The 57671-nt window shown below is 70.3% G+C and carries 49 protein-coding genes, 3 pseudogenes and 1 riboswitch (2 of these 53 only partly in view); of the genes and pseudogenes, 30 read left to right on the forward strand and 22 right to left on the reverse strand.

Annotation, left to right across the window (positions count from 1 at the left end; all coding sequences use genetic code 11):
- Window positions 1-155, forward strand: the 3' end of a protein-coding gene (mgrA, locus tag AC0L5F_RS10825) for an L-glyceraldehyde 3-phosphate reductase (protein WP_473316184.1). 877 nt of this gene lie to the left of the window's left edge; only the last 155 of its 1032 coding nucleotides appear in the window; its start codon lies beyond the left edge, outside the window; it ends in the stop codon at window positions 153-155.
- Window positions 155-2623, forward strand: coding sequence for an ATP-dependent helicase HrpB (gene hrpB / locus AC0L5F_RS10830; protein WP_473313369.1), 2469 nt, complete (start codon window positions 155-157; stop codon window positions 2621-2623). The genes mgrA and hrpB overlap by 1 nt, the downstream gene beginning before the upstream one ends.
- A gap of 3 nt (window positions 2624-2626) precedes the next feature.
- On the opposite strand, the gene AC0L5F_RS10835 is transcribed toward hrpB, so the two are convergent.
- Genes AC0L5F_RS10835 through AC0L5F_RS10845 form a run of 3 tightly spaced genes read right to left on the reverse strand, consistent with a single transcriptional unit; the run spans window position 2627 to window position 3853 of the window.
- Window positions 2627-3034, reverse strand: a complete 408-nt coding sequence (locus tag AC0L5F_RS10835; protein ID WP_473313370.1) for a hypothetical protein — start codon at window positions 3032-3034, stop codon at window positions 2627-2629.
- Window positions 3027-3215, reverse strand: coding sequence for a helix-turn-helix transcriptional regulator (locus AC0L5F_RS10840; protein ID WP_473313371.1), 189 nt, complete (start codon window positions 3213-3215; stop codon window positions 3027-3029). Before AC0L5F_RS10840 ends, AC0L5F_RS10835 begins: the two co-directional genes overlap by 8 nt.
- A 32-nt stretch (window positions 3216-3247) precedes the next feature.
- Complete coding sequence (locus tag AC0L5F_RS10845; protein WP_473316185.1) at window positions 3248-3853, reverse strand: LON peptidase substrate-binding domain-containing protein; 606 nt, start codon at window positions 3851-3853, stop codon at window positions 3248-3250.
- Window positions 3854-3915: 62 nt separating this feature from the next.
- Between AC0L5F_RS10845 and glpK the strand changes: the two genes are divergently transcribed.
- Entirely contained in the window at window positions 3916-5448 is a 1533-nt protein-coding gene (gene glpK / locus AC0L5F_RS10850) for a glycerol kinase GlpK (RefSeq protein ID WP_473313372.1), read from the forward strand.
- On the opposite strand, the gene AC0L5F_RS10855 is transcribed toward glpK, so the two are convergent.
- Window positions 5441-5998, reverse strand: a complete 558-nt coding sequence (locus AC0L5F_RS10855; RefSeq protein ID WP_473313374.1) for an MOSC domain-containing protein — start codon at window positions 5996-5998, stop codon at window positions 5441-5443. The genes glpK and AC0L5F_RS10855 overlap by 8 nt on opposite strands.
- 132 nt (window positions 5999-6130) lie before the next feature.
- Here AC0L5F_RS10855 and rpsF point away from each other — a divergent pair, with 132 nt between their 5' ends.
- The 6 genes and pseudogenes from rpsF to dnaB all read left to right on the forward strand — a co-directional run bounded on the left by rpsF (window position 6131) and on the right by dnaB (window position 11291).
- Window positions 6131-6421 (forward strand): 30S ribosomal protein S6, encoded by a 291-nt coding sequence (gene rpsF / locus AC0L5F_RS10860; protein WP_473316186.1) that lies wholly within the window; start codon window positions 6131-6133, stop codon window positions 6419-6421.
- Between the two features lie 110 nt (window positions 6422-6531).
- Window positions 6532-7053, forward strand: coding sequence for a single-stranded DNA-binding protein (locus AC0L5F_RS10865; protein ID WP_473313375.1), 522 nt, complete (start codon window positions 6532-6534; stop codon window positions 7051-7053).
- A 35-nt stretch (window positions 7054-7088) separates the two neighbouring features.
- On the forward strand, window positions 7089-7319 hold the full coding sequence (rpsR, locus tag AC0L5F_RS10870) for a 30S ribosomal protein S18 (protein ID WP_473313376.1): 231 nt from the start codon (window positions 7089-7091) through the stop codon (window positions 7317-7319).
- Between the two features lie 14 nt (window positions 7320-7333).
- The gene (gene rplI, locus AC0L5F_RS10875; RefSeq protein WP_473313377.1) at window positions 7334-7780 is read left to right on the forward strand and encodes a 50S ribosomal protein L9; all 447 of its coding nucleotides are present in this window, start codon (window positions 7334-7336) and stop codon (window positions 7778-7780) included.
- Window positions 7781-7839: 59 nt separating this feature from the next.
- Window positions 7840-9540 (forward strand): ABC transporter family substrate-binding protein, encoded by a 1701-nt coding sequence (locus AC0L5F_RS10880; RefSeq protein WP_473313378.1) that lies wholly within the window; start codon window positions 7840-7842, stop codon window positions 9538-9540.
- 325 nt (window positions 9541-9865) lie between these two features.
- Window positions 9866-11291, forward strand: a pseudogene (gene dnaB, locus AC0L5F_RS10885) (replicative DNA helicase).
- A 10-nt stretch (window positions 11292-11301) separates the two neighbouring features.
- On the opposite strand, the gene AC0L5F_RS10890 reads toward dnaB, so the two are convergent.
- Window positions 11302-12819, reverse strand: a complete 1518-nt coding sequence (locus AC0L5F_RS10890; RefSeq protein ID WP_473313379.1) for a hypothetical protein — start codon at window positions 12817-12819, stop codon at window positions 11302-11304.
- 138 nt (window positions 12820-12957) lie between these two features.
- Here AC0L5F_RS10890 and AC0L5F_RS10895 point away from each other — a divergent pair, with 138 nt between their 5' ends.
- Complete coding sequence (locus AC0L5F_RS10895) at window positions 12958-14445, forward strand: NAD-dependent succinate-semialdehyde dehydrogenase (RefSeq protein WP_473313380.1); 1488 nt, start codon at window positions 12958-12960, stop codon at window positions 14443-14445.
- A 1-nt stretch (window position 14446) separates the two neighbouring features.
- On the opposite strand, the gene AC0L5F_RS10900 is transcribed toward AC0L5F_RS10895, so the two are convergent.
- From AC0L5F_RS10900 to AC0L5F_RS10925, 6 genes are all read right to left on the reverse strand, one after another.
- Entirely contained in the window at window positions 14447-16342 is a 1896-nt protein-coding gene (locus AC0L5F_RS10900; protein WP_473313381.1) for an ABC transporter ATP-binding protein, read from the reverse strand.
- The gene (locus AC0L5F_RS10905) at window positions 16342-16653 is read right to left on the reverse strand and encodes a YbaY family lipoprotein (protein WP_473313382.1); all 312 of its coding nucleotides are present in this window, start codon (window positions 16651-16653) and stop codon (window positions 16342-16344) included. The genes AC0L5F_RS10900 and AC0L5F_RS10905 overlap by 1 nt, the downstream gene beginning before the upstream one ends.
- Before the next feature lie 10 nt (window positions 16654-16663).
- Window positions 16664-17503: an SDR family oxidoreductase gene (locus tag AC0L5F_RS10910; protein ID WP_473313383.1), complete on the reverse strand. Its 840-nt coding sequence runs from the start codon at window positions 17501-17503 to the stop codon at window positions 16664-16666.
- 62 nt (window positions 17504-17565) lie between these two features.
- Window positions 17566-19674, reverse strand: coding sequence for a heavy metal translocating P-type ATPase (locus tag AC0L5F_RS10915; protein WP_473313384.1), 2109 nt, complete (start codon window positions 19672-19674; stop codon window positions 17566-17568).
- Window positions 19671-19886 carry a heavy-metal-associated domain-containing protein gene (locus tag AC0L5F_RS10920; protein WP_473313385.1) on the reverse strand — a complete coding sequence of 72 codons (216 nt, stop codon included), beginning with the start codon at window positions 19884-19886 and terminating at the stop codon, window positions 19671-19673. Before AC0L5F_RS10920 ends, AC0L5F_RS10915 begins: the two co-directional genes overlap by 4 nt.
- 10 nt (window positions 19887-19896) lie before the next feature.
- Entirely contained in the window at window positions 19897-20181 is a 285-nt protein-coding gene (locus AC0L5F_RS10925; protein ID WP_473313387.1) for a metal-sensitive transcriptional regulator, read from the reverse strand.
- Between the two features lie 67 nt (window positions 20182-20248).
- Here AC0L5F_RS10925 and AC0L5F_RS10930 point away from each other — a divergent pair, with 67 nt between their 5' ends.
- Together AC0L5F_RS10930 and serA are read left to right on the forward strand one after the other, a co-directional pair.
- Window positions 20249-20677, forward strand: coding sequence for a PaaI family thioesterase (locus AC0L5F_RS10930; protein ID WP_473313388.1), 429 nt, complete (start codon window positions 20249-20251; stop codon window positions 20675-20677).
- A 5-nt stretch (window positions 20678-20682) separates the two neighbouring features.
- Window positions 20683-20782, forward strand: a riboswitch (ZMP/ZTP riboswitch).
- 46 nt (window positions 20783-20828) lie between these two features.
- Window positions 20829-22073, forward strand: a complete 1245-nt coding sequence (serA, locus tag AC0L5F_RS10935) for a phosphoglycerate dehydrogenase (protein ID WP_473313389.1) — start codon at window positions 20829-20831, stop codon at window positions 22071-22073.
- Here serA and AC0L5F_RS10940 read toward each other — a convergent pair.
- Window positions 22066-22863: an NAD-dependent protein deacetylase gene (locus AC0L5F_RS10940; protein ID WP_473313390.1), complete on the reverse strand. Its 798-nt coding sequence runs from the start codon at window positions 22861-22863 to the stop codon at window positions 22066-22068. The genes serA and AC0L5F_RS10940 overlap by 8 nt on opposite strands.
- Before the next feature lie 24 nt (window positions 22864-22887).
- Here AC0L5F_RS10940 and AC0L5F_RS10945 point away from each other — a divergent pair, with 24 nt between their 5' ends.
- A complete protein-coding gene (locus AC0L5F_RS10945; protein WP_473313391.1) occupies window positions 22888-23412 on the forward strand; it encodes a DUF1697 domain-containing protein in 525 nt (174 codons plus the stop codon).
- Window positions 23413-23492: 80 nt separating this feature from the next.
- On the opposite strand, the gene AC0L5F_RS10950 is transcribed toward AC0L5F_RS10945, so the two are convergent.
- On the reverse strand, window positions 23493-25520 hold the full coding sequence (locus tag AC0L5F_RS10950; RefSeq protein WP_473313392.1) for an oxidoreductase: 2028 nt from the start codon (window positions 25518-25520) through the stop codon (window positions 23493-23495).
- Entirely contained in the window at window positions 25517-25906 is a 390-nt protein-coding gene (locus tag AC0L5F_RS10955) for a nuclear transport factor 2 family protein (RefSeq protein ID WP_473313394.1), read from the reverse strand. The genes AC0L5F_RS10950 and AC0L5F_RS10955 overlap by 4 nt, the downstream gene beginning before the upstream one ends.
- 38 nt (window positions 25907-25944) lie before the next feature.
- On the opposite strand from AC0L5F_RS10955, the gene AC0L5F_RS10960 reads away from it, so the two are divergent.
- Window positions 25945-26181, forward strand: a complete 237-nt coding sequence (locus AC0L5F_RS10960; protein ID WP_473313395.1) for an SCO4848 family membrane protein — start codon at window positions 25945-25947, stop codon at window positions 26179-26181.
- Between the two features lie 178 nt (window positions 26182-26359).
- On the opposite strand, the gene AC0L5F_RS10965 is transcribed toward AC0L5F_RS10960, so the two are convergent.
- A complete protein-coding gene (locus tag AC0L5F_RS10965; RefSeq protein WP_473313396.1) occupies window positions 26360-26902 on the reverse strand; it encodes a PadR family transcriptional regulator in 543 nt (180 codons plus the stop codon).
- A 50-nt stretch (window positions 26903-26952) separates the two neighbouring features.
- Window positions 26953-28449: a hypothetical protein gene (locus AC0L5F_RS10970; protein WP_473313397.1), complete on the reverse strand. Its 1497-nt coding sequence runs from the start codon at window positions 28447-28449 to the stop codon at window positions 26953-26955.
- 58 nt (window positions 28450-28507) lie between these two features.
- Here AC0L5F_RS10970 and AC0L5F_RS10975 point away from each other — a divergent pair, with 58 nt between their 5' ends.
- Genes AC0L5F_RS10975 through AC0L5F_RS10990 form a run of 4 tightly spaced genes read left to right on the forward strand, consistent with a single transcriptional unit; the run spans window position 28508 to window position 31578 of the window.
- Window positions 28508-29545, forward strand: a complete 1038-nt coding sequence (locus tag AC0L5F_RS10975; protein ID WP_473313398.1) for an alpha-hydroxy acid oxidase — start codon at window positions 28508-28510, stop codon at window positions 29543-29545.
- A 16-nt stretch (window positions 29546-29561) separates the two neighbouring features.
- Window positions 29562-30278 (forward strand): ABC transporter ATP-binding protein, encoded by a 717-nt coding sequence (locus AC0L5F_RS10980; protein ID WP_473313399.1) that lies wholly within the window; start codon window positions 29562-29564, stop codon window positions 30276-30278.
- On the forward strand, window positions 30275-31003 hold the full coding sequence (locus AC0L5F_RS10985) for an ABC transporter permease (RefSeq protein ID WP_473313400.1): 729 nt from the start codon (window positions 30275-30277) through the stop codon (window positions 31001-31003). The genes AC0L5F_RS10980 and AC0L5F_RS10985 overlap by 4 nt, the downstream gene beginning before the upstream one ends.
- 41 nt (window positions 31004-31044) lie before the next feature.
- Entirely contained in the window at window positions 31045-31578 is a 534-nt protein-coding gene (locus AC0L5F_RS10990) for a TetR/AcrR family transcriptional regulator (protein WP_473313401.1), read from the forward strand.
- Here AC0L5F_RS10990 and AC0L5F_RS10995 read toward each other — a convergent pair.
- Together AC0L5F_RS10995 and AC0L5F_RS11000 are read right to left on the reverse strand one after the other, a co-directional pair.
- Window positions 31575-32633: an FAD-dependent oxidoreductase gene (locus tag AC0L5F_RS10995; protein WP_473313402.1), complete on the reverse strand. Its 1059-nt coding sequence runs from the start codon at window positions 32631-32633 to the stop codon at window positions 31575-31577. The genes AC0L5F_RS10990 and AC0L5F_RS10995 overlap by 4 nt on opposite strands.
- Before the next feature lie 28 nt (window positions 32634-32661).
- Window positions 32662-33081: a VOC family protein gene (locus AC0L5F_RS11000; RefSeq protein WP_473313403.1), complete on the reverse strand. Its 420-nt coding sequence runs from the start codon at window positions 33079-33081 to the stop codon at window positions 32662-32664.
- A 96-nt stretch (window positions 33082-33177) separates the two neighbouring features.
- Between AC0L5F_RS11000 and AC0L5F_RS11005 the strand changes: the two genes are divergently transcribed.
- The 4 genes from AC0L5F_RS11005 to AC0L5F_RS11020 are packed head-to-tail and all read left to right on the forward strand — an operon-like array spanning window position 33178 to window position 36585.
- Window positions 33178-34122 (forward strand): ABC transporter ATP-binding protein, encoded by a 945-nt coding sequence (locus tag AC0L5F_RS11005; protein ID WP_473313404.1) that lies wholly within the window; start codon window positions 33178-33180, stop codon window positions 34120-34122.
- Window positions 34119-34913 carry an ABC transporter permease gene (locus tag AC0L5F_RS11010; protein ID WP_473313405.1) on the forward strand — a complete coding sequence of 265 codons (795 nt, stop codon included), beginning with the start codon at window positions 34119-34121 and terminating at the stop codon, window positions 34911-34913. The genes AC0L5F_RS11005 and AC0L5F_RS11010 overlap by 4 nt, the downstream gene beginning before the upstream one ends.
- The gene (locus AC0L5F_RS11015; protein ID WP_473313406.1) at window positions 34850-35986 is read left to right on the forward strand and encodes a sensor histidine kinase; all 1137 of its coding nucleotides are present in this window, start codon (window positions 34850-34852) and stop codon (window positions 35984-35986) included. Before AC0L5F_RS11010 ends, AC0L5F_RS11015 begins: the two co-directional genes overlap by 64 nt.
- Before the next feature lie 35 nt (window positions 35987-36021).
- Window positions 36022-36585: a response regulator transcription factor gene (locus tag AC0L5F_RS11020; protein ID WP_473316187.1), complete on the forward strand. Its 564-nt coding sequence runs from the start codon at window positions 36022-36024 to the stop codon at window positions 36583-36585.
- On the opposite strand, the gene AC0L5F_RS11025 is transcribed toward AC0L5F_RS11020, so the two are convergent.
- Entirely contained in the window at window positions 36582-37385 is an 804-nt protein-coding gene (locus AC0L5F_RS11025; protein ID WP_473313407.1) for an alpha/beta fold hydrolase, read from the reverse strand. The genes AC0L5F_RS11020 and AC0L5F_RS11025 overlap by 4 nt on opposite strands.
- Before the next feature lie 92 nt (window positions 37386-37477).
- Here AC0L5F_RS11025 and AC0L5F_RS11030 point away from each other — a divergent pair, with 92 nt between their 5' ends.
- Window positions 37478-38653: a CaiB/BaiF CoA transferase family protein gene (locus AC0L5F_RS11030; protein WP_473313408.1), complete on the forward strand. Its 1176-nt coding sequence runs from the start codon at window positions 37478-37480 to the stop codon at window positions 38651-38653.
- Entirely contained in the window at window positions 38650-39792 is a 1143-nt protein-coding gene (locus AC0L5F_RS11035; RefSeq protein ID WP_473313409.1) for an acyl-CoA dehydrogenase family protein, read from the forward strand. The genes AC0L5F_RS11030 and AC0L5F_RS11035 overlap by 4 nt, the downstream gene beginning before the upstream one ends.
- Before the next feature lie 750 nt (window positions 39793-40542).
- Here the strand turns inward: AC0L5F_RS11035 and AC0L5F_RS11040 are convergent.
- Complete coding sequence (locus AC0L5F_RS11040) at window positions 40543-41268, reverse strand: MerR family transcriptional regulator (RefSeq protein ID WP_473313410.1); 726 nt, start codon at window positions 41266-41268, stop codon at window positions 40543-40545.
- Window positions 41269-41351: 83 nt separating this feature from the next.
- Between AC0L5F_RS11040 and AC0L5F_RS11045 the strand changes: the two genes are divergently transcribed.
- Together AC0L5F_RS11045 and AC0L5F_RS11050 are read left to right on the forward strand one after the other, a co-directional pair.
- Window positions 41352-42566: an acetyl-CoA C-acetyltransferase gene (locus tag AC0L5F_RS11045; RefSeq protein WP_473313411.1), complete on the forward strand. Its 1215-nt coding sequence runs from the start codon at window positions 41352-41354 to the stop codon at window positions 42564-42566.
- Window positions 42567-42606: 40 nt separating this feature from the next.
- Window positions 42607-44814, forward strand: coding sequence for a 3-hydroxyacyl-CoA dehydrogenase NAD-binding domain-containing protein (locus tag AC0L5F_RS11050; protein ID WP_473313412.1), 2208 nt, complete (start codon window positions 42607-42609; stop codon window positions 44812-44814).
- Window positions 44815-44868: 54 nt separating this feature from the next.
- Here the strand turns inward: AC0L5F_RS11050 and AC0L5F_RS11055 are convergent, their stop codons facing one another.
- Window positions 44869-45420: a sugar O-acetyltransferase gene (locus tag AC0L5F_RS11055; RefSeq protein ID WP_473313413.1), complete on the reverse strand. Its 552-nt coding sequence runs from the start codon at window positions 45418-45420 to the stop codon at window positions 44869-44871.
- 10 nt (window positions 45421-45430) lie between these two features.
- Window positions 45431-46750 carry a cytochrome P450 gene (locus tag AC0L5F_RS11060; RefSeq protein WP_473313414.1) on the reverse strand — a complete coding sequence of 440 codons (1320 nt, stop codon included), beginning with the start codon at window positions 46748-46750 and terminating at the stop codon, window positions 45431-45433.
- A 44-nt stretch (window positions 46751-46794) separates the two neighbouring features.
- Here AC0L5F_RS11060 and AC0L5F_RS11065 point away from each other — a divergent pair, with 44 nt between their 5' ends.
- The 4 genes and pseudogenes from AC0L5F_RS11065 to AC0L5F_RS11080 all read left to right on the forward strand — a co-directional run.
- The gene (locus AC0L5F_RS11065) at window positions 46795-47412 is read left to right on the forward strand and encodes a TetR/AcrR family transcriptional regulator (protein ID WP_473313415.1); all 618 of its coding nucleotides are present in this window, start codon (window positions 46795-46797) and stop codon (window positions 47410-47412) included.
- 1049 nt (window positions 47413-48461) lie between these two features.
- Window positions 48462-52199 (forward strand): annotated as a pseudogene (locus tag AC0L5F_RS11070) (beta strand repeat-containing protein); the annotation flags it as partial.
- A 115-nt stretch (window positions 52200-52314) separates the two neighbouring features.
- Window positions 52315-52662 (forward strand): annotated as a pseudogene (locus tag AC0L5F_RS11075) (DUF7507 domain-containing protein); the annotation flags it as partial.
- A 21-nt stretch (window positions 52663-52683) separates the two neighbouring features.
- A protein-coding gene (locus AC0L5F_RS11080) for a DUF7507 domain-containing protein (RefSeq protein ID WP_473313416.1) crosses the window boundary here: on the forward strand, window positions 52684-57671 show its 5' end (the start). It continues 6706 nt past the right edge of the window; only the first 4988 of its 11694 coding nucleotides appear in the window; it begins with the start codon at window positions 52684-52686; its stop codon lies beyond the right edge, outside the window.

Genomic DNA, 57671 nt, shown 5'->3' on the forward strand with positions numbered 1-57671 from the left:
CGGCACTGATCGGTGCGTCCTCGGTGGAGCAGCTCGACGAGAACCTCGCCGCCGCGTCGAATGTCGACTTCTCGACCGAGGAGCTCGCCGCCATCGACACCTTCGCGACCGATGCCGACGGCGTCGACCTGTGGAAGGTGTCCGCCGACCTCTGATGGCCACCGACCCGATGCGGCGCCTGCTGGACGATCCGCCGGATCTTCCCGTCGTCGCCGGGCTCGCCGACCTCGCGTCGGCGCTCGCCTCCGGAGGCGTCGTGGTCGTGCAGGCGCCGCCGGGCACCGGCAAGACCACGATGGTGCCGCCGTCCGTGGCCGCTGGGGTCGCGGGGACCGTGCTGGTCACCCAGCCGCGACGCATCGCGGCACGTGCCGCGGCCCGCCGGCTGGCCGGTCTGCTCGGCGAACCCGTCGGCGAGACGGTGGGTCACACGGTGCGCGGCGATCGCCGGGTCGGACCACGCACGCGCATCGAGTTCGTGACCACCGGGGTCCTGCTGCGGCGGCTCCAGCGCGACCCCGAGCTGGCGGGTGTCGACGCGGTGATCCTCGACGAGGTGCATGAACGCCAGCTGGACGCCGACCTCACGCTGGCCTTCCTGATCGACGTGCGGGCGACACTGCGACCGGGCCTTCGGCTGATCGCGATGTCGGCGACGATCGAGTCCGAGCGCACGGCGGCCGCGCTCGGAGGTGCCACGGTCGTCGCGGTCCCGGGCAGCCTCCATCCCGTCGAGCAGCGCTGGTCGCCACCACCGTCGGGCGTGCTGGCCTTCGACGAGCGCGGGGTGCCGCCACGGTTCCTCGACCACGTGGCCGCGACCGTGCGCGCTGCCCTCGCCGACGATCCCGGCGACGTGCTGGTGTTCCTGCCGGGCGTGGGCGAGGTGTCGGGCGTCGTGAACCGGCTCGCCGGACTGACCGACGTCGACGTCATGGCGCTGCACGGCCGCCTGCCAGCCGCCGAGCAGGACCGCGCTCTCGCCCGCGGGTCGCGCCGCCGCGTCGTGGTCTCCACGGCGGTCGCCGAGTCGTCGTTGACCGTGCCGGGTGTGCGCATCGTGGTCGATGCGGGACTGTCCCGCGAGCCGCGCACCGATCATCGCCGCGGCCTGCCGGCGCTGGTGACGGTGCGGGTGAGTCGCGCCGCCGCGGAGCAGCGGGCCGGCCGGGCCGGCCGCGAGGCGCCCGGCGTGGTGCACCGCTGCTGGTCGCGGGCCGACCACTCACACCTGGTCGAACATCCCTTGCCGGAGATCGCGGCGGCCGACCTGACCGGCTTCGGGCTGGAGGTCGCGGCGTGGGGTGCGCCCGATGGTGCTGGTCTGACGTTGCTCGACCAGCCCCCACCGGCCGCGCTGGAGTCGGCGCGCCAGACCCTGACCGACCTGGGCGCGGTGGACGCCGCCGGGACGATCACCGAGCGGGGGCGGCAGATGGTGCAGGTGCCGGCCGACCCGCGACTCGCGCGGGCCCTGCTCGACGGCGCTCCGATGGTCGGGGGTCGTCGGGCGGCCGAGATCGTGGCGCTGCTGGCCGACGAGGTGCGTGCTCCCGGGGGCGATCTCGTCGCCGCACTGCGAGCCGTGCGCCGCGGCGGCCCGGGCACGGGGTCCTGGAAGGACACCGCGGCGCGACTCGAGCAGCTGCTCGACCCCTCGCCCCCGCGCACCGAGCTGACCGACGACCTCGCCGTCGGGGCGGTGGTCGCGCTGGCCCACCCCGGCCGCATCGCCCGCCTGCGCCCCGGGGGTTCCACCTACCTGATGGTCTCCGGCACCGGCGCGAGCTTTCGTCGCGGCGATCCGGCCCTGTCCGGCGTGCCGTGGATCGCGGTGGCCGACGCCGAGCGTCGACCCGGCGCCTCGGACGCCACCATCCGTGCGGCGGCCCCGCTCGACGAGGACCTTGCCCTCGAGGCGGCGTCGAGCCGGTGGGCCGAGTCCGACGAGGTCGGCTGGCTGGACGGCCGACTGGTCGCTCGCAGCGTGACCCGGCTGGGGTCGATCGAGCTGTCGTCCGCGCCGATCACGAACCCCTCCCCCGAAGCCGTGGGTCTGGCGGTCCGCGACGCGCTGGCCGCCGACGGTCTGGCGATGCTGCCGTGGAGCGAGTCGGCCGTCGCGCTGCGCAGCCGGCTCGCGTTCCTGCACCAGGTGGTGGGCGAGCCCTGGGTCGACGTGAGCGACACGGCCCTGCTCGACGCGATCGACACCTGGCTCGGACCCGAGCTGGCGCGCGTGCGCAGCATGCGCGACCTGCGGCGGATCGACGTGCTGTCGGCGCTGCGGAGGCTGCTGCCGTGGCCCGAGGCGTCGCGCCTGGACGAGCTGGCACCGGAGCGGCTCGCCATCCCCACCGGCGCACGCGTGCGCGTCGAGTACGGCGCCACCGGCACCGAGCAGCCGGTGCTGTCCCTGCGCATCCAGGAGGCGTTCGGGTGGACGGCCACCCCTCGCATCGCCGACGGTCGGGTCCCGGTGCTGCTGCACCTGCTGACACCCGCTCGCCGTCCGGCGGCGGTCACCGCCGACCTCGAGTCGTTCTGGGACGGCCCCTACCAGCAGGTGCGCGCCGAGCTGCGCGGCCGCTACCCCAAGCACTCCTGGCCGGAGAACCCGTGAGGGTCAGCCGCGACGCGCGTGCCAGACCGTGGCGGCCATGAAGGTGAAACCGCCGATGGCGGCGAGGCCGATGAAGACGCCGGCGTAGCCGTTGTCCGCGACCAGGCTCCAGAACAGCCCGGCGACCAGCACCAGGATCAGCACCTGGCCGGTCGTGGCGAGGGCGCGGGCGAGGATGAGGGCCCGGCGCTCGTCGGTCGCCTCGCCGTTGAGCAGGGCCACCGCCTCGGATCGCCGGCGGAACAGCAGCAGGCCGGCGCAGTAGGCCAGCATGATCAGCAGCCCGACGACGCCGGAGGAGACGTCGTCGCGGGCGATGCCGATCACCAGGTAGGCGACACCGATGATCACCCCGGTGATCGGCACGGTCCAGGAGTTGGTGCGGTCGTTGTTCGTCGTGGTGTCAGGCATGGAAGATCTCCTCTACGGACGTGTCGAAGTACCTCGCGATCCGGATGGCCAGTGGCAGCGACGGGTCGTAGCGCCCGTTCTCGATCGCGATGACGGTCTGCCGTGAGACGCCGAGGTGTCCGCCCAGATCAGCCTGGGACAGGTTGCGTTCCAGTCGGAGCTGCTTGACGTCGTTCTGCATGTGTCAAGGATGCTTGACATCGGCCCCGGGTGTCAAGTCTCCTTGACATTGCGCATCACGAGAGTCTCCATGGCCCCGCGGGTGTGGGTCTGGACCGTGGTGAGCAGCTGGTCGACCGACGTCGACGCGAGCAGGTCGATCTGGTCCATCGTGCCGACGGGAGCGATGCCGGCGACCTGCCAGCACCGGTCGATCGGGTTCTCGGACAGCTCGACGGTGGCGTCCCAGGTGGTCTCGCCGAACTCGCTCGCCCGGGCGAGCGCCCGCCGGACCTCGCGTTCGGTCGACTCCAGGCGCTCGCGGTGCGACTCGTCCCAGGTCAGCGGATCGACCGGCGTGAGGTGGGCCCGTGGCCACGGGTCGTCCGGCAGCCAGGTGTCGACGACGAACCTGTCGGTCCCGCGGGCGATCAGCGCGGCCAGCCCGTCGCCGGACTCGACCTGCTCGACGCGCGCCATCGTGCCGATGCCGAAGCGGGCGTCACCGCCGCCGACCTCGTGTCCGCGCTCGATCGGGACCACGCCGAAGTCCAACGTCTCGCGGTCGAGCACCGCGTCGAGCATGGCCAGGTAGCGCGGCTCGAACAGGCGCAGCGGAAGCGGCATCGCTGGCATCAGGACAGACCCCAGCGGGAACATGGGAGTCACCTGTCCACCCTAGGCCCGGTGACCGCAGCCGCGCACTGAACTACGTTGGGCGCATGGCAGCGCAGACCCACGTCATGGCGATCGACCAGGGCACGACGTCCACCCGGGCGATGATCTTCGACCACGACGGCACGGTCGTCGCGGTCGACCAGGTCGAGCACGAACAGATCTTCCCCAAGGCCGGCTGGGTCGAGCACGACGCCCTCGAGATCTGGCAGCACACCCGCACCGTGATCGGCGGCGCCCTGGCGAAGGCCAACTTCAACAGCAAGAACATCGCCTCGGTGGGCATCACCAACCAGCGCGAGACGGCTGTGGTGTGGGACCGGAGCGACGGGCAACCCGTCCACAACGCGATCGTCTGGCAGGACACCCGCACCCAGAAGATCGTCGACCGGCTCGGCGCCGGAGAGGATGGGACGAGCGACCCCGACCGCTACAAGGCCACCGTGGGTCTGCCGCTGGCCACCTACTTCGCCGGCCCCAAGATCGCCTGGATCCTGGAGAACGTCGACGGCGTGCGGGAGCGGGCCGAGGCCGGCGAGCTCTTGTGCGGAACCATGGACACCTGGGTGCTGTGGAACCTCACCGGCGGGGCCGAGAACGACGGCGTGCACGTCACCGACGTCACCAACGCCAGTCGCACGATGCTGATGAACCTCACGACGCTGCAGTGGGACGAGAGCATCGCCTCCGACATGGGCATCCCGATGTCGATGCTGCCCGAGATCCGCTCCAGCTCGGAGATCTACGGCGAGTGCAAGCCCGGCATCCTCAACGGCACCCCGGTGGCGGGCATCCTCGGTGACCAGCAGGCCGCTACGTTCGGTCAGGCCTGCACCGAGAAGGGCGAGGCCAAGAACACCTACGGCACCGGCAACTTCATGCTGCTCAACACCGGCACCGAGCCGGTGCAGTCGGACAACGGCCTGCTCACCACGGTCGGCTACAAGATCGGCGAGCAGGACACGGTCTACGCGCTCGAGGGATCCATCGCCGTCACCGGCTCGCTCGTGCAGTGGGTGCGCGACAACCTCGGTCTCATCTCCGACGCAGCCGAGATCGAGACGCTGGCCCAGCAGGTCGACGACAACGGCGGCGCGTACTTCGTGCCGGCGTTCTCCGGCCTGTTCGCGCCCTACTGGCGATCCGACGCACGTGGCGCCCTCGTCGGCCTGACCCGCTTCGTCAACAAGGGCCACATCGCGCGTGCCGTCCTGGAGTCGGTGGCCTTCCAGACCCGCGAGGTCATCGAGGCGATGAACGCCGACTCGGGAGTGCCGCTGACCGAGCTGCGCGTCGACGGCGGCATGGTCGTCAACGAGACCCTCATGCAGTTCCAGGCCGACATCCTCGGTGTCGACGTGGTGCGACCCCAGATCGCCGAGACCACCGCCCTGGGTGCGGCCTACGCCGCCGGCATCGCGGTCGGCTACTGGGACGGCGTGGAGGACATCCGCGCCAACTGGGGCGAGGGCGAGCGCTGGACACCGGCCATGGACGAGGACGAGCGCGAACGCCTCTTCCGGCAGTGGAAGAAGGCGGTCACCAAGACCTTCGACTGGGTCGACGACGACGTCAGCTGACCGGAGCCTCGGACACCCGGCGCCGCAGCTCGTCGGGGTCGAGGGCGCGCACGTCGGACACGGTCGCGGGGCCGACGGACAGCTGTCCGTCGTCGAGCGGCTCGCAGCGGATGCCGGCGTGCCCGCGCAGTGCCGCATGGGCTCCCGGCGCGTACACCTCGTTCATCCACGCGCACGGGTTGGCCGGCGTGATGGAACGGAACCGGATCCGGCCGTGGCCGGCGTCGATCGTGAACTCGGACCGCACCAGGGCGTCGACGTCCAGGCCGCGGGTGACGACGTTGCGGCGGGCCTCCAGCGGGTCGAACGGGCCCGAGCCCAGCTCACCCTCGAGCGCCAGCACCTTCTCGGTGGCGATGAACGTGATCGCCGCGTAGGTGAACCGGGTGCCGAAGTAGCGGTCGCCGACCATTCCCTTGTGCGCGCGGACGCGGACGGTCGTCGGGTGCTCGTCCCCGTCGAACGGCACCGCGCCGTCGGCCGGACGCCCCTCGTAGCGACTCAGCGGCGAGACGACCAGAGCCTCGATCGAGAAGGCGGCATCAGTCATGGGCACCAGCGTAGAGGGCGCGATTGGCCTGCGACGGCACTCGTCGCGTAGGATCGGACGGTTGCCATTCGGGCAACACCTCCTGCTGCGGGGGTTCCCGTAGCCGTTCAGTCCGAAGGAGACGCAATGTCATTGCGCCCGTACGAAGTCATGATCATCCTCGATCCCGATCTCGACGAACGTACCGTTCAGCCCAGCCTCGACACCTACCTCAACGTGGTGCGCCAGGACGGCGGAACGGTCGACGAGATCGACGTCTGGGGCAAGCGCCGCTTCGCCTACGAGATCAACAAGAAGAACGAGGGCATCTACGCCGTCGTCACGCTCCAGGCAGAGCCCGCCACGGTCAAGGAGCTGGATCGTCAGCTCACCCTCAACGAGTCCGTGGTCCGCACCAAGGTCACCCGCCCCGACATCACGTAGTCGGTCAGCACGTCGCTGCGTGGACCGCGCTGTGGACACAGCCTTCAGGTTGTCCCACTCCTGCTGTTCACTGGTGTCAGAACACCCACCCATTCGAAAGGCTGTGCCTCATGGCTGGCGAAACCAACATCACCGTAGTCGGCAACCTCACCGGCGACCCGGAGCTGAAGTTCACTCCGTCGGGCGCCGCCGTGGCCAACTTCACCGTCGCGTCGACGCCTCGTACGTTCGACCGGCAGACCAACGAGTGGAAGGACGGCGACGCGCTGTTCATCCGCTGTGATGCGTGGCGCCAGCTGGCCGAGAACGTCGCCGAGTCGTTGCAGAAGGGTCAGCGCGTCATCGTCACCGGCGCCCTGAAGGTCCGCAACTTCGAGCGTCAGGACGGCTCCAAGGGCACCAGCGTGGAGATGACGGTCGAGGAAGTCGGCCCGTCGCTGCGCTTCGCCACCGCCAAGACCACCCGCGCGTCGGGCGGCGGCGGAGGCGGTGGCACCTCCGGTGGCGGAGGCGGCCAGGCCAACCCGTGGGGATCGTCCCCCGCGGCTGCCCCCCAGGGCGGCAACCAGGGTGGATCTTCTGACGCATGGGGCGGCGGTGGCGCAGCCGCCTCCGACGACCCCCCTTTCTGAGTCAGACCAACTTTCTTAGCGAAATCAGGAGCATCATGGCAAAGCCCGTCATCCGTAAGCCGAAGAAGAAGAGCAATCCTCTCGCGGCCGACACGGTCATCAACTACAAGGACACCGCGCTGCTGCGCAAGTTCATCTCGGACCGCGGCAAGATCCGCGCGCGCCGCGTCACCGGTGTCTCGGTCCAGGAGCAGCGGCTCATCGCGAAGGCGATCAAGAACGCCCGCGAGATGGCGCTGCTGCCCTACACGTCCACCACGCGCTGAGGAAGGCGAACATCGTGAAGCTCATCCTCACCCACGAGGTCACCAACCTCGGATCCCCCGGCGACATCGTCGAGGTCAAGAACGGCTACGGCCGCAACTACCTGCTGCCGCGCAACTTCGCCATCCGTTGGTCCAAGGGCGCAGCCAAGCAGGTCGAGTCCATCCAGGCCGCTCGTGAGTCCCACGCGATCCACGACCTCGAGGAGGCCACGAGCCTCAAGGGTCGTCTCGAGGCCGCGCCGGTCAACGTGCCGGTGCGCTCCGGCGCCGGCGGACGCCTGTTCGGTGCCGTCACGGTCGCCGACATCGCCGAGGCCATCACCGCCCAGGGCGGCAGCGTCGACAAGCGCCGCATCGAGATCGGCAACCCGATCAAGGCGGTCGGCCCCTACGAGGTCGCGGTGCGTCTGCACCCCGAGGTGAGCGCGACGGTCAAGCTCAACGTGGTCGCCTCCAAGTAGGACCGATGACGGACCGGTGCTCGCCCTCGCGAGCGCCGGTCCGTCGTTCCTTTTCCCCCGTGCGCCCCCCTCGCCGACTCCCCCTGCTCGTCGCCAGCACTCTGCTGCTGGCGGGGTGCAGCCTGCTGCCCGGCGGCGGGAGCGATGACGGACCCGCTCGGTCGGGCAACCCCGATGCCGCCCCGGCCGCGGTCGGGTGGAAGCCGGTCCCGCGCGACGCGGTCGCCACGGGCGGCACCCTGCGCCTGGCTGCCGCGGCCCTGCCGGAGAACTTCAACCCGCAGCACGCCTCCAACGCCGAGTCCGAGGCGGCGCGCATCCTGCAGCCCACCGTGGGCTCGGCCGTGCGCATCACCGCCGACGGCGGCTGGGAGGTCGACCCCGACTACGCGCGATCGGTCGAGATCGTCGACCGCGATCCGTTGACCATCCGGGTCGACCTGAACCGCAGTGCCGTCTGGCAGGGTGGCACCGCGATCACCGCCCGCGACATGATCGCGTTCTGGAAGGCCCAGAACGGCTCCAGCCAGAAGTTCGAGGTGCTCAGCACCCGCGGGTACGCCGACATCACCGACGTGAAGCAGGGCGACGACCCGTACACGTACACCGTCCGGTTCGCCGATCCCACCACCGACTGGCCGCGCTACGTCTACCCGCCACTGCCCGCCAACGTCTCGTCCAGCGCGAAGCTGTTCAACACCGCCTTCACCGACCGCGCGATCCCGTCCAACGGCCCCTTTCGGGTCGCGTCGATCGACCGCGCCAAGGGACGAGTGGTGCAGGAGCCGAACCCACGGTGGTGGGGTGCCAAGCCGCGGCTCGAGCGCATCGTCTGGCAGGCCGCCACCACCCCGGTGCAGCTGAAGGCGTTGCGCGCAGGAGACCTCGACGCCGTCGACGTGCCGCCCAGCATGATCTCCGACATCGACACGACCAAGCTCGACGACTCCGTCGAGCTGCGCGTCTCGGCCGGAACCGAGTGGACCCAGCTCACGATGAACGGCGCGACCGGGCCCCTGAGTGACGTCAAGGTGCGCCGGGCGGTGGCCCTGGCGCTGGACCGTCGGGCGATCGCCGCGGCGCAGAGCCGTCCGGTCGGCTCGACTCCGCAGGTGCTGGGCAGCTTCATCCTGCTGCCCGGGCAGGCGGGGTACGTCGACCAGTCCGACCTGATCGCGCCGGACCCGGCCGAGGCCGGCCGTCTGCTCGACTCGGCCGGCTGGGTGGCCGGGGCCGATGGCGCTCCCCGCACTCGCGACGGCAAGGCGCTGACCCTCGTCATGCCCGTGCCGGCGGCCACCAGCACTATTCGCTCGCGCGCCTCGATGATCGCCGGCCAGCTGGCCAAGGTCGGGATCGACGTCACGCTGCAGACCGTTCCGGACGAGCAGTTCTTCACCGATCGGATCATCCCGCTCGACTTCGACCTGGCCACCTTCAGCCATGAGGGCGGTCCGTTCCCGGTGGTCGACGCCAAGCGGTTGTTCTACCCGATCGACTCGGGGCAGAACTTCACCGGCGTCGAGGACGACCAGCTGGCGGGCGCCTGGAACAAGGCCATCGTCGCGCTCGACGACACCGAGCGGTTCCGAGTCGTCAAGGTCCTCGACAAGCGACTGTTCCGCGACGTCCCCCTGGTGCCGCTGGGAGTCTCGCCCCACGTCGCGCTGGTGCAGCAGAAGGTGGCCAACTACGGCCCCGCCCAGTTCATGGCCCCGGACTGGACCGCCGTCGGATTTCGGAGCGACGACGCCGGCTGACCACGTGCTGGACAGTGTGGGACTTTTCTCTTGTCCACACAGGTCGGACCACATCACCGCAGGTCAGAGCCCTGGAGCACGTGATAAATCATTGTTCTCCACATGGTTGTCCACGGCTCGTGCACAACTCGCACGGCGTTTTGCACACGCTGGCTCCACTTGCTCACAGGGGGTGTGCGTCGCGGGCTGTTGCTCGGTGGTCCGCGGCCCCTAAGGTCAGGTGGTTCCCGGTCGCGCGTGCGCGGATCTGTCGGTGGGAACACCTAGCGTGAGCAACGAAGCACCGCGACCTGCGGCACACCAGACCTGAGGGGGTCCAGCCTCGATGAGCGTGGCCGATCTGTACGAGCCCGAGGCCGGTGACGGCACGGGGGGTGCCAGCGCCTACGTGCCGCCGCAGGACATCGCCGCCGAGCAGAGCGTGCTCGGAGCGATGCTGCTCAACAAGAACGCCATCGACCCGGCCGCCGACATCCTCCAGGGCCGCGACTTCTACCGGCCCTCGCACGAGCTGATCTTCGACACCATCACCGGACTGGCCGCGCGCGGCGAACCGGCCGACGCCATCACGGTCGCTGCCGAGCTGCAGCGGCGCGGCGAGGTCGCGCGCGTCGGTGGCGCGCCGTACCTGCACACGCTGGTCTCCGGCGTCAGCATCGCGGCCAACGCCGACTACTACGCCCGCATCGTGCACGAGAAGGCCGTGCTGCGTCGCCTCGTCGAGGTCGGGCAGCGCATCTCCCAGCTCGGCCAGGCCGGCCAGGGCGAGCTCGCCGACATCGTCGACCGCGCCCAGGCCGAGGTGCTCGACGTCGACGGCTCGCGCAACGCCGACGACTACAACCTCATCTCGACGCTGATCCCCACCACGATCGACGAGATCGAGGAGCTGCAGCAAGCGCTCGGGAGAGATCCACGGCGTCCCGTCGGGGTTCCCCGACCTCGATCGGGTCACCACCGGCTTCCGCGGCGGTCAGATGATCGTCGTCGCCGCCCGACCCGGTATCGGCAAGTCCACCCTCGGCCTGGACTTCTGCCGTGCGGCGTCCATCCGGCACAAGCTCACGTCGGCGATCTTCTCGTTGGAGATGACGGCCTCGGAGATCACCACCCGACTGCTGTCGGCCGAGGGCAAGGTCAACGTCAGCGCCATGCGCGGCGGCCAGATGTCGGACAACGACTGGCGCAAGATCGGCAACGTGGCAGCCAAGGTCACCGGCGCACCCATCGTCATCGACGACAGCCCCAACATGACGATGCCCGAGATCCGCTCCAAGGCCCGTCGCATCCAGAAGGAGCACGGCCTCGACCTCCTCGTCATCGACTACCTGCAGCTGATGACGTCGGGCAAGAAGGTCGAGAACCGCCAGGTCGAGGTCTCGGAGTTCTCCCGCCAGATCAAGCTGCTGGCCAAGGAGCTGAACATCCCGGTCGTCGCCATCAGCCAGCTGAACCGTGGTTCGGAGCAGCGCACCGACAAGACCCCGATGATCTCGGACCTGCGTGAGTCCGGCTCCATCGAGCAGGACGCCGACGTCGTGCTGCTGCTGCACCGCGGCCAGCGCGACGGTGACGAGGGTGGCGGAGACGACGGGCCGCGCATCGGCGAGGCCGACATCATCGTGGCCAAGAACCGTTCGGGTCCGACCACCAAGGTCGCGGTCAGCTTCCAGGGGCACTACTCGCGGTTCACTCCCATGGCGCACGACGACGTTGCGCCCCCGGCGGCTGCGGCCGGCGACTTCTTCTGAGTCGGCGCGCCTAGCGGTACGTGATCACCGACGGGTACGGCTTGATCAGCTTGTAGGTGCCGTTCACCGTGAACATCGGGCGGTCACGCGTCTTGTCCTGGATCCAGCCGAACTGGGCCCCCGCGGGAGCACCCGTGCGAGCGGCCGACCAGGCGGCGAGCTTGGTCGCCGGGGTGCCGGTCGTGTCGACCTCCAGCACGACGGCGAGCTCGGGGCGCGTGGTGTCGATGGCTGAACGGTTGCGGATGCTGGCCGGTGACGTCTCTCGAATCGTGAGCAGCTTCTGGGGCAGGGCGTTCTTCGACGTCAGGTCAGCCAGCCAGGTGACCACCTGGTTGACCTCGTCCGCGGTGACGACACCGGTGCCCGCCGTCGGGTCCTTGCCGGCGGCGGCCCGAAAGCCGGGCTCGAGGGTGAGGCCGACGTTCTTGCGCATCAGCAGGTCCTGGTACACCTTGGCCTGCTGCACGAAGGTCGAGCTGCCCGGCTGCAGGTCGATCAGCACGTAGAGGCCGGCCTTCTCGGCGGCATCGATGACCGGCTCGAGGTCAGCCGGTGCGACTTCGTCGGAGTGGTTCTTGTCGGCGCCCGCGGTGGCTGACGCGGTCGTCGCCACGATCTGGAACATCGGCACGACCGGCAGGGAGTCGTTGGCGGCGAACCGGGCAGCCGCCTGCTTGATCAGTCGGATCGACGCCTGGGTGTTCTGCTGTCCGAGCATGCCTGAGTCCGGATCGCCGATCTTGCCGTGCAGCCCGACGAACCGCCGACCCGGCAGCGCGAGGTAACCGCCGCCGATCTGGGTGGCGTCGTTGCGCACGACCGACAGCGAGTACGGGAGTGTCTGGCTGAACTGCGAGCCGAGGGCGATGACCGGCGAGTCCGGACGCTTGGCGAGGACGGCTGCGGTCTTGGGGTCGGCCCGCAGGTCGCCCGTCGCGGTCTGCACCACGGTCGCGCCGGCGATGCCGGCGCTCGCAGCGGCGACGTCGAAGGTCCGGGCGGACGTCATCAGCACCACCGCGTCCACGGCCTGCTGCGCCGACTGCTGCGGGTCGGGAGTCGATTCGTCTCCGCCGAGCTCGGCGATCTGGCTGTCGAGCGCTCCGGCGTCGGACTCGGCGGCGACGGCGCCGATCACCGGCGTGACGGTCCCGAACGTGAGGACCCGCGACGTGCGCAGCCGCGCGAGCTCGGCCGCAGCGGCGGGGTCGTCCAGCAGGACCGGGACCTTCAGTCGGGTCGCGGCCGCGATGGCGGCCTTCGTGTCGGCCGGGTCGTCGTCGGTGAGGACGGCGAGGTCCGCAGACGCGAACAGCCGGTTCGACACGGCGATCGCCGCCTGGGCCGGCGTGCTGAGGTCGACGACCTCGACGTCTCGGCTGGGGGTGCTGGTGACGGTTCCCTGGGGTGCCTGCGCCGCCGGTTCGGCCGGCGTGCGGTCACGCACGGTGGCGAAGCCGAGCAGCCCGACCGCGACGGCCGCGGCGATCGCGACAGCGACCTTCTGGCGTCTCGGTGCCCTCAAGGTCCATCCCCTGGCTGGTCTGATCGGTGTTCGGTGGCCCGTTCTGGTGCCGAGCCCCCATGAAGGAGAGCCCTCGACCCCCCGATCATGACGCGGGCGACTCGCCCCACAGGAGGGTGTCGGTCCTACAGTGGCCACATGAATGCTGAACAGAGCTCCACGCACGAACGTCGCATCATCGACGCGGTCCGTCCGCAGCTGTACATCGGTGGCCAATGGCGCGATGCCGAGGGCGCCGCGACCTTCGAGGTCGACGACCCGTCGACCGGGCAGGTGCTGGTCGAGGTGGCCGATGCCTCGGTGGCCGACGGTGCCGCTGCACTCGATGCCGCGGTCGCCGCGCAGGCGGACTGGGCCGCCACCGCCCCGCGTGATCGCGGCGAGATCCTGCGGTCGGCCTTCGAGCTGATCACCGCCAACGCCGACGACCTGGCGATGCTGATGACCCTCGAGATGGGCAAGCCGCTGAGCGAGTCCAAGGCCGAGATCGCCTACGGTTCGGAGTTCTTCCGCTGGTTCAGCGAGGAGGCCGTGCGCATCTCGGGGCGCTACTCGATGGCGCCGAACGGACAGACCCGCCTGCTGACGCTCAAGCAGCCGGTCGGCCCCTGCCTGATGATCACCCCGTGGAACTTCCCGCTCGCCATGGGCACGCGCAAGATCGGCCCCGCGATCGCCGCCGGGTGCACCATGGTCGTCAAGCCGGCCCAGCAGACGCCGTTGACCATGCTGAAGCTGGCCGAGCTGCTCGAGGAGGCCGGCCTGCCCGCCGGTGTCCTCAACGTGGTGACCACCTCCGCGACGGCCGACGTCATGGGTCCGCTGATCCAGGACCCGCGACTGCGCAAGCTCACCTTCACCGGGTCGACCCCCGTGGGTCGCAGCCTGATCGAGCAGAGCGCCCAGGGCGTGCTGCGTGTCTCGATGGAGCTCGGCGGCAACGCGCCCTTCGTGGTCTTCGACGACGCCGACCTCGACCGTGCCGTCGAGGGCGCGATGCTGGCCAAGATGCGCAACGTCGGTGAGGCCTGCACCGCAGCCAACCGGTTCATCGTGCACGAGTCGGTGGCCGAGGAGTTCGGGCGCAAGCTGGCCGAGAAGATGGCCGCCATGACGGTGGGCCGCGGCACCGAGGACGGCGTGCAGGTCGGCCCGCTGGTCGACCAGAAGCAGCGCGACAAGGTCGCCGACCTGGTCGACGACGCGATCGCCAAGGGCGCCACGGTGCTGACCGGCGGCGCGCGTCCGGACACCGACGAGTACGGCACCGACACGTACTACCCGCCCACCGTGCTCACCGGCGTCTCGCGCGACGCCGAGGTCGCCACGGAGGAGATCTTCGGCCCCGTGGCACCGATCTTCACCTTCCGCGACGAGCAGGAGGGCATCGACATGGCCAACGACACCGAGTACGGCCTGGTCGCGTACGCGTTCACGCAGGACCATGCGCGGGTGGTGCGGGTCTACGAGGGCCTGCAGACCGGCATGGTCGGCATCAACCAGGGCATCGTGTCCAACCCGGCCGCGCCGTTCGGTGGCGTCAAGGCCAGCGGCTACGGCCGCGAGGGCGGCGCCGAGGGCATCGAGGAGTACCTGGAGACCAAGTACGTGGGGCTCGCGCTGTAGCTCAGGGGGTCTCGACGGTCGGTCGGGTGCTGCGGGTGAACTGCTCCATGTACAGCCGCGCGTACAGGCCTCCCCCGTCGAGCAGGTCGTCGTGGGTGCCCTGCTCGACCAGGCGGCCGTCCACGAGGCCGAAGATGACGTCGGCGTTCTGGATCGTGGACAGGCGGTGCGCGATCGCGATGGTCGTGCGGTCGTGCATGGCGCGGTCGAGCGCCTCCTGCACCAGCCGCTCGGTCTCGGTGTCGAGCGCCGACGTGGCCTCGTCGAGGATCAGGATCCGGGGATCCATCAGGAGCACACGGGCGATCGCGAGACGCTGCTTCTCGCCACCGCTGAGCCGATAGCCGCGCTCCCCGGTGATGGTCTCGTAGCCCTCGGCGAAGCTGAGGATCCGGTCGTGGATGTTGGCGTCGCGTGCGGCTCGCTCGATCTCGGCCGCGGTGGCGTCGGGTCGTGCGTACGCGATGTTGTCGCGGATGGTGCCGTGGAACAGGTAGGGCTCCTGCGTCACCATCCCGACGGACTGGGCCAGTGAGCCCGTCGTCAGGTCGCGCACGTCGTGACCGTCGATCAGCACCGCGCCCTCGGTGACGTCGTAGAACCGTGGCACGAGGTAGGTGGTGGTGGTCTTGCCCGATCCGGACGGCCCCACGATCGCCGCGAGCTGGCCCGGCTGCACGCGCAGGGACACGTCCTGCAGGGCCCACCCGGAGCCCTCGGGAGTGTCGGCGCGGTCGATGCGAACCCCGGTGTCGCCGAAGCGGTCGCGGTTGACCGTGCCGGACAGGGCGCGCGGCTCCGGGTAGCGGAACCACACGTTGCGCAGCTCGATCTCGCCGCGCAGGGCCGCGGGGTCCAGCTCCGTGGCACCCGGTCGTTCGGTGATGGCCGGCTGGAGGTCGAGGTACTCGAAGATCCGGCGGAACAGGGCCATCGACGTCTGCACGTCCAGCGTGACCCGCATCAGCTGCAGCAGGGGCATCTGCAGCCGGGCCTGCAGCGTCGTGAACGCCACCAGGGTCCCGGCGGTGATGGTCGCACCGCCGAAGGAGCCGGTGATGATCAGCCCGGCGACCAGGTAGATCAGGGCGGGCGTGATGGCGAAGAACGTCTGCACCGTGGCGAAGAACGCGCGACCGGTCATGGCCTGGTCGACCTGCAGGCGGGTCTGCTGGCGGTTGGCCTCCCGGTAGCGCTCGACCTCCGACTCGGCCCGGTTGAACACCTTGGACAACAAGATGCCCGAGACGCTCAGGGCCTCCTCGGTGATGGCGGTCATCTCCGACAGCGACTCCTGCGTGCGCTTGGCCAGCCGCCGGCGTCGCTTGCCGACCTGCAGCTGGATCGCGATGAACAGCGGCATCAGGATCAGCGTCAGGACGGTCAGCTGCCACGACAAGATGACCATCGAGACGAACGCCGCGGTGACCGTGACCGAGTTCTGCAAGATGGTGGTGGCGGTGTCGGTCAGCACCGTCCGGACCCCGGCGACGTCGTTGGCGAGGCGCGACTGGATCGAGCCGGTCTTGGTGGCGGTGAAGAACGCCAGCTCCATCTTCTGCAGGTGGGCGAACAGGTCGCCGCGCAGATCGGCCATCGCCGAGTTGCCGATCGTGGCGGTCAGCCAGTTCTGGACGATGCCGATCAGGGCCGTGGCCACGGGGATCAGGCACATGGCCAGCACCAGCCACCCGAGCAGGTGCAGTCGTGGTCCGCCGGACGGCGGGAAGAGCGCGCGGTCGAACACCGCCTTGGTGAGGAACGGGACGATCGAGGTCAGGACGGCGGAGACGACGACCGCGACCGCGACCCAGATGATCTTGGCCCGGTACGGACGCAACATCTGGGCGATGCGCCCCAGCGCCGGCTGCTCCGGTGCCTCGCCGGACGGGCTCATCAGTCCTCGATCTTGCTCAGCACCAGCTCGACCGTCTCGTCGGTCACGGGCACCAGGTCGGTGGTGCCCCACAGGCCGAGGTCGGTGCGCAACGCCGCCCACAACAACAGGTGGCCGTCGGCGTTCAGGAAGGCCGGATCGGCGTGCATCGTGAACGGGATGGGCACGCCCCCGGCCTGCACGGCGGTCGCTGCCAGCACCTCGCCGGTGGAGTCCACGAGCTTGACGCTGGCGATGCTGCCGTCCGGCACCGCGATGCGCTCGCGGATGGTGACGGTGCCTTCGATGGTCATCAGCGGCTGTGAGGTCATGACCTCGATGCTATTCCTGCAGGCGTGAGAGCGCGTCGAGCATGGAGGCCGGCTCGCGCCCGGTCAGGTGCCGGACGTCGTCGGTCACGTGGCCGTGCTCCCCGTGGCGGATCGCGCGGTACATCGACAGCCAGGCCTCCAGCTCGGGCTCGGGGGCCCGGTACCCGGCCCGGCTGGCCCGGGCCTCGTCCTCGGTCTCGTTGATGAAGTGATAGGTCTCGCCGTGGACCTTCGTCAGCACGGCAGCGATGTCGTCGAAGGCCATCGCCTCCGGCCCGGTCAGCTCGTAGACCTGCCCGACGTGGGCTGCCGGGTCGGTCAGCACGGCTGCGATCGCGGCGGTGACGTCGTCGCGGTCGACGGCGGCGACGCGGCCGTCGCCGACCGGAGCACGGAACTCGACGCCGCGACACAGCTGGTACAGCGTGTCGGCGAAGTAGTTGGGCCGCACGATCGTGACGTCGAGCTCGGTGGCGGTCAGGTAGTCCTCGGTGTCGGCGTGCTGCCGCGAGAAGGCGCCGGTGCCGTCGCGACGAGCGCCCACGAAGGACTGGTACACGACCTGGCGGACGCCGGCCTGGACCGCGGCGTCGACGAGGTCGTGGTGCGTGACGGTGCGGTCGGAGCCGTCGATGAGCGGAACCATGAACAGCGTGTCCACACCCTCGAGGGCGTTCGCCGCCTGGCGCACGTGGCCGTAGTCGGCCTCGACGACCTCGGTCCGGGGCAGGTCCGGCGCTCGAGCGACGTCTCGGACGAGCAGGCGGGCGTCGATGCCGGCGTCGGACAGCAGCTGCGCGACTGCGCCTCCGACGTGCCCGGTCGATCCGGTGATGGCGACGAGTGACATGGCAGTTCCAGGTGGGAGTGGTGGTGCGAAGGCAGTGCGACCGTATCGCGATGCCCGTCAGTTCACAGAAAGCGACGAAGGCGCAGGCTGTTGGTCACCACGAACACCGAGCTGAACGCCATCGCGAGGCCGGCGATCATCGGGTTGAGCAGCCCGGCGGCCGCCAGCGGGATGGCTGCGACGTTGTAGGCGAACGCCCAGAACAGGTTGCCCTTGATGGTGCGCAAGGTGGCGCGCGACAGGCGCACGGCGTCGACGGCGGTGGCGAGATCACCCTTGACCAGGGTCAGGTCGGACGCCTGGATCGCGACGTCGGTGCCGGTCCCCATCGCGATGCCGAGGTCGGCGGCCGCCAGCGCCGCGGCGTCGTTGACGCCGTCGCCGATCATCGCCACCGTCCGGCCCTTGCCCTGCAGGTCGGTGACGACCTGCAGCTTGTCAGCGGGCGTCACGTCCGCGACGACGCGATCGATGCCCACCTCGTGCGCGACCCGCTCGGTCACGGCGCGGGCGTCCCCGGTCAGCAGGAGGGGTTCCAGGCCGAGTGCGCGCAGGTCGGCGATCGCCTGCCGCGACGTGTCCTTCACGGTGTCGGCGACGGTGATCGAGCCACGGAAGGCGCCGTCCCACGCGACGGCGACGCCGGTGACGTCGAGGGGCACGTCGATGCCGCGCTCGCGCAGCCAGGCCGGTCGACCGGCAGCGGCGCGGTGTTGTTCGACCGTGCCGGTCACGCCGAGGCCGGCGTGGTTGGCGAAGTCCGTCACCGCGCCGGGATCGGCGAGGGTGGCGATCGCACGTGCGACCGGGTGCTCGCTGGCGTGCTCGAGGGTCGCAGCGATGCGCCGCAGGTCAGCCTCGGCGACGCCGGGCGCGGGATGGACGGCCGTGACCGACATGCGGCCGGTGGTGACCGTGCCGGTCTTGTCGAGCACCACGGTGTCGACGACTCGCGTGGACTCCAGCACCTGCGGGCCCTTGATCAGGATGCCCAGCTGGGCGCCGCGTCCCGTGCCGACCATCAGGGCCGTCGGTGTGGCGAGTCCCAGTGCACAGGGGCACGCGATGATCATGACCGCGACGGCGGCGGTGAAGGCGTGCTGCGTGGAACCACCGGCGAGCAGCCACCCGGCGAGCGTGCCCAGCGACAGCACGATCACGGCAGGCACGAACCACGACGACACCCGGTCGGCGAGCCGCTGCACCTCGGCCTTGCCCTCCTGGGCCTGCTCGACCAGCCGAGCCATCTGCGCCAGCCGGGTGTCGGCGCCGAGCGCGGTGGCGCGCACGACCAGTCGGCCGCCCTGGTTGACGGTGGCGCCGGTGACCGCGTCGCCGACGGCGACCTCGACCGGGACGGACTCGCCGGTCAGCATCGACTCGTCGACGGCCGACGCACCCTCGATGACGATGCCGTCGGTCGCCACGCGCTGACCAGGGCGGACGGTGAACTCGTCGCCGACCACGAGGCCGGCGGCCGCGTCGTCCTCCAGGGCCATCAGGGCGCGCAGGGCCGCGCTGGACTCGCGCTTGGCGTTGGCCTCCAGGTAGTGGCCGGCGAGGATGAACACCGTGACGGCGCTGGCGACCTCGAGGTAGATCTCGTCGGCCCCTCCCCCGGTCCACGACCAGTCCATGGTCATCCCGACGCGTCCGGCGTCCCCGAGGAGCAGCGCCCACAGGCTCCACAGGTAGGCGGCACCGACGCCGAGGCTGATCAGCGTGTCCATCGTGACGGCGCCGTGCCGGGCGTTGAGCACCGTCGAGGCGTGGAACGGGTAGGCGCACCACAGCACCACCGGGGTCGCCAGGACGAGCGCAAACCACTGCCAGCCGGAGAACTGCAGGGGCGGGATCATCGACAGCACCGCGACCGGCACCGTCAGGATCACGCCGACCCGCAGGCGGCGCAGCATCGACTCGCGCCCGTGCAGGCCACCGGACCCGTCGGAGGCGGGTTGCTCGCCGCGCACCGAGGCGGTGTATCCCGTCCGGTCGACGGTGTCGATCAGGGTCTGCACGTCGAGCTCCTCGGGTGCCTCGACGCTGGCCTTCTCCGTCGCGTAGTTGACGGTGGCGGTGACACCGTCGAGCGCGTTGAGCTTGTGCTCCACGCGCATCGCGCACGAGGTGCACGTCATGCCGTGCACGTCGAGGGTGTGGCGGCTCATGCGCTCAGCTCGTAGCCCGCCTCGTCGATCGCGGCGGCGACGGCTTCGGGGTCCGGCCGCTCGACGCTCTCGACGCTCACCGTCGAGGTGCCCTCGGCGACGAGGTCCACGGTGACACCGGTGACGCCCTCGATCCCGGTCAGCTCGTCGGTGACGGCCCGCACGCAGTGCTCGCAGGTCATGCCGTCGACACGGTAGGTGGTGATGGTCATGGGCTCCTCCTCAGGACTTGACGAGGCGGGCGATCGCGTCGGACGCCTCGCGGATCTTGTCGGTCGGGTCGCCGTCGCGGGCCGCGTCGACCACGCAGTGCGACAGGTGCTCCTCCAGCAGCTTGAGCGCGACGGCCTCGAGCGCCCGGGTGGTCGCCGACACCTGCGTGAGCACGTCGATGCAGTAGGTGTCCTGCTCGACCATGCGCGTGAGGCCACGCACCTGGCCCTCGACGCGACGCAGGCGCTTGAGCACGGCGGACTTGTCGTCGCTGTAGCCGGGGATGTCATCCATGACTCCACCATACCCCTAGGGGGTATAGATCCAGGTGTGTGCCGGTCGCGCGGCCTACGCTGTGCACATGAACGAACCTGACCTCAACGGGGTCCTCGGGGTGGAGATGGTCGAGGTCGGTCCCGATCGCGTCGTGTCCCGCTTCACCCTCGGCACCCAGCACCTCCAGCCGTTCGGCATCCCGCACGGCGGCGTCTACTGCGCCGTGCACGAGTCGACCGCCAGCGTGGCGGCGCAGGTGTGGCTCGGCGAGAAGGGCACCATCGTCGGCACCAGCAACCTGACCGACTTCCTGAGGCAGGCCAAGGTCGGCGACACCATCACGGTGACCGCCCTCCCCATCCACCGAGGCCGCACCCAGCAGCTGTGGAAGACCGAGTCGCACGACCAGGACGGTCGACTCATCGCCCAGGGACAGGTGCGTCTGGCCAACCTCGACCAGACGCCGCCGGCCGAGGCGGTGGAGCGGATGCGCGCGGTGGGGTCGCCGCAGTAGACTGAGCCCGCGGGCGCGACTGGCGTTGAGGTGGGACCCCACCGGGGAGTGACCGCACGAACCACTGCACCATCACTACTGGGACCGTTCGCCTGGGCCCCGGTCAGCCCCGATTCTCGCTGACCTGGAGGCCACCGCGATGATGATGACCATGAATGCTGCTGCTCCGTTCGCCACTGCCCGTCTCGAGGACTCCGACGTCCGCGTGCTGCTGCTGGAGAACATCCACACCGACGGTGCCGACTTCCTGCGTGGCAAGGGCTACCAGGTCCAGACCGCTGACCACGCCCTCGGCGAGGACGAGCTGATCGAGGCCATCGCGGGCGTGCACCTGCTCGGCATCCGGTCCACGACCTACATCACCGAGAAGGTGCTCGACGCGGCTCCGGACCTGCTGGCCATCGGCGCCTTCTGCATCGGCACCAACCAGATCGACCTCGCGGCCACCACGGCGCGCGGTGTCGCGGTGTTCAACGCGCCGTACTCCAACACCCGCAGCGTCGTCGAGCTGGCGATCGCCGAGATCATCTCGCTGGCTCGTCGCCTGCACGAGAAGAGCACCGACATGCACGCCGGCGTCTGGAACAAGTCGGCCGCCGGCAGCCACGAGATCCGCGGCCGCACGCTGGGCATCATCGGCTACGGCAACATCGGCAGCCAGCTGTCGGTGGTGGCCGAGGCGTTGGGCCTGAAGGTGATCTTCTACGACATCGACGACAAGCTGGCCCTCGGCAACGCCAAGCGCTGCTCGACCATCGAGGAGCTGCTCGCCGAGGCGGACGTCGTCACGCTGCACGTCGACGGGCGACCCGGGAACGCCGGACTGTTCGGCGACGACGAGATGCGCCAGATGAAGCCGCGCTCGTTGTTCCTGAACCTGTCGCGCGGCATCGCGGTCGACACGGTCGCGCTGCGCCGGCACATCGAGTCCGGACACATCGCCGGCGCTGCGGTCGACGTGTTCCCGATCGAGCCCAAGCGGCAGGGTGACGAGTTCGAGTCGGACCTGCGTGGCCTGCCCAACGTCATCCTCACGCCGCACGTCGGCGGCTCCACCGAGGAGGCCCAGCAGGACATCGGCCGCTTCGTCGCGTCCAAGCTGCGCTCGTACACCGAGTTCGGCAGCACGTCGCTCAGCGTCAACATGCCCGAGCTGAACCTGCCGGCCGACCAGGGCAAGCGCCGCATCGCGCACGTGCACCGCAACGCGCCCGGCGTGCTCGCCACCATCAACTCGCTGTTCGGCGAGCGGGGGGTGAACATCGAGGCGCAGTCGTTGTCCACGCGCGGTGAGAACGGCTACGTGGTCACCGACGTGTCCGACGAGGTGAGCCCCGAGGTGCTGGCGGAGCTGGCCGGCCTCCCCGAGACGGTGCGCATCCGCCAGCTCAGCTGAGCTGAGCCAGCAACGGGGACAGCGTCTCGGCGCAGCCGGCGTTGACGCGCACCGTGGCGAGGTCGTCACCGCGGGTCGGACCGCGGTTCACGATGCCGACGGCGATGCCGCGCTTGGCGGCGGCCCGGACGAAGCGCAGACCCGACATCACCTGCAGCGACGACCCGAGCACCAGCAGGCCGTCGGCGCGATCGACCAGGTCGAAGCACCGTTGCACCAGCGGCTTCGCGACGCTCTCGCCGAAGAACACGACGTCGGGCTTGAGTCGCCCGCTGCACCGCTGACAGTCGGCGACGACGAAGTCGTCGGTGGTGGCCAGGGCGACGTCACCGTCGGGGCGAGCCTCGGCAGCGCGGTCCGCGTAGCCCGGGTTGAGCTGGACCAGGCGGTGGTGCAGGTCGGCGCGTGGCACGCGACGTCCGCAGTCGAGGCAGATCACGCGGTCGATGCGGCCGTGCAGGTCGATCACGTCGCGGTGTCCCGCCCGCTCGTGCAGGCCGTCGACGTTCTGGGTGATCAGGCCCGACAACCGGCCAGCCCGCTGCAGGTCGACCAGGACGCGGTGGGTGAGGTTCGGCTCGGCGCCGGTCATGCGGCTCCAGCCGACGTGCGCGCGGGCCCAGTAGGTCTGTCGCGCCACGGGTGAGGCGATGAACTCCTGGTAGGTCATCGGCGTGCGGGCGATCGAGCCCGGCCCGCGGTAGTCCGGGATGCCCGAGTCGGTCGAGACGCCCGCGCCGGTGAGCACCAGCAGCCGGCCTGCGTCGATCAGCCTGTCGAGGGCATCCACGCGGGCAGTCTACGATCGGGAACCATGCCCCGCCGGATCGTGCTGCTGCGCGCTGTGAACGTCGGCGGTGCGACGCTGCCGATGGCGCGGGTGCGTGAGATCGCGGCCGACCTGGGTGGCACCGATCCCCAGACCTACATCGCGTCGGGGAACCTGATCGTCGAGGTGGCCGGTGATCCGGCCGCGTTCGATCGAGCGCTGGAGCAGGCGATCGAGTCCGAGTTCGGCTTCTTCCGCGAGGCGATCTCGCGCACGCCCGAGCAGCTGTCGGAGGCGTTGGCGGCGCACCCCTTCGAGGTGGTGGAGCCGAAGTTCTCCTACGTGTCGTTCCTGCTCGCGGAGCCGACGCTCGAGGCGGTCGCCGCGGCGCAGGAGGTCGAGACCGGCGACGACGTGTGGCGCGTGATCGGCGCCGACCTGCACATCCGCTACGCCGACGGCGCCGGTCGACCCCAGATGAAGACCGACACGATCATGCGCCGGCTCGCCACCCCCGGAACGGCTCGCAACCTCAACACCGTCCAGAAGCTCATCGACCTCACCACCTGACAAGCCGACCGAATTTTGCGGGCTCAAGCACCGTTCTTCGAGGTGAAAACCGTGCCTGAGCCCGCAAAATTCGGGGCTTCCTAGAGGCGGGCGGCGAGCTCGGTGGCCTGCTTGATGGCGCGCTTGGCGTCGAGCTCGGCCGCGACGTCGGCGCCGCCGATGACGTGCACCGTGACGCCGGCGGTCTCCAGCGGCTCGACGAGGTCGCGCACGGACTCCTGGCCGGTGCACAGCACGATCGTGTCGGCCTCGATCACCCGCGACTCCGAGGTGTCCTTGCCGGTGCTCACGGTGACGTGGAGCCCGTCGTCGTCGATGCGGTCGTAGGTGACGCCCTTGACCATCTCGACGCCGGAGTCCTTGAGCGTGGTGCGGTGCACCCAGCCGCTGGTCTTGCCCAGACCCTTGCCGAGCTCGGTGGTCTTGCGTTGCAGCAGCGTCACCTGCCGGCGCGGCGGCGCCTTGACCTTGGTGGCCAGGCCGCCGCGCTCGAGCGCCGGATCGGTCACGCCCCAGCGCTGCATCCAGTGCTCCAGCGTCTCGTCGGGCTCGTGCAGCAGGAACTCGGCGACGTCGAAGCCGATGCCGCCGGCGCCGAGGATCGCGACGCGACCGCCCACGGGTGCGCCGTGGCGGATGACGTCCTGGTACGAGACCACCGACGGGTGCTCGACGCCGGGGATCGACGGGATGCGCGGCTCGACGCCGGTGGCGAGCACCACCTCGTCGAAGCCCCCGAGGTCCTCGGCCGTCGCGCGCCGGTCGAGGTGGATCGTCACGCCGGCCTTCTCGAGCATGCGGCCGTAGTACCGCAGCGTCTCGGCGAACTCCTCCTTGCCGGGGATCTTCATCGCCAGGCGGAACTGCCCGCCCACCTCGGGCAACGACTCGAACAGCTCGACGGAGTGACCGCGTCCGCCCAGCTCGGCTGCGGCCGCCAGCCCGGCCGGGCCGGCACCCACGACGGCGATGCGCTTGGCCGCACGCGTCGGCAGCAGCACCAGCTCGGTCTCGTGCCCGGCGCGCGGGTTGATCATGCAGCTCGCGCGCTTGTTGACGAAGGTGTGGTCCAGGCACGCCTGGTTGCAGGCGATGCAGGTGTTGATCTCGTCGGCGCGGCCCTCGGCGGCCTTGGTGACGAAGTGCGGGTCGCTGAGCAGCGGACGTGCCATCGAGATCAGGTCGGCCTCGCCATCGGCGAGGATCTGCTCGGCGATCTCGGGAGTGTTGATGCGGTTGGACGCGACGACCGGCACGTTCACCTCGGGCCGCAGCTTGCCGGTGACCCACGAGAACGCGCCGCGCGGCACCGACGTGACGATGGTGGGGATGCGCGCCTCGTGCCAGCCGATGCCGGTGTTGATGATCGAGACGCCCTCGGCCTCCAGCTTCTGGGCCAGCTCCACGGTCTCGTCCCAGCTCTGGGCGTCGTCGACCAGGTCCAGCAGGCTCATGCGGTACATGACGATGAAGTCGTCGCCGACCTTCTCGCGCACCCGCTTGACGATCTCGACCGGGAAGCGCATCCGGTTCTGCGCCGAGCCACCCCACTCGTCGGAGCGGTCGTTGGTGCGCGCGGTGACCATCTGGTTGATCAGGTAGCCCTCGGACCCCATGATCTCGACACCGTCGTAGCCGGCACGGCGCGCGAGCACGGCCGACGCGGCGAAGTCGTCGACGGTCCGGTCGACCTCCTTGGTGCTCATCGCCTTGGGCCCGCCGAACGGCGTGATGGGCGACTTGATGGTGGAGGCTCCGCGCTTGAACGGGTGGTAGCCGTAGCGGCCCGCGTGCAGCAGCTGCAGCGCGATCTTGCCGTCGTGCTCGTGCACGGCGTCGGTGACGACCCGGTGCTGGTCGGCCAGTCGCGACGACGTCATCTTCGAGCCGAACGGCAGCAGCCAGCCGTGCCAGTTGGGCGCGTAGCCACCCGTGACGGACAGCGCGACGCCGCCCTTGGCGCGCTCGGCGAAGTAGGCGGCGAGCTCGGGCAGGTGCTTGGACCGGTCCTCCATGCCGGTGTGCATCGAGCCCATGATCACGCGGTTGCGCAACGTGGTGTGCCCGAGGTCCAGCGGGCTCAGGAGGTGGGGGTACGGAGAGCTCATCGGGCGGCCTCTTCTGCGATCTGGGGGAACTGGGCGGCCATCGCGGTGGCGAGGGCGTTGGCGGCCGAGAGAGGCCGGACCATCACGGTGAACTCGGTGATCAGTCCCTCGTCGTTCCAGCGCAGCAGGTCCATGCCCATCAGGCTGGTGCCGTCGACGAAGGTCTCGAAGATCAGCGCGGAACCGTGCCCGTCGTCGTCGGCGAGCTCGCGCACGTAGCGGAAGTCGGTGAACACCCGTCCGACGCCGCGCAGGATGGCTGCCACGATCGGCTTGCCCTCGTACGGCTTGAACGCCACGGGGCTGCGGAAGACGACGTCGTCGGCGAGCAGGTCGCCGGTGGCGGCGAAGTCGCCGGACTCGACGGCTTCTCGGAAGGCCTTCATGGGTGCTCCTCTGGATGGCCCGGGATAGGTTGGGTGGTGTGGTGATCTCGAAGGCTGCGGCCCGGTTCCTGGTGCTGGCCGGCCTGTTCAACGTGGTGATCTGGCCGCGCTTCGCGAAGGCCATCGTCGACGACGACCGCGCGTGGAGCGGCGAGCACTGGAGCAGCGCCCCCACGGCGTTCTTCTGGGTGCACGCCGTGCTGATCACGACCGCGATCGCCATCGGCCTGGGCGTGCTCGCCGTGGGCGTGAAGGCCGTTCGTCAGCGATCTTGATCGCAGCGGGCGAGTGTCTGCCCACCGGTCGCCAGCGGCGAGGTACGAGCCGCGTGAGCGGAGCGAGGCGTGGTGAGGTGGGGTGCTTGCTCGAGCCGGCGTCCTCGGTTCGCCTCGGTCGCTCGTTCCTCGCTCCCTCACGGTCGGCCGTGGCCGACCTCCCTGGCGACCTGGTGCGTCAGTCATTGGACGTCTCCAGTCGCTGAAGGATCTCGTCGCACCAGGCGAGGGCGGTCTCCTCGCCGCGGATGCCGCCGCGCAGCACGAGCCAGCCGCCGATCTCGTCGTCGGTCAGCGCCGACGGATCGGGGTAGAAGCGCGCGGCGCTCTGCCGGTAGTAGTCCAGCTGCGCCTCGTGCGCGCGGCGGCGGACCCGCACGTCCTCCACGATCGCGTCACGATCGCCGAACGGCAGGGCACGGAGCTTGACGGCGAACTCGCTGCGCAGGTGCTCCAGCGGCGTGGCCTTCGCGGTCCACGCGTGCAGCTCGTCGCGTCCGGCCGGGGTCACCACGTAGACCTTCTTGTCGGGCCGCCCGTCCTGCGAGACCACCTCGGAGGCGAGCCAGCCGTCAGTCTCCATGCGGCCCAGGACCTTGTAGATCTGCTGGTGGCTGGCCTTCCAGAAGTGCCCGATCGAGGCGTCGAACCGGCGCGCCAGCTCGTAGCCGCTGGCCGAGCGTTCGGCCAGGGAGACGAGGATCGCGTGCTCGAGTGCCACGGGACGACGGTAGCGGTCAGCCAGCGGTCTATGCAACCAGTTGCATATGGTTATTGATAGGTGACGAGATCCGGGTGCGGCCGCACCTTCGCCCACGTCTGCCGAGCGGTGAGCATGGGCGAGTCCTCGTCGACGAAGTTCTTCCAGCCCCACCCCGCCAGCCCGTTCGGGGCGTCGCGGTGCAGGCGCTTCCACGTGCCCTTCTTGTCCGGTTGTGATCCCGAACCGTCGACGTGGATCACCGTCGCGAGCTCGGCGTGACCGGTGTCGAGGCGGTTGCGGTGCCTGACCATCGACTCGGCGAACTGGTGCACCACGAACAGCTTCTGCGGCAGGGACTGCTCGCGGGTCAGCTTCGCCAGCCACGCCGAGGTGCGGTTGATCTCGGCTGCCGACACCGAGCCGATCTGTTGCAGGGGCTTCTGCTTGCGTCCCAGCCGCCACTCCGGGTCCAGGGCCAGCCCGACGTGCGGGCGCAGCAACAGCTCGCGGTACCGCTTGGCCTGGGTGAGGAAGTCGGAGCGCCCCGGCTGCAGGTCGAGGATCACGTAGATCCCGGCCTTCTCGGCGGCGTCCACGAGAGGCGTGAGCTTCGAGATCGACACCTCGTTCGAGTAGTTCTTGTCCTTACCGGGTCCGCCCGAGGCGACGGTGGCGATGATCTCGAAGGTCGGCACGAAGTCGGTGCCGCTGGCCGCGCGGTACTTGGCGGCCAGCTTCTTGACCCGGGCGACCGACGCGGCGACGCCCTGCTCGCCGAGGACACCCAGCGACGGCGCGCCCGGGTGGCCGTACATGGCGGCGTAGCGGTGCCCGGGCAGGGCCAGGTACCCGCCGGCGGGCTGCTCGATGTCGTGGCGCACGACGTCGAGGGTGTAGGCGAAGTCGCGTGGCATGCCGACGGCGATCACCGGGGTGTCGGGTCGCGCAGTCAGCGCCTTCGCCTCGTCCGGCGCGGTGCGAGGGTCGGGCTCGCTCGCCTCGATCACCGTCGCGCCCGCGCTCCGGGCGTTGGCGACCGCGGCGGGGTGGTCCGCGAGCGACGCCAGCACCACGACCGTGTCCACCGAGGCGGTGTCGGCGGCCTGCAGGCCCATGCTCGCGACCTCCTGCTCGGCGGCGTCCTGCTCGACTGGCAGCGCGTGCGCCCCGGGAGGGCTCTGGGTCGTGCCCACCGTGAGGACGGTGTGGGCGCCGAGTCGCTGGATCTCCGCCGGGGCGTCGGTGCCGTCGATCAGCACGGGCACCCGCAGCGACCTGGCGACCGCGACCGCCGTGGCCCGGGCCCGCGGGTCCGACCCATCGGCCAGCACGACGTCCTGGGAGGACGCGAACAGCCGGCGCGAGACGAGGAGCGCCGCCTCGGCGGGAGTGGCCTTCGGCACCGCCTCGACCGGTCTCGTCGCGGCGCGCGCCGTGGCGACCGGCGCCTTCTCCCCGGGCAGGGCATCGTGCCGGTCCGCGACGACCACGGCGCCGGCGGTGACGGCGACGAGAGCCCCGATCGCGGCGGCCGCGATAGCGGGGCGACGGACGGCAGCAGGCACGACCTCGAGGGTACTGACGGCACGTCAACGATCCACCCGGACGAACTACGGTGTCGGGATGAACAGTGATCTGGAGTCCAGGGCGGCCGAGCTGCTCGGCGAGGGAGCCTTCGGGTACTTCGCAGGGGGCGCGGGCGACGAACGCGTGCTGCGGCACAACGTCGACGCGTGGGCCGCGCACCGGCTGGCTCCCCGGGTGCTGGTCGACGTGGCCGAGGTCGACCCGTCGGTCACCGTGCTGGGGCGCCGCTGGCCGCATCCGGTGGGGATCGCCCCGATGGCCTACCAGCGGCACGCCCACGACGAGGGCGAGGTCGCGATGGGACGAGCCGCGGCAGCCTCGGGAGCGCTGATGACCCTGTCGACCCAGACCACGAGCGACCCGGCGGACGTGGCGGCCGCGATGGGCGACGCGCCCCGCTGGTTCCAGCTGTACGTGTTCCGCGACCGTTCCATCACCGAGCAGCTGGTCGCCGCCGCGGTCGAGGGTGGCTACGAGGCGCTGGTGCTCACCGTCGACTTCCCGGTCGGCGGGGTGCGCGAACGCGACGCCCGCACCGGCTTCCGGGTCGAGCACCCGACCTTCCTCGACGCCACCACCGGCCCGCTCACGCCGGCGGAGCGCCACGCGCTCCACGACCCGGCGCTCACCTGGCGTGACCTGACCGCGCTGGTCGAGTCCAGCCCGATCCCGGTGATCGTCAAGGGCGTGCTGCGCCCCGACGACGCTCGGCGTGCGGTCGATCTCGGCGCGGCCGGGGTCGTCGTGTCCAACCATGGCGGCCGGCAGCTGGACGCGGTGGTCAGCACCGCCGAGGCGCTGGCGCCCGTGGTCGAGGCGGTGGCCGGGCGAGCCTCGGTCCTGGTCGACGGCGGCATCCGTCGCGGCTGGGACGTGGTGCGTGCGCTGTCGCTGGGTGCCGACGCTGCGTTGATCGGCCGTCCGATGCTGTGGGCGCTGGCGACCGGAGGCGCAGACGGCGTGCAGGCCGAGGTCGGTCGCTTCGTCGCCGAGGTCGAGAACACGCTCGCGCTCGTGGGCTGTCCGCGGGCCACCGATCTCGATGGGTCGTACCTGGTGCCGCCACGCCACTGAGGGCTATATTCATCAGATGATGAATTATGCGATCGAGGTGACGGGGCTGACCGTCGTGCGTGGCGGCGCCACCGTGCTGCCCGACCTGGGCCTGACGATCCGCGCCGGCTCCATCACCGGGCTGCTGGGGCCGAGCGGGTGCGGCAAGACGACGCTGATCCGAGCGCTGGCGGGTGTTCAGGACGTGGCTGGCGGCATGGTGACGGTGCTCGGAGACGACGCCGGAAGCGCCCGGAACCGTTCACGGGTGGCCTACATGACGCAGGCCAGCTCGGTGTACCCGGACCTGACCGTCCGGCAGAACCTCGAGTACTTCGCGACCCTGGCCGGGGCGCCCCGCTCCGCCGTCGATCGGGCGCTCGCCGACGTGGGGCTCGAGGACCGGGCGGGACACCTCGCCGCCCACCTGTCGGGCGGCCAACGATCCCGCGTGTCGCTCGCCGCCGCACTGCTCGCCGATCCGGAGGTCCTGCTGCTCGACGAGCCCACTGTGGGCCTCGACCCCGTGCTGCGCCGCGACCTGTGGGCACTGTTCACCAGGCTCGCGGCCGACGGCCGCACCCTGCTAATCACCAGCCACGTCATGGACGAGGCCGGCCGCTGCGACGAGATCCTGCTGATGCGTGCGGGCCGCATCCTCGCGCAGACGACGCCGTCGCAGCTGCTCGCCGACACCGGCACGGACGACCTCGACGCGGCATTCCTGGCGGTCGCGGAGAAGGAGGCAGCATGAACCGCACGCTCGCCACCAGCCGTCGGGTGCTGCAGCAGCTGTCCCACGACCGCCGCAGCATGGCGATCATCGTCATCCTGCCCGCCGTGCTGCTGGTGATGTTCCGCTACGTCTTCGACGGTGAGCCGCAGGTGTTCCAGCGGGTCGGACCCCAGCTCCTGGGGATCTTCCCGTTCACGGTGATGTTCCTGGTGACGTCGGTGACGATGGTCCGCGAGCGCACATCGGGCACGCTCGAACGCCTGATGACCACGCCCATGCGTCGCGGCGAGCTGATCGCCGGGTACGCCCTGGCCTTCGGGCTGGCCGCCCTGGTGCAGGCTGCCGTCAGTTCGGCCATCGCGATCTGGTGGCTCGACCTCGGGGTGGAGAGTCCGTGGGTGATCGTGCTGTTCGCCGTCGTCGACGCGGTGCTCGGCACCACGCTGGGACTGTTCTTCTCGGCCTTCGCGCGCACCGAGTTCCAGGCGGTGCAGTTCATGCCGGCCGTCGTGATCCCCCAGATCCTGCTGTGCGGACTGCTCGTGCCGCGCGACCGGATGGCCACCGTGCTGGACTGGATCTCGACTGTCCTGCCCCTGACCTGGGCGACCGACGCGTTCACCCGCTCGCTCACGACCGCGGGACTGGACGGACCGATGGCGCGTGACCTAGCGATCCTCCTCGGATTCGTCCTGGCGTCGGTGGCCGGCGCCTCGCTGACCCTGCGGCGCCGCACCGCGTGAGCCCCCGCAAGCCCGGTCGGCCGCCCGGAGGCGACGCCGCAGTGACCCGGGCCCGCCTGGTCGCGGCGGCGCGCGAGCAGTTCGCTGCCAAGGGGTTCGCGGGCGCGTCCTCGCGCTCCATCGCCCGAGCCGCCGACGTCGATCCCAGCCTGATCGCGCACCACTTCGGCAGTCGAGAAGGGCTGCTGATGGCGACGCTCGACCTGCCGAACGACCCCGTCGGTCGCCTCACCGCAGCGCTGGACGGCCCGCTCGAGACGATGGGTGAACGCCTCGTGCGCACGTTCGTGACGACCTGGGACCCCCATCGGGAGACGTTCAGCGCCCTGGTGCGCAGCGCGCTGGGAACAGGTGACGGCTCGCCCGTGGTCGGTGACGTCGCACGGCACGTGGTGGTCGCGCTGCTGGCCGAACGTCTCGACGGGGACGAGCTGCGGGCCGAGCTGATCGTGGCCCAGATGGTCGGCCTCGCCACCGTCCGGTACGTGGTGGGGGCGGCCCCGCTGCGTGATGCGGGGGTCGAGACCGTGGTCGCCGTCTACGCCGCGGCGGTGCAGGCCGTGATCGACGCCTAGGCGGGACTGCTGGCTCGACGCACCTGCGACGCCACCCCCCGAGCCGCCACACGGCCGGCACGATTGGCGCCGATGGTGCTGGCTGACGGCCCGTACCCGACCATCTGCACCCGGGGATCGGCGACGGCTGTGGTGCCGTCGAGCTGGATGCCACCGCGGGGGCTGCGCAGGTGCAGCGGGGCGAGGTGCTCGATCGCCGGCCGGAAGCCCGTGGCCCACACGATGACGTCCGCCGGCTCGAAGGTGTCGTCGGTCCACCGCACGCCGTCGGGCTCGACGCGGTCGAACATGGGGCGCCGCGCGCCGTAGACGCCGAGGCGCTCGGCCTCGCGCTCCTGCTCACGCAGCGCCAGACCGGTCACGCTGACGACGCTGCGGGGCGGGAGGCCGGCGCGGACGCGCTCCTCCACCTTCGCGACGACCTCGCGGCCGATCTCGGCGGTGAACGGTCCCGTGCGCCAGACCGGTTCCGAACGCGTCACCCACGTGACGTGGGCAGCGACCGGAGCGATGGCCCCGATCAACTGCACGGCGGAGGCACCACCACCCACCACGACCACCCGTTGCTGTGAAAAATCATCCGGACCGCGGTAGTCGACGGTGTGCAGCTGACGTCCGGTGAACGTCTCCTGGCCCGGGTAGTGCGGCACGAACGGACGGGTCCAGGTGCCGGTGGCGTTGACCAGGGTCCGCGACGTCCACGTGCGGTCGCCGGCTGCTTCGGAAGTGATCAGCAGCCCGTCCTCGTCGTGCACCGCCGCCACACGCACGGGGCGGAGCACCGGAAGGTCGAAGGTCGTCTCGTAGCGGTCGAAGTACTCCGGCACGACCTGGTTGGCGCGCCCGCTCGTGGACCGGTCGAGCTCGAGCCCCGGCAGATCGGCGACCCGGTGCACGTCGTGCATGGTCAGGTCGTCCCACCGGTGCTGCCAGGCCCCGCCGGGGCGGTCGTCCGCGTCGAGGACGACGTGGCGCAGACCCCGTCGTTGCAGGTGATGGGAAGTGGACAGTCCGGCCTGGCCGGCGCCGATCACGACCGCGTCGAGAATGTCCACGCAGGTCTCAACACCGCAGCGGTCGCGACTATGCCGTCGGCACGACGAACGCCAAGGGGCCCTCGCTGCCGGCGTTCGCGATCTCCCAGCGGTAGCCGTCCGGATCGGCGAAGTAGCCGCTGTAGCCGCCCCACTCGCGCCGCTCGGCCGGCCAGACCCGCGCGCCGGCAGCCTCGGCGGTGCGCAGGACGTCGTCGACCTCGGCATCGGTGGCCACGTTGTGGGCGATCGTGAGGGGTGCGACGCCGGCCCCGGACCTCGGCGCACCGACCTCGGCGGTGAAGGACTCCACGTCCCACAACGAGAGCACGAGGTGCTCGCCCGCTCGGAACATCAGCACGTCCTGCTCGTCGATCAACGGTTCCCAGCCGAGGCCGCCGACGTAGAAGCGGCGGCTGCGGTCGCGATCGGCGACGGGCACGGTGATCAGACTGATGCGTTGGTCCATGGCCCCGACGCTAGTGAGCGCCCATGACACCTGTCACGACCAGGTCGTGACACGTGAGCCTTCCGCGGGGACGGCGATCCGACGACAGTTGACCTCATGACAACCACACCTTCGAACGGCAGCGTTCCCGCGATCGAGCTGGTCGACCTCGGGCGCACGTTCCCGACCACGGGGTCGGACGGTCGATCCACCACCGTCGTCGCGGTCGACCACATCGACCTGACCATCCCCCAGGGAGAGATCGTCGCGCTGCTGGGTCCCAACGGGGCCGGCAAGACGACCACGCTCGACATGGTCCTCGGCCTCATCGAGCCCACCCGCGGCACCGCGCAGGTGCTCGGCCGGGCCCCGCGCGATGCCGTGCAGGAGGGCCTGATCTCGGCCGTCCTGCAGACCGGTGGGCTGCTCGCGGACCTCACGATCCGGGAGACGGTCGACTACGTGGCCGCCACCTACGGCGACGCGCACGACGACCCGGCCGACGTGATCGCCCGTGCCGGCCTGACCGAGCTCGCGAACCGACGGATCAGCAAGTGTTCGGGCGGGCAGCAGCAACGGCTGCGCTTCGCCCTCGCACTGCTCGCCGATCCGCGCCTGCTCGTGCTCGACGAACCGACCGCAGGCATGGACGTCTCGGCCCGCCGCGAGTTCTGGGCCGTCATGCGCGAGGAGGCGTCGCGCGGGCGCACCGTCGTGTTCGCGACCCACTACCTCGAGGAGGCCGACGACTTCGCCGACCGCATCGTGCTGATGGCCGACGGCCGGGTCGTCGCCGACGGCACCACGGCGCAGATCCGGGCGACCGCCACCGGCCGGGTGGTGACGGCGCTGGTCCCGGATCCCCAAGCCGTCAGCGCGGCATTCGACGAGCCGGTCCAGATCGAGGGGTCGCGCGTCACCATCCGTCCCGCCGACTCCGACGCCGCGGCACTGCAGTTGCTGGCGCAGCACGGCGCGCACGACCTCGAGGTCACCACGGCGTCCTTGGAGGACGCCTTCGTCCGCATCACCACGACCACCGCGTCAGGAGCCAACCGATGAGCACCACCACGACCGCACCGAGCACCCGCGCCCACCACGGCAAGCTGCTCGGCCTGGAGATCAGGCGCATCCTGCGCGACCCGGTGACGGTGTTCTTCACCATCGCGCTGCCCGGCTTCTTCTACCTGATCTTCGGAACGTCGGAGGACTACGCCGGCGACAGCGTCGGCAACGGCAACGTGGCCATGGCCATCATGATCGCCATGGCGGCGTACGGAGCCGTCACCGCCACCGTCGGCATCGGCGGCCGCGCCGCCGTCGAACGGTCGCAGGGCTGGGGTCGCCAGCTCGGCCTCACACCGTTGCGTGACGGTTCGTTCGTCGGCATCAAGGTGGCGCTGGCCGCGATCATCGCACTCGCGCCGATCGCGCTGGTCTACGTGCTCGGCGTCTTCACCGGCGCGGAGAGTGACGGGATGGCGTGGGTGCTGAGTGCCGTCGTGCTGGCTGTGGGGTCGCTGGTCTTCGCGCTGTACGGCCTGTGCTTCGGCCTGCTGTTCCGCTCCGAGGCGGCCATCAGCGGCGCCAGCGGGTCCATCGTGGTGCTCAGCTTCCTGGGCAACATCTTCTTCCCGCTGAGCGGCGGGCTGCTCACGCTGGCGAAGTTCACCCCCATGTACGGCTACGTGAGCCTGGCCCGCTACCCGCTGACCGATGGACGGGTCATCACCGGCGACGACTCGGTCGTGACCGACCCGCTGTGGCTGCTGATCGCTAACGTGCTCGCATGGACGCTCATCCTGACCGTGGCGGCGACGCTGCTGGTGCGCCGCGGTCGCGGTCGGCAGTGACCTCCACGGTCACCGACATGGAGGACAGCCCGTTCGTCCGCTACGGCTGGCTGATGTGGGGGGTCTGGCTGGTCTTCCTGGTCTTCCCGACCATCGCCGCGCTCGACCAGGACACCTGGCCGCGCGTCGTGGGCGGACTCGCCGGAGTGGTGGTCTTCGCGGTCCTGTACGTCGTGGCGTTCCGTGGCCTGTGGGACGACGGGGCGCGGGTGCGTCCCGAGGTCATGCTGGTGGTGCTGACGGCGGTCCCCGTGCTCACCGCCACGGCCATCGGCGCCGACGCGCTGTCGTTCACGCCCTTTCTGGTCTCGTTCGGCATGTTCGCGCTGCGCCGGCCCCTGAACTGGCTGTGGGCGGTGGCACTGGTGGCGTTCACCATCGCGTTGCCGCGGCTCGTCGAGGGGACTGGTGCTGACGAGGGACTCGTGTTCAGCCTGGTGGCGGTCTCGCTCGGCACCGGCATCGGACGACTCATGTCGGACCTCGGTGAGCAGCACGCCGTGGTGCGCGACGAGCTGACCCTCACCGCGGAGCGCGACCGGGTGGCCCGCGACGTGCACGACGTGCTGGGGCACAGCCTGACCGTCGTCAGCGTCAAGGCGCAGCTGGCCGAGCGCATGGTCGACCTCGACCCGGATCGTGCCCGCGCCGAGCTGGTGGAGATCCAGGCGCTCACCCGCCAGGCGCTCGCCGAGATCCGTTCGACGGTGGGCGGTCTGCGGGCCGCGGTGCTGCCCGACGAGATCGCGGCGGCGGGCGTCGCGTTGAGTGCCGCGGGCATCGCTGCCGACCTGCCCTCCGACCATGACGTCCTGGACCCACGGCGTCGCAGCGTCGCGGCGTGGGTGCTGCGCGAGGCGGTCACCAATGTGGTGCGGCACTCCGGTGCGCGACGCTGCACGGTCACGCTCGGCCCCGACCGCATGGTGGTCAGCGACGACGGCCGGGGGATCGCCGAGGGCGCGTGCGGCAACGGTCTGCGGGGGCTGCGCGAGCGGGTGGCCGAGACCGGTGGCGCGCTCGTCGTCGGGCCGGCCACGAGTGGCGGCACCACCCTGGAGGTGTCGTGGTGAGCGGGATCCGGGTGCTGCTGGCCGATGACCAGGCCATGGTCCGCGGGGCACTGGCGGCGTTGCTGGGGCTCGAGCCCGACCTGGAGATCGTGGCCGAGGTGTCCCGCGGCGACGAGGTGGCGGCCGCCGTCGCCGAGCACCGGCCCGACGTGTGCCTGCTCGACATCGAGATGCCCGGCCTCGACGGCATCGAGGCGTGCCGGCTCGTGGCGGACCGGACCGAGGTCCTGATGGTCACCACCTTCGGCCGTCCCGGCTACCTGCGGCGAGCGCTCGACGCGGGGGCGTCGGGGTTCGTGGTCAAGGACACCCCGGCCACCGAGCTGGCCGAGGCGGTGCGCCGCGTGCACGCGGGCGAGCGGGTCGTCGATCCGGCGCTCGCGACCGAGTCGTTGGTCGGGGGTACCAGCCCTCTCACCGACCGTGAGACCGACGTGCTGCGGGTCGCGCTCACCGGTGTCCCGGTGGCCGGCATCGCCAGCGGCCTGCACCTCTCGGAGGGGACGGTCCGCAACCACCTGTCCTCGGCGATCGGCAAGACCGGCACGCGCACGCGCGTCGAGGCCGCCCAGGTGGCCCGGGACCGGGGCTGGCTCTAGGCCGCTCGCTGCTCCGACGCTCGCCCGGTCGTGTTCTCGACGACCCGCACGATCAGGCCGGGATCATCGATCATCGGAACGTGTCCGCAGCCGGGGAGGGCGACGTGGTTGGCGTCGGGGAGGCGCTCGGCCGCGAGGCCGGCCTGACCGTAGAGCAGGATCTTGTCGCGTGTGCCCCAGGCGATCGTCACGGGCACGTTCACGGGGCTTCGGAAGCGGTATGTCGTCCCCTCCTTGAGCACCGAGAAGAACCCCTGGCCGTCGCGCAGTGCCGCGGTGTCGCCCAGGAACTGCTCGGCCGTGAGCCGGTCGCCGTGCTCGAACAGCGCCCGACCCAGCAGGCGACGGGTCGTGGCCGTCCGCATGGCCGGGGCGACGATCGCCTCGGGCAGGTACGAGGTCAGCTTGAGGGCGACGAGCAGGAGCAGCGCCACGAGCCGGTCCAGGCCGCGGAAGAACCCGGCCGGGCTCAGTGCGGTGACCGAGCGGACCTGTCCGCGCGTGCCCAGTTCGAGGGCGATCGCGCCGCCGAGCGAGTTGCCGACGACGTGCGGCTTTTCCACGCCCCAGAGGGAAAAATTGTCCACCAAGTTCTGGCAGGCGTTCTCCATCGAGTACGCGACACCGGCCGGGTGCGGCGGTGACTGGCCGAAGCCGGCGAGATCGACGGCGATCACGTCGTAGCTCTGCGCGAGCAGGTCGAGTACCGGGTCCCAGGCCTGACGGCGGTGTCCGATGCCGTGGATCAGCACCAGGGGTTCGCCGTGGCCACGGCGCGTGTAGGCGAGTTCGGAGTACATGACACCGATGATGTCACATGCCGTACTCGCGGTATGCACCTTTCGCGGCTCCGCTTGTACCGTGACACCATCACTGTCATGATGGGCGCACCATGACTGACACCCCTCACGCCACCGGGCCGCTGGCCGGCATCCGGGTCGTCGAGATCGTCGGCATCGGCCCCGGGCCGTTCGCCGCCATGCTGCTGGCCGATCTCGGCGCCGACGTCATCCGCGTAGATCGCCCCGGCGGCAACGCGTTGCAGATGACCGCCCCAGAACGTGACATCACGGCGCGCGGGCGCCCGTCGGCGGCCCTCGACCTCAAGCAGCCCGAGGCCGTCGAGGTGCTGCTCCAGCTCGTCGAGCAGGCGGACATCCTGATCGAGGGCTTCCGCCCCGGCGTGGCCGAACGGCTCGGATTCGGGCCGGAGGTGTGCCTCGAGCGCAACCCCGCGCTGGTCTACGGACGCATGACCGGGTGGGGGCAGGACGGACCGCTCGCCCACACCGCGGGTCACGACGTCAACTACATCGCCGTGGCCGGTGCCCTCGACACCATCGGCCGTGCTGGTGGGCCTCCGCAGATCCCGCTGAACCTGCTCGGGGACTTCGCCGGGGGCTCGCTGTACCTCGTCGCGGGCGTGCTCGCCGCGCTGACGCACTCGCGCAGCACCGGCACGGGCCAGGTCGTCGACGCCGCCATCACCGACGGCACGGCGCACCTGCTGGCCATGCCGCTGATGATGCAGCAGGCCGGCATGTGGAACGCCCAGCGCGGCACCAACCTGCTCGACTCCGGCGCACCGTTCTACGACGTGTACGAGACCTCGGACGGGCGCTGGATGTCCGTCGGCGGCCTGGAGCCGCAGTTCTACGCCGCCATGGAACGGCTGCTCGAGCCGTTCAGCGACGGACCGCTTCCGGATCGGAATGATCCGAGGCAGTGGACCGAGCTGCGGGCGCGGCTCGGTGCCATCTTCGCCACGCGCACCCAGGCCGAGTGGATCGGGACGTTCGAGGGCTCGGACGCGTGCGTCGCCCCGGTGGTGCCGATGCACGAGGCCGCCATCCACCCCCACCACGTCGCCCGCGGCACCTACGTCGAGCGCGACGGGCTGGTGCAGCCCGCACCCGCACCCCGCTTCTCGGCGACGCCGGCGACCCTCGGCGCGGCGCCCTCGGCGCCCGGTGCCGACACGCGCACGGCGCTCACGGCGTGGGGCATCACCGACGTCGACCAGCTCATCAGCCGCGGCATCGCGGTGGAAAAGGGAGAAAAATCATGAAGCGCACCATCTTCGAGGCCGATCACGACTCGTTCCGCGACACCGTCCGAACCTTCGCCGAGAAGGAGATCGCGCCGCACCACGCCGAGTGGGAGAAGGCGAGCATCGTCCCGCGCGAGCTGTGGACCAAGGCCGGCGACCTCGGCCTGCTCGGCTTCATGATGCCCGAGGAGCACGGCGGAGGCGGGATCAACGACTTCCGCTACAACGCGATCCTCAGCGAGGAGATCACCCGCGTCGGCGCCAGTGGCGTGGGCTTCGTGATCCAGACCGACCTCGTGTCGGGCTACCTGCTCTCGTACGCCTCCGAGGAGCAGAAGGCGCGCTGGTTCCCGACCTTCTGCTCCGGCGAGACGATCACCGCCATCGCCATGACCGAGCCCGGCACCGGGTCGGACCTGCAGGGCATCAAGACGACGGCCCGCCGTGAGGGCGACGAGTACGTCATCAACGGTTCCAAGACGTTCATCACCAACGGCATCAACGCCGACCTGGTGCTGGTCGTGTGCCAGACCGATCCCGACGCCGGTGCCATGGGCTTCTCCCTGATCGCCGTCGAGCGCGGAGCCGAGGGCTTCGAGCGCGGCCGCAACCTCGACAAGATCGGCCTCAAGGCGCAGGACACCGCCGAGCTGTTCTTCGACAACGTGCGCGTCCCCGTCGACAACCTCATCGGCGAGGAGGGCAAGGGATTCATCTACCTGATGGAGAAGCTGCCCCAGGAGCGCCTGTCGATCTCGGTGGTGGCCGCAGCCGCGTGCCGTGCGGCGATCGACATGACGCTGGACTACGTCAAGGAGCGCAAGGCGTTCGGCAAGCCGGTGGGATCGTTCCAGAACTCGCGCTTCGTCCTCGCCGAGCTCGAGACGGAGGCCCGGATCGCCCAGGTCTTCGTCGACGAGTCGATCACCCAGCACAACCGCGGTGACCTCACGGTCAGCGACGCGGCGATGGGCAAGTGGTGGACCACCGAGCTGCAGAAGAAGACCGTCGACAAGTGCCTGCAGCTGCACGGCGGCTACGGCTACATGAGCGAGTACCCGATCTCGAAGGCGTACCTGGACACCCGCATCCAGACGATCTACGGCGGGACCACCGAGATCATGAAGGAGATCATCGGCCGCGACATGGGCCTGTGACCGAGCGCGCTCCGCGCGCGAGCGTCACCGGCCGCCAGCGCAGCGTGAGTCGTTCGCGGCGCAGCCGCCCGGACGCGAGGCGTGGTGAGGTGAACGGCTCGATCGAGCCCGTCGCCTGAGCCCGCCTCGGTCGCTGGCGCTCCCTCACGTTCGGCCGCAAGCGGCCTCTCTGGCGAGCGGGGTGGGAGGTGCGTGCGCGCCTCGGTCGCTGGCGCTCCCTCACATTCGGCCGCAGGCGGCCTCTCTGGCGAGCGGGGTGGGAGGTGCGTGCCCGCCTCGGTCGCTGGCGCTCCCTCACGTTCGGCCGCAAGCGGCCTCTCTGGCGAGCGGGGTGTGGGTGCGTGCCCGCCTCGGTCGCTGGCGCTCCCTCACGTTCGGCCGCAAGCGGCCTCACTGGCGAGCGGGGGTGGTTGCGTGCCCGCCTCGGTCGCTGGCGCTCCCTCACGTTCGGCCGCAGGCGGCCTCTCTGGCGAGCGGGGTGGGAGGTGCGTGCCCGCCTCGGTCGCTGGCGCTCCCTCACGTTCGGCCGCAAGCGGCCTCTCTGGCGAGCGGGGGGCCGTTCGCGGAGCGTGAGCGGAGCGAGGCGAACGACGGTGGTGGGCTTGATCGAGCCCTCGGGTGAGCGCGCCTCGGTCGCTGGCGCTCCCTCACGTTCGGCCGCAAGCGGCCTCTCTGGCGAGCGGGGGGCTGTTCGCGGAGCGTGAGCGGAGCGAGGCGAACGACGGTGGTGGGCTTGATCGGGCCCCTCGGCTACTCCGTCCGCCGTCTGACCGTCTCGCGCTTGGCTTCGTCCACAGCCGTCTCGTAGGCCGTGACCAGCGCCTGGATGGTCAGCGGCTTGAACCGCTCGACGAGGGCGGTGATGTCCTCGGCGCTGCGGCCGGACTCGCGCAGGGCCGGCCACCACAGCGACCGGAACACCTCGGTCATGTCGTGGGCGACCTTCTTGCCGGCGTCGTCGAAGATCTTGCGCGCCGCCAGCGCCACGTCCAGGGGCATGTCGGTCTCGAGGAACTGCACGCCGACGGCCAGGTGCGCCGGAGCCACCTGGAACACGTCGTCGTCGGGGGTCGGCTCCACGACGCCGATGGCCACCAGCAGCTCGATGTCGTCGTCGCTGAGCGCGCGCCCCGCGCGGATCTCCAGCTCGCCGCGCTTGACCGTCTCGGGCAGGTCGGTGGTCCACGGGGCCAGCAGGGTGCGGAACAGGGCGACGCGCTCGGGGGTGGCCGTGGCGGGGATCCGCTCCAGGTAGCCCTCGATGGCCGAGAGCGTGAAGCCGTGCGCCTGCAGCTCGCGCACGAGCTCCAGGCGGGCGATGTGGTCGGCGCCGTAGTACCCGTTGCGTCCCTCGCGGCGCGGCGGGGGGATCAGGCCCCGACCGGCGTAGAAGCGCACCGTGCGCACCGACATGCCCACGCGCGCAGCCAGCTGCTCGACACTGAGGTCGTCCTGGACCCCGGGATCGTCGTTCACACGCACCCTCCTCTACCACTTTGACAGTGATGGTGTCACAATCGGAGGTACGCCACCCACTCCATGTCTGTGAGGACCCCATCATGGCTGAAGCATTCATCTACGACGCCATCCGCACGCCGCGTGGTCGCGGCAAGAAGACCGGATCCCTGCACGAGGTCAAGCCGATCGCCCTGGCCACCGGCCTGATCGAGGAGATGCAGAAGCGGAACCCGTCGTTGGACCCCGCCCTGATCGACGACCTCGTCCTCGGCTGCGTCTCCCCCGTCGGCGACCAGGGCGGCGACATCGCCAAGACCGCAGCACTCGCCGCGGGCCTGCCCGACTCGGTGGCCGGCGTGCAGCTGAACCGCTTCTGTGCCTCGGGCCTCGAGGCGGTCAACCAGGCCGCGCAGCGCGTGCGCTCGGGCTGGGAGGACTTCATCCTCGCCGGTGGCGTCGAGTCGATGAGCCGCGTGCCGATGGGCAGCGACGGCGGCGCGTGGGCCATGGACCCGCGCACCTCCTTCGACACCGACTTCGTGCCCCAGGGCATCGGTGCCGACCTCATCGCCACCATCGAGGGCTACAGCCGCACCGACGTCGACACGTTCGCCGCCGAGTCGCAGGCGCGTGCCGCCAAGGCCATCGCCAACGGCTACTTCGACAAGTCGGTCATCCCGGTCAAGGACGTCAACGGGCTGACCATCCTCGACCACGACGAGTTCGTGCGCGAGGGCACCACCGTGGAGAGCCTGTCGGCGCTGCCGGCGTCCTTCGCGCAGATCGGCGACATGGGCGGCTTCGACGCGGTGGCGCTGGAGAAGTACACCCAGGTCGAGAAGATCAACCACGTCCACCACGCGGGCAACAGCTCGGGCATCGTCGACGGCGCCGCGCTCGTGCTCATCGGCAGCGAGGAGGCCGGACAGAAGTCGGGCCTCACCCCGCGCGCCCGCATCCTGGCCACCGCCGTCACGGGGTCGGAGCCGACCATCATGCTGACGGGCCCCGGGCCGGCCAGCAAGAAGGCGCTCGCCAAGGCGGGCCTGTCCATCGAGGACATCGACCTGATCGAGATCAACGAGGCGTTCGCGGCCGTCGCGATGCGCCTGATGAAGGACCTGGGCGACTACCCGCACGAGCAGACCAACGTCAACGGCGGCGCCATCGCCATGGGCCACCCGCTGGGTGCCACCGGCGCGATGATCCTCGGCACCCTCGTCGACGAGCTGGAGCGCCGCGAGAAGCGCTACGGACTCGCCACGCTGTGCGTGGGCGGCGGCATGGGCATCGCCACCGTCGTCGAGCGCATCTGATCACCCTCCCCCACTTCTGCACAGGAGAACTGTCACTTTCATGAGCACCCACGAAATCACCGCAGGCGCAGTGCGTTACGAGGTCACGGACGGCATCGCCCACCTGGTGATCGACGATCCGGACCAGAGCGCCAACACGATGAACCAGGCCTACACCGACGCCATGGAGAAGGCCGTCGACGCGTTCGTGGAGGACGTGCAGGCAGGTGGCGACGCCATCAAGGGCGCGATCGTGTCGTCGGCGAAGAACACGTTCTTCGCCGGTGGCGACCTCAAGCTGATGACGCAGGCCACCCCGGCCGACGCGCCGGAGCTGTTCGCCAACGTCGAGCGCATCAAGGCCACGCTGCGCAAGCTGGAGACCTCCGGCAAGCCGGTCGTCGCGGCCATCAACGGCGCCGCGCTGGGCGGCGGGCTCGAGATCGGCCTGGCCTGCCACCACCGCATCGCGGCCGACGGACGCTACGAGATCGGCCTGCCTGAGGCCACCTTGGGCCTGCTGCCCGGTGGCGGCGGCGTCACGCGCACGGTGCGCATGCTGGGCCTGGCCGACGCGCTGATGAAGGTCCTGCTGCAGGGCCCGCGCATGAAGCCGGCCAAGGCCAAGGAGGTCGGCCTGGTCGACGAGGTCGTCGCGGCCGACGACCTGATGTCCAGCGCGATCGCGTGGGTCGAGGCCAACGCGGGCAACGAGGAAGCGGCCTCGCAGCCGTGGGACCGCAAGGGCTACCGCATGCCGGGCGGCACCCCCACCACCCCGTCGCTCGCCGCGATCCTGCCGTCGTTCCCGGCCAACCTGCGCAAGCAGGTCAAGGGTGCCGACTACAAGGCGCAGCGCAACATCATGAGCGCCGCGGTCGAGGGCGCGCTGGTCGACGTCGACACCGCGTCGCGCATCGAGAGCCGCTACCTGGTCGAGCTGCTCGTCGGCCAGCAGTTCAAGAACATGACGCAGGCGTTCTTCTTCGACCTCGGTGCCATCAACGCCGGCAAGTCGCGCCCCGACGGCATCGAGCCGACCAAGGCCGAGAAGGTCGCGGTGCTCGGCGCGGGCATGATGGGCGCCGGCATCGCGTACGTCACCGCCCAGGCGGGCATGAACGTCGTTCTCAAGGACATCTCGCAGGAGGCCGCCGACAAGGGCAAGGCGTACAGCGAGAAGCTGCTGGACAAGGCGCTCGAGCGGGGCAAGATCACCGCCGAGAAGAAGGACGAGGTCCTGGGGCGCATCCTGGCCACCGCCGACTACGCCGATCTCGAGGGCTGCGACTTCGTGGTCGAGGCGGTCTTCGAGTCGGTCAAGCTCAAGCACGAGGTGTTCGCGGAGGTGGAGAAGGTCGTCAAGCCCGACGCCCTGCTCGGCTCCAACACGTCGACGCTGCCCATCACGGGTCTGGCCGAGGGCGTCTCGCGCCCCCAGGACTTCATCGGCATCCACTTCTTCAGCCCGGTCGACAAGATGCCGCTGGTGGAGATCATCGCCGGCGAGCAGACCTCCGACGAGGCCATCGCACGTGTCTTCGACTACACCAAGGCGATCAAGAAGACGCCGATCGTCGTCGGTGACAGCCGCGGCTTCTTCACCAGCCGGGTCATCGGCACCTTCGTCAACGAGGGCATCGGCATGCTGGCCGAGGGCGTCTCGCCGGTCAGCATCGAGCGCGCCACCACCATGGCGGGCTTCCCGGCTCCGGTGCTGCAGCTCAGCGACGAGCTCAACCTCGAGCTGATGACCAAGATCCGCAACGAGTCGAAGGCGGCCGTCGAGGCAGCCGGTGGCACGTGGGAGGGCAACGCGGGCGAGCGCGTCATCGACGAGATGATCGCCGAGGGTCGGTCCGGACGGCTCAAGGGCGCCGGCTTCTACGACTACGACGAGAACGGCAAGCGCACGGGCCTGTGGTCGGGTCTGGCCGAGAAGTTCCCGGTGGGCGACGTGCAGCCGGAGATGGCCGATCTCAAGGAGCGCCTGACGTTCATCATGAGCCTGGAGTCGGTCAAGTGCCTCGACGAGGGCGTGCTGCGCACCGTGCCCGACGCCAACATCGGCTCGATCTTCGGCATCGGCTTCCCGCCCAACCAGGGCGGTGTGCTGCAGTACATCAACGGCTACGAGGCCGCTGACGGCTCCATCGGCGTCGAGGCGTTCGTGGCGCGGGCCCAGGTGCTCGCCGACACGTACGGCGACCGCTTCACTCCCCCGGCATCGCTGCTGGAGAAGGCCAAGAACGGCGAGAAGTACGTCTGACAGCCAGTTCTGTCACATGACGGCCCCATGCTTCGGCGTGGGGCCGTCGTCGTGCTACTCACCGGCGATCGAGCGGATCACGCGAGCCGGGTTGCCGCCCACGAGCACGTCGTCGGGCACGTCGCGGGTGACCACCGAGCCGGCCGCCACGACGCTGTTGCGGCCGATCGACACACCGCCGATGACCGTGGCACCGGCGGCGAGCCACACGCCGTCACCGATCGTGATGGGGCGCCCGACCAGCTCGGCGCGCCTCTTCGAGGGGGCCACCGGGTGCTCGGAGGTGATCAGGCTGACGTGCGGACCGACGAGGACGTCGTCGCCGATCGTGACCTCGGCGAGGTCGTAGATGGTGCAGCCCTGGTTGATGAACACGCGTGCGCCGCTCCGGACGTTCGTGCCGTGGTCGGCGTAGAACGGCGGGACGAGTCGGAAGCCCGGGCCCGGCTCGCGCCCGGTCAGCTCGGCGAACAGTGCAGCCACTTCAGCGGCGTCCGCGTAGGCGAGCCGGTTGATGCGCGCGGTGAACCCCATCGCGCGCTCGACCGACGCCACGAACGCGGCCGACGCAGGTGTTCCGGTGGGGATGTGGACCTCGTTCGCCATGGGACTCCTGTCAGATGCGTCGCAGACTGATCGGCTGGCCGTCGTTCGGGAACGGCAGCGAGTGGTAGTTCATCGGCACCCGGTAGCCGGGGTCGACGGTCCACTCGAAGCGGCGCAGCAGGTGGTGCAGCACGCTGGTGACCTCGCTGCCGGCGAAGAACATGCCGAGGCACTTGTGCACGCCGCCGCCGAACGGGTCCCACGCGTGTCGGTGCGACGCCTGCTCGCGGCGCGGCTCGGCGAAGCGCTCGGGGTCGAACCGCGCGGGCTCGGTCCAGAGCTGGTCCATGTGGTGGCTGAAGTGCGGAGCGACCAGGGTGAAGTGGTCGGCGGGGATGCGGACGCCCCGCACCGACGTCTCACGCACCGTCTTGCGCGCCAGGACCGGCACGGGTGCGACCAGGCGCAGGCACTCCTTCATCACCAGGTCGAACGACGTCAGAGCGTCGAGCTCGGCGAGCGTCGGGGCGTCGCCGAGAGCGGCGGCCTCGGCACGCAGGCGCTGCTGCCAGTCGGGATGCTGGCCGAGGTACTGCATCATCGTCGACAGCGTGATGGTCGACGTGTCGTGCGCGGCCATCATCATGAAGACCATGTGGTTGACGACGTCGTCGTCGCTGAAGCGCTCGCCCTCGTCGCTCTCGATGTGGCACAGGGTGCTGAACAGGTCGTCGCCCTCGCGCTCGCGCCGCGACGGCAGGTAGCCGCGCAGGAACTCCTCCAGCACCCGGCGGCCCCGCGTGCCCCGGCGCCACCGCGTGAACGGCACGTCGTGGCGCACGATGCCCGTGGCGGCCTGCAGGCAGTCGATGAAGGCCGCGTTGATCCGCCGCATCTCGTCGGGCGACGTGTGCTCCGCGCCGCCCATGAACGTCTGTGTCGCGATGTCCAGCGTCAGCTGCTTCAGCGCGGGGTACGCGCGCACGTCGTCGCCGGTCGGCCACGCGTCGAGACCCGCGCGAATGGTGGGTTGCATGCCGGCCGTGTAGCCCTCGAGCCGATCGCGCGTGAACGCCTGCTGCATGATCCGGCGGTGCAGGTGGTGCTCGGCGAAGTCCAGGAACATCAGTCCGCGCCCGAAGAACGGGCCGGCCGCCTCGGTCCAACCCGGTCCGCTCGCGAACGCCTTGTCCCGGTTGACCAGCACGGCTTCGCAGGCGTCGGGGCCGAGCATGACCGCCCAGGGCCGCCCGAGGAAGCTGATGCGCGAGACCTCGCCATGGCGTTCCCACTGACGTCGGAACAACGCCTGCGGGTCGCGGACGTAGGCCAAGGTGCTCCCGACGACGGGCCACGACCTCCGCCCCTGGAGCTCCGACACGCCGTCCATCACCGCATCTTGTTTCAGGAAGGGCGTCCTGTCAACATCTGGTCATGGTCATCGAACGCACCTATCGCGGCATCAGCGCAACGGAACGCACCGCCCAGCGTCGCCGCCAGCTGCTCGACGCAACCCTCGACCTGTGGGGCGGCGCCGACCGACCGAAGGTCACCATGACCGGCGTGTGCCAGCGCGCCGGACTGACCGAGCGCTATTTCTACGAGTCGTTCTCGCACCTCGACGACGCGCTCGTGGCGGTGCTGGAGCAGATCGCCGACGAGATCGAGCAGCGCACGGTCGCCGCCCTGGCGCAGGCCGGCGGAGGACCGACGGACCGTGCCCGTGCCGCGATCGCCGCCTTCGTGCAGGTGCTCACCGACGACCCCCGCAAGGGGCGGGCCGCCATCGTGGAGTCGGCGGCGGTGGAGGCGACGCGCTCGCACCGTGAGCTTCTGCTGCGGCGGTTCGCCCGGATGTCGGCGCGCGAGGCGCGCAAGCTCTACGGTCCGCAGGCCTGGGGCGAGCCCGAGGGCGCCTTCGCGGCCACCATGTTCGTGGGCGGGGTGGCGCAGCTGGTGGCGTCCTGGATCGACGGATCGCTTCCGGCCGACTCCGAGCAGATCGTGGAGGCCGCCACGCGGGCCTTCACCGCGACGGCGCACGCGAGCTGACGCTCTCAACACTCTTTTCACACTAGTTGCATCTAGTCACACGGCGGCGTGTCTAGTTCCTTCTGACGATCTTGAGGACGTAAGTCCCCTGCAATCCTTGACTTTTTCTCAGTCGACGATGATTAGTCACTCCAATCCCAGTGGTAAACGCTTGTCCCAAGCGTTAACCTGAACCTCAGACACGGGCGAGATGCGCCCTTCTGTCGAGAGGTTTCTTCCCCATGGCACTTCGGCGCCGGACGCGAGCAGCGCGCGTGCACAGCGTGCTGACGTGGCGCCGATCGGTCCTGAGAGCCGTCGCCGTCACGGTGTCGGGGGCACTCATGCTCACCCCATTGGCGGCACAGGCGTTCGAGCAGAACACCGGTGCCCTGACCGGCGGCGGCCCGTTCGTGCAGACGCAGCCGTCCGGTCTCGGCATCTCCTACAGCGTCTCCGGCGCCAACCTGGCCGGGGCCAGTGGCGGCGGCGTCAGCGGCCGCGGCGGTGCCGCCGGCCAGTTCATCACCGGCTTCGACACCAGCTCGCCGACGCTGCAGCTGACCGCCGACTACGGCAGCTGTGCCAAGCCGGCCAAGAACCAGTCCGCCTACTGCACCAACACCGGCTCGGTCACCATCAACTTCGAGCACCCCACGAAGAACCCGGTGATCCACCTGGCCGGACTCGGTGGCAACGCCACGGGGTCGCGGTCGGTGTTCCTCAACACCTACTACGAGGCGCTCATCTACTCCGGTGCGCTGAAGCTCACGAGCAGCTCGCCGGCCGGAGCCTCGCCCGGCGCGGTGCTGGCCGGCACCAACCTCGCGATCGAGAACGGCTACGTCGAGGCGCCCAACGTCCGCACCGACGCCTCGTGCAGCGCGACGCTGTCCCAGGCCGGCAACGTCAACGTCTCCGGCGGTGGATCGGCCGGCTGCGGCTCGGTCAGCGTGCCCGGCACCTACACGCAGCTGACCTTCCAGGTCGACATGCATGCGATCTGCCTGACGTCCTCGAACAACCAGGGCGACTGCAACGACGTCAGCCCCGGTGGCGACCTGTTCTTGATGTCGGTCACCAACGGCCTCGACTTCGGCGACGCGCCCTCGGGCTACAACGCCGGGAACGCGGCCCGTCACAACCCGGGGAACCTGGCGCTCGGCGCCACCAGCCCCGACGACGACGGCGGAGGACGCAACCCCACCGCGAGCCCGATCTCGGTCGCCTCGGGCGCCAACGCCAACGGAACGAACGGTGACGGGGCCGACGAGGACGCGTTCGCCTCCCTGCCCGACGTCGTCGCGCAGGGCACGGTGCCGTACACCCTGACGGTGCCGGTGTCGGGTGCCACCAAGAACGGTGCCGTGTCGGGGTGGATCGACTTCAACCGCAACGGCGCGTTCGACGCGGGGGAGAAGGCGACCGCGACCTTCGCGCCCGGTGCCACCTCGGTCAACCTGTCGTTCGCCAAGCCGGCCGGTCTGATTCCCGGGCTGACCTACGCGCGATTCAGGACGGCCTTCGACGCCGCCGACGTCGCGAACCCCAACGGCCCCGCCGCCTCCGGCGAGGTCGAGGACTACAGCCTCAACATCGTCGACGAGACCACCGGCTTCACCTTCACCAAGAGCGCCGGTGCCGTCCAGGACACCAACGGTGACGGCATCAACAGCGCCGGCGACCAGGTCACCTACACCTTCAACGTCACCAACACCGGCAACTCCACGGTCGGCTCGCTGGCGATCAGCGACCCCAAGATCGCCACGGTCACCTGTGCGGCCACCACGCTGGCTGCCGGGGCGAGCACCAGCTGCACCGGCACGTACACACTGACCCAGACCGACGTGAACGCCGGCACCGTGGCCAACACGGCCACGGTCAGCGGCACCACGGTCAACGGCACGCCGGTGACCAAGACCGCGTCGACCAACCGCAGCATCACGCAGGTGACCAAGGGGTCGCTCACCAAGTCGGCCGGCGCCCTCAACGACAACGACGGCAACGGTCCGGACGTCGGCGACACCATCGCGTACACCTTCACCGTCACCAACACCGGCAACCTGCCCCTGACCGCCGTCACCATCAACGACCCGAAGATCAGCGGCGTCACCTGCCCCGCCGGCGCGGTCGCACCGGGCGCCACCAGGACCTGCACGGGCACCTACACGCTGACCCAGGTCGACGTCGACGCCGGCAAGGTCGACAACTCGGCCACCGCCACCGTCACCTCGTCGGTCGGCAGCGCCACCACGCCGGCAGCGACCGCGACGAAGACGTTCACGCCCAGCCGGTCGTTCACCTTCGACAAGCAGTCGTCGGCGGTCAACGACCTGGACGGCAACGGTCCGGACGTCGGCGACACGATCACCTACTCGTTCGTGTTCACCAACACCGGCACCGCGTCGCTGAACACCCCGGCGGTCACCGACAACCTGGTCGGAGCGGTCACCTGCCCGGCAGCGCCGATCGGTCCGGGCGTCAGCGTCACGTGCACGAAGTCCTACACGCTGACCCAGAACGACGTCGACTCCGGAGCGGTCAACAACACCGCGACCGGCACCATGAAGCGTCCCGACGGCGTGGCGTTGCCGACGTCGCCGCCGGACTCCACGTCGACGACCGTCACCCCGTCGAACGCCATCAAGGTCACCAAGACCGCCGGCGCCCCGAACCTCGGTGGCAACGGGCGCCCCGACCCGGGCGACACGATCGCCTACTCGTTCGAGATCGAGAACACCGGCGGATCCACGCTGACCAACCCGACGATCAACGATCCCAAGATCGGCGCCGTCACCTGTGCTCCGGCCACGTTGGCGCCCGGGCAGAAGCTCACCTGCACCAAGACCTACGCGATCACCCAGCCCGACATCGACGCCGGCACGGTCGACAACTCGGCCACCGCGTCAGCCACGCTCCCCAACGCCAGCACCATCACGTCGGCGCCATCGACCACCTCGACGCCGTTGACCAAGGTCTCGACCGTCACGTTCGACAAGACCGCCGGCTCGATCGTGGACGCCAACGGCTCCGGCAAGGTCGATGTCGGCGACACCATCCAGTACGCGTTCACGACGGTCAACACCGGCAACACCACGCTGAACGCGATCACGATCAACGACCCCAAGGTCGGTGCGGTCACCTGCACACCGACCACCCTGGCGCCGGGTGCGTCGGTGGTCTGCACCAAGGTCTACACGCTGACGCTGGCCGATCTCGACTCCGGAGCGGTCAACAACTCCGCGACCGTGACCGCCACGCCCCTGGGCGGCACCGCCTTCACCTCGACGCCCGACTCGACGTCGACCCCGATCGCCTCGACAGGCTCGATGACGTTGACCAAGGTGCCCGGCGCGGTCAACGACCTGGACGGCAACGGTCCCGACGTCGGCGACACCGTGCCCTACACGTTCACCGTCACCAACACCGGCACGGCCTCGATCAACGGCGTCAGCATCAGCGACGCCAAGATCTCCGCGTCGCCGATCGCCTGCTCGCCCGCGACCATCGCCCCCGGCGCCACGTCGACGTGCACCGCCACCTACACGCTGACCCAGGCCGACGTGAACGCCGGCAAGGTCGACAACTCGGCCACCGCCAACGGCACCAAGGCCGGCGGCGGACCGGTCAGTGCCAACCAGACCGCCACCAAGACGTTCGTGCCGACCTCGAGCTTCACGCTGGACAAGCAGGCCGGCTCGATCGCCACCGGCGCCGATGGCCGCGCCGACGTGGGCGACACCATCACGTACACCTTCGTGTTCGCCAACACCGGCGCCACGACGTTGTCCTCTCCGGGTGTCAGCGACGTGAAGGTCGGGCCGGTCACCTGTCCGGCCGGACCGGTCGCCCCGGGCGCGAGCGTCACCTGCACCAAGACCTACGCACTCACGCAGTCCGACATCAACAGCGGTGCGGTCAACAACACCGCGACCGGATCGATGAGCGGTCCGGCGGGACTGCCGGGCCCGGCCACCTCGTCCGACAGCACGTCCAGCCCGATCGCCCCGGCGAACGCGCTCACGCTCACCAAGTCGGCCGGTGCCATCGCCACCGGCCCCGACGGCCGCGCCGACGTCGGCGACACGATCACCTACTCGTTCGTCGTCACGAACACCGGGAACCAGACCCTCACCTCGGTCGCTGTCAGCGACCCGAAGGTCGGCACCGTCAGCTGCCCCACGACCACCCTCACCCCGGGGCAGAGCACGACCTGCACCAAGACCTACGCCCTGACGGCCGCCGACATCAACGCCGGCCAGGTCGCGAACACGGCCACCGCCTCGGGCCAGAACCCGACCGGCGGCACCGTCTCGGCGGCCCCGTCGAACGTCACGACCACCATCCCCGCCGATGCCTCGCTGACCGTCGACAAGCAGGCCGGCACCTACACCGACGCCAACAGCAACGGCCGCATCGACACCGGCGACACCATCATCTACGGCTTCGTCATCCAGAACACCGGCAACGTCACCCTCGACCCGGTCACCGTCAGCGACCCGAAGATCGGTCCCGTCACCTGCGCGACCGGACCGCTGGCCCCGGGCGCCACGCGCACCTGCACCCCGACGTCGTACACGATCACCCAGGCCGACGTCGACAGCGGCGCGGTCAACAACTCCGCCACCGCGAGCGGCACCCCGCCGGTCGGCGGCCCCGTGACCTCGACCCCCGACACGACGTCCACCTCGACGACCGACGTCCGCGCCCTGTCGCTGACCAAGAGCGCCGGGGCGGTCAACGACCTCGACGGCAACGGCGTCGACGTCGGCGACACCGTGGTCTACACCCTCACCGCGACCAACACCGGCACCAAGACCCTCACCTCGGTGGCGGTCGCCGACCCGAAGCTTCCCGGGTCTCACCTGCTCGCCCTCCACGCTGGCCGCTGGTCAGTCGGCCACCTGCACGGGCACCCACACGCTGACCCAGTCCGAGGTCGACAACGGCGTCGTCGACAACTCGGCCACCGCCACGGCCAAGGACCCCGAGAACAACACCGTCGACGCCGCGGCCACCAACAGCAAGATCCTGGTCCCCACGTCCAGCTTCACGTTCGACAAGACGGCCGGTGCGATCGCCACCGGACCGGACGGTCGCGCCGACGTCGGCGACACGATCACCTACACCTTCACGTTCACGAACACCGGTGCCACCACGCTCACGTCACCGACCGTCACCGACGCGAAGATCGGCGCGGTCACCTGCCCGACGGGAACCGTCGCGCCGGGCGACAGCGTCTCGTGCACCAAGGTCTATGCGCTGACCCAGGCCGACGTCGACTCCGGCGCGGTGAACAACACCGCCACCGGCACGCTGGTGCCCAGCAACGCCGGCAGCCCCGTCCCGGTGCCGCCCAGCCGCACCGACTCCACCTCCAGCTCGGTGACCCCGGCCGGCCAGCTGCAGCTCGTCAAGTCCGCCGCGGCGCCGGTCGACGCCAACGGCAGCGGCGCGCTCGACGCCGGCGACACGATCGTCTACACCTTCACGCTCACCAACCAGGGCAACACCACGCTGACCGGCACGACGGTCAGCGATCCGACGATCGGTGCCGTCACCTGCCCGGCCGGCGCCATCGCACCGAACGCCACCAAGGTCTGCACGAAGACCTACACGATCAGCCAGGCCGACCTGGACGACGGCGAGGTCGTCAACACCGCCACGGCGAGCGCCACGGACACCCAGGGCGCCACGGTGACGTCGAGCCCGTCGAGCGTCACGACGACGCTGGCGGCCGCCCCCCAGATCACCCTCGACAAGCAGGCCGATGCGCCCAGCGACGCCAACGGCAACGGACTCGTCGACGCCGGCGACACGATCAGCTACTCCTTCGTCGTCGAGAACACCGGCAACGTGACCCTCGACCCCGTCGCGGTGAGCGATCCGAAGGTCGGCACCGTCACCTGCCCGGCCGGGCCGCTCGCTCCGGGCGCGAGCCGCACCTGTGAGCCGGTCACCTACACGATCACCCAGGCCGACGCCGACGGCGGCGAGGTCGTCAACACCGCGACCGCCACGGCCACGCCGCCGACAGGTGCCGACGTCAGCGCCACCGACTCCACGTCCACGCCCACCAGCCAGGTGTCCGACCTCACCGTCACGAAGGTGGCCGGTGCGGTCGCCGATCTCGACGGCAACGGCACCGACGTCGGCGACACGGTTCCGTACACGATCACGGTGACCAACACCGGCACGCGAACGATCACGGAGGTCGCCGCGACCGATCCCAAGATCGCCTCGCTGTCGTGCAGCCCGACGACGCTGGCCGCTGGCGAGTCGGCCATCTGCACCGGCACGTACACGCTGACCCAGGCCGACGTCGACGCCGGCAAGGTCGACAACACCGCGTCCGCCACCGGCCGCGATCCCGACGGCACCCTCGTCACGGGGACCGGCACGAACACCAAGACCCTGGCGCCCACCTCGAGCTTCGACTTCGACAAGCAGGCGGCCGCCCCCGTCGACGCGAACTCCTCGGGCCGCCTCGACGCCGGTGACACGATCACCTACACGTTCGTGTTCGCCAACACCGGCACGACCTCGCTGCGCAACCCCACCGTCACCGACGCCAAGGTCGGGCCGGTCACCTGTCCGACCACCACCGTCCTGCCCGGCGCCTCGGTCAGCTGCACGAAGGTCTACACCCTCACCCAGACCGACATCGACGCCGGCGCGGTCAACAACACCGCGACCGGCGCCATCAGCTCGCCGGTCGGCCGACCCGCGCCGACGCCGCCCACGCGCACCGACAGCACGTCGTCGACGCTGGCGCCCAGCAACACGCTCACCCTCGTCAAGACCGCCGGTGCTCCGGCCGACGCGAACGGCAACGGCCGCGCTGACGTCGGCGAGACGATCACCTACTCCTTCGCCGTCACCAACAGCGGCACCCAGACGCTGAGCCTGTTGGCGATCGACGATCCGGCCATCGGTGCAGTGACCTGCCCCAGCACGACGATCGCGCCCGGGCAGACGATCACGTGCACCAAGGCCTACCCGTTGAAGCTGGCCGACATCGACGCCGGCGGCGTGGACAACACCGCCACGGCCACCGCGTCGACGCCGGGCGGCGGCACCGTGACCTCGCCGCCCTCGAGCGTGACGACGTCGGTGACCCGCGTCCCCTCGGTGTCCATCGACAAGCAGGCCGGCACCCCGACCGACGTCAACGCCAACGGACGCACCGACGCCGGCGACACGATCAGCTACTCGTTCGTCGTGGCCAACACCGGCAACACGACGATCAGCCAGATCACCGTGAACGATCCCAAGATCGGGCCCGTGACCTGCCCGACCGGCGGACTGCTGCCCGGCACCTCGGTCACGTGCACGCCGACCGTCTACACGATCACCCAGGCCGACGCCGACTCCGGCGCCGTGACCAACTCGGCCACCGTCACGGTGACGCCGGCCGGCGGTGCGCCGATCACCTCGGTCCCCGACACCACGTCGACCCCGACCACCACGGCGTCGACGATGACGCTCACCAAGTCTGCCGGGGTGCCCGTCGACAGCGACGGCAACGGACCCGACGTCGGTGACCTGCTGCCGTACACGTTCGTCGTCACCAACACCGGGACCACCACGCTCGAGAGCGTGGCGATCACCGATGCCAGGATCAGCGGCCAGATCACGTGCTCGCGCACCACGCTGACCCCCGGTCAGACCGCGACCTGCACCGGCAACCACGTGCTCACGCAGAGCGAGGTCGACGACGGCGTCGTCGACAACTCCGCCACCGCCGATGCCACCGGCCCCGGCGGAGCCCCGGTGACCGCCGCGGCCAGCGCGACCAAGTCCATCGTGGCGATCTCGTCGTTCACCTTCGACAAGCAGGCAGGTGCGCGCACCGACGTCGACGGCGACGGCCAGGCCAGCCAGGGCGACACCATCGAGTACACCTTCGTCTTCACCAACACCGGCGCGACCACGCTGAGTGCCCCGGTGGTCGCCGACGCCAAGCTGCCCGGCGTCACCTGTCCGGCCGGGCCGGTGGCACCGGCCGCCTCGGTCAGCTGCACCGGCACCTACGTGCTGACCCAGGCCGACGTCGACGCCGGCGCGGTCAACAACACCGCCACGGGCACCATGACCGGTCCAGCCGGCGGTCCCCAGCCCACGCCGAGGTCCGACAGCACGTCGACCAGCGTCCCCGAGACCAACAGCCTCGCTCTCACCAAGACCGCAGCCGCCCCGACCGACGAGGACGGTGACGGGCGGGTCAACGCCGGCGACACCGTCGAGTACACGTTCACCGTCACCAACACCGGCAACCAGACGTTGAGCAACGTCGGCATCTCCGACCCCCAGGTCGGACCCGTCTCCTGCCCGACGGCGGACCTGCCGCCCCTGGCCAGCGCGCCCGCCAACGAGACGACGTGCACCAAGGTCCACACGCTGACCCAGTCCGACATCGACCTCGGCGGGATCGTCAACACCGCCGAGGCGACCGCCGAGACCCCGGGCGGTGACCCGGTCGTGTCCAACCAGTCGACCGCGACCACGACGATCGCACCCGTCGCGACGATCTCGCTGGACAAGCAGGCCGGTTCCCTCGTGGACGTCGACGGCAACGGCCCCGACGCCGGCGACACGATCAGCTACTCGTTCGTGGTCACCAACACCGGCACCGTGTCGGTCGAGGACGTCGCGATCAGCGATCCGACAGTGGGCCCTGTCAGCTGCCCGGCCGGGCCACTGGCGCCGGAGGGCTCGAGGACGTGTGGTCCGGTGGTCTACACCGTGACGCAGGCCGACGTCGACTCCGGCTCCGTCCTGAACACCGCGGATGCCACGGCGACCGGGCCGACGGGCCAGCAGGCGACGTCGTCGGACAGCACCTCGACATCGGTGACAGGCACCAGCTCCCTGGCCACGGTCAAGACCGCCGGAGCACTCACCGACGTCGACGGCAACGGCACGGACGCCGGCGACACGCTGGCGTACGACTTCGCGCTGACCAACACCGGCACCACGTCGCTGACCGTCGTGTCGGTCACCGACGCCAAGCTCGGCGGAACGTTCGCGTGCTCGCCGACCGAACTGGACCCGGGCGAGGTGGCCACCTGCTCGGGCACCTACACGCTGACCCAGGCCGACGTCGACGCCGGCGAGGTCCAGAACACGGCCACGGGCTCGGCCAAGGATCCCGACGACAACACCGTCAGCAGCGACAGCTCCATCACCACGCCGCTGTCGCCGGTGTCGTCGTTCACGCTCGACAAGCAGGCCTCCGCGATCGCGCTGGGTCCCGACGGGCGTCCGGGCAAGGACGACACCATCACCTACTCGTTCGTGTTCACCAACACCGGTGGCACCACGTTGAGCGCACCCACGGTCAGCGACCCCAAGGTCGGCCCGGTCACCTGCGCTCCCGGCCCGCTAGCGCCCGGCGCCAGCGTCACCTGCACTACGACGTACGCACTCACCCAGGCCGACGTCGACGGCGGCGCCGTCAACAACACGGCGAGCGGCTCGATGACCGCTCCGGCCGGGCAGACCGCACCGGTCGACCAGACCGACTCGACGTCGACGCCGATCGCGGCGACGAACACGCTCACGCTCGCCAAGACCGCCGGTCCCGTCGCCACCGGCCCGGACGGCCGGGTCGACGCCACCGACACGGTGCCCTACACCTTCACCGTCACCAACACGGGCAACCGCACCATCTCGCAGATCGCCATCGACGATCCGCTCCTCAGCAGCACGACCTGCCTGACCACCAGCCTCGCGCCGGGCGCCAGCACCACCTGTGCGGGCAGCTACCCCGTCACGCAGGGCGACATCGACGCCGGCTCGGTCAGCAACACCGCGACCGCCACCGGCGTGGACTCGCAGGGCGCCCCCGTCACGTCGCCGCAGGCCTCGGCCGAGGTCGACCTGACCCGCGTCACGTCGGCCACCCTGGACAAGGCGGTCGGCTCGACCACCGACGCCAACACCAACGGGGTCCTCGACGCGGGCGACACCATCACCTACACGTTCGACCTGCTCAACACCGGCAACACCACGCTCGACCCGATCACCGTGGCCGACCCCAAGCTCGGTTCGCTGACCTGTCCCGCCGGGCCACTGGCCCCGGGAGCCACCCTCACCTGCACGCCGAAGACCTACACCGTCACCTCGCAGGACGTGCTGGCCGGAGCGGTCCAGAACACCGCGACGGCCACCGTTACCGGGCCCGACGGCACCGCGGTCGATGCGCCGGACTCGACGTCCACCCCGACCAACGCCAAGCCGGTCGCAGCGGACGATGCCTCCACGGGCCAGCAGGGTCT

Source organism: Aeromicrobium sp. 10G20-16, from assembly GCF_055809665.1.

Bases quoted from the DNA above. Each gene is read 5' to 3' on its own strand.
- AC0L5F_RS11060 (WP_473313414.1), bottom strand. From the start codon at position 46,750: ATGGACGGCGTGTCGGAGCTCCAGGGGCGGAGGTCGTGGCCCGTCGTC.
- AC0L5F_RS11000 (WP_473313403.1), bottom strand. From the start codon at position 33,081: ATGGACCAACGCATCAGTCTGATCACCGTGCCCGTCGCCGATCGCGAC.
- AC0L5F_RS10910 (WP_473313383.1), bottom strand. From the start codon at position 17,503: ATGTCACTCGTCGCCATCACCGGATCGACCGGGCACGTCGGAGGCGCA.
- AC0L5F_RS10930 (WP_473313388.1), top strand. From the start codon at position 20,249: ATGAACGAACCTGACCTCAACGGGGTCCTCGGGGTGGAGATGGTCGAG.
- rpsR (WP_473313376.1), top strand. From the start codon at position 7,089: ATGGCAAAGCCCGTCATCCGTAAGCCGAAGAAGAAGAGCAATCCTCTC.
- hrpB (WP_473313369.1), top strand. From the start codon at position 155: ATGGCCACCGACCCGATGCGGCGCCTGCTGGACGATCCGCCGGATCTT.
- AC0L5F_RS11045 (WP_473313411.1), top strand. From the start codon at position 41,352: ATGGCTGAAGCATTCATCTACGACGCCATCCGCACGCCGCGTGGTCGC.
- AC0L5F_RS10915 (WP_473313384.1), bottom strand. From the start codon at position 19,674: ATGAGCCGCCACACCCTCGACGTGCACGGCATGACGTGCACCTCGTGC.
- AC0L5F_RS10920 (WP_473313385.1), bottom strand. From the start codon at position 19,886: ATGACCATCACCACCTACCGTGTCGACGGCATGACCTGCGAGCACTGC.
- AC0L5F_RS10945 (WP_473313391.1), top strand. From the start codon at position 22,888: ATGCCCCGCCGGATCGTGCTGCTGCGCGCTGTGAACGTCGGCGGTGCG.
- AC0L5F_RS10980 (WP_473313399.1), top strand. From the start codon at position 29,562: ATGATGAATTATGCGATCGAGGTGACGGGGCTGACCGTCGTGCGTGGC.
- AC0L5F_RS10895 (WP_473313380.1), top strand. From the start codon at position 12,958: ATGAATGCTGAACAGAGCTCCACGCACGAACGTCGCATCATCGACGCG.
- AC0L5F_RS11055 (WP_473313413.1), bottom strand. From the start codon at position 45,420: ATGGCGAACGAGGTCCACATCCCCACCGGAACACCTGCGTCGGCCGCG.
- AC0L5F_RS11025 (WP_473313407.1), bottom strand. From the start codon at position 37,385: ATGTACTCCGAACTCGCCTACACGCGCCGTGGCCACGGCGAACCCCTG.
- AC0L5F_RS11005 (WP_473313404.1), top strand. From the start codon at position 33,178: ATGACAACCACACCTTCGAACGGCAGCGTTCCCGCGATCGAGCTGGTC.
- AC0L5F_RS10985 (WP_473313400.1), top strand. From the start codon at position 30,275: ATGAACCGCACGCTCGCCACCAGCCGTCGGGTGCTGCAGCAGCTGTCC.
- AC0L5F_RS11035 (WP_473313409.1), top strand. From the start codon at position 38,650: ATGAAGCGCACCATCTTCGAGGCCGATCACGACTCGTTCCGCGACACC.
- AC0L5F_RS10855 (WP_473313374.1), bottom strand. From the start codon at position 5,998: ATGACTGATGCCGCCTTCTCGATCGAGGCTCTGGTCGTCTCGCCGCTG.
- AC0L5F_RS10905 (WP_473313382.1), bottom strand. From the start codon at position 16,653: ATGACCTCACAGCCGCTGATGACCATCGAAGGCACCGTCACCATCCGC.
- AC0L5F_RS11065 (WP_473313415.1), top strand. From the start codon at position 46,795: ATGGTCATCGAACGCACCTATCGCGGCATCAGCGCAACGGAACGCACC.
- AC0L5F_RS10840 (WP_473313371.1), bottom strand. From the start codon at position 3,215: ATGCAGAACGACGTCAAGCAGCTCCGACTGGAACGCAACCTGTCCCAG.
- AC0L5F_RS10925 (WP_473313387.1), bottom strand. From the start codon at position 20,181: ATGGATGACATCCCCGGCTACAGCGACGACAAGTCCGCCGTGCTCAAG.
- AC0L5F_RS11015 (WP_473313406.1), top strand. From the start codon at position 34,850: ATGGACGCTCATCCTGACCGTGGCGGCGACGCTGCTGGTGCGCCGCGG.
- AC0L5F_RS10865 (WP_473313375.1), top strand. From the start codon at position 6,532: ATGGCTGGCGAAACCAACATCACCGTAGTCGGCAACCTCACCGGCGAC.
- AC0L5F_RS11030 (WP_473313408.1), top strand. From the start codon at position 37,478: ATGACTGACACCCCTCACGCCACCGGGCCGCTGGCCGGCATCCGGGTC.
- AC0L5F_RS11050 (WP_473313412.1), top strand. From the start codon at position 42,607: ATGAGCACCCACGAAATCACCGCAGGCGCAGTGCGTTACGAGGTCACG.
- AC0L5F_RS10975 (WP_473313398.1), top strand. From the start codon at position 28,508: ATGAACAGTGATCTGGAGTCCAGGGCGGCCGAGCTGCTCGGCGAGGGA.
- serA (WP_473313389.1), top strand. From the start codon at position 20,829: ATGAATGCTGCTGCTCCGTTCGCCACTGCCCGTCTCGAGGACTCCGAC.
- AC0L5F_RS11020 (WP_473316187.1), top strand. From the start codon at position 36,022: ATGGTCCGCGGGGCACTGGCGGCGTTGCTGGGGCTCGAGCCCGACCTG.
- AC0L5F_RS10955 (WP_473313394.1), bottom strand. From the start codon at position 25,906: ATGAAGGCCTTCCGAGAAGCCGTCGAGTCCGGCGACTTCGCCGCCACC.
- AC0L5F_RS10950 (WP_473313392.1), bottom strand. From the start codon at position 25,520: ATGAGCTCTCCGTACCCCCACCTCCTGAGCCCGCTGGACCTCGGGCAC.
- glpK (WP_473313372.1), top strand. From the start codon at position 3,916: ATGGCAGCGCAGACCCACGTCATGGCGATCGACCAGGGCACGACGTCC.
- AC0L5F_RS10900 (WP_473313381.1), bottom strand. From the start codon at position 16,342: ATGAGCCCGTCCGGCGAGGCACCGGAGCAGCCGGCGCTGGGGCGCATC.
- AC0L5F_RS10845 (WP_473316185.1), bottom strand. From the start codon at position 3,853: ATGTTCCCGCTGGGGTCTGTCCTGATGCCAGCGATGCCGCTTCCGCTG.
- AC0L5F_RS10835 (WP_473313370.1), bottom strand. From the start codon at position 3,034: ATGCCTGACACCACGACGAACAACGACCGCACCAACTCCTGGACCGTG.
- AC0L5F_RS11010 (WP_473313405.1), top strand. From the start codon at position 34,119: ATGAGCACCACCACGACCGCACCGAGCACCCGCGCCCACCACGGCAAG.